This window comes from Clostridium saccharobutylicum DSM 13864, assembly GCF_000473995.1.
GTDB classification, from domain to species: Bacteria; Bacillota; Clostridia; order Clostridiales; family Clostridiaceae; genus Clostridium; species Clostridium saccharobutylicum.
In genome coordinates this window covers 4399357-4457027 of the sequence record NC_022571.1, presented here as the reverse complement: position 1 = coordinate 4457027, position 57671 = coordinate 4399357, and the positions used below count along the sequence as shown (strand labels likewise).

The following is a 57671-nucleotide window of genomic DNA, read 5'->3' as shown; positions in this document are numbered from 1 at the left end:
AGGATTTGATAAGTATCATATGCCACAAGGAGTTGATAAGGGAGAAAACTATTATTCATATGTATTTGGTGAAAGAGATGGAATTCCGAAAACTCCTGAATGGGCTGAGAAAATTACAGGCGTTGATCAAAAAACTATTTATAAGTTTGCTTGTGAATATGCTACAACTAAACCAGCAGCTATTGTGCAAGGCTATGGTCCGCAAAGAAACTCTAATGGAGAACAGACTATAAGAAGTTCTACTATGTTAGCATGTTTAACAGGTAATGTAGGTATTAAAGGGGGGAGTGCAGCTGGAGCTACTTATATAAAGCAGCATGAAGAACCAGAACTAGATGTTCTTGATAATCCATATAAAGCTAAAATTCCTACTTTCCTATGGACAGATGCTATTTTAAGAGGAACAGAAATGACTTCAAAAAATGATGGTGTTCAAGGTGTAGAGAAATTAAAAAGTAATATAAAAATGATAATAAATTTGGCAGGAAATACATTGATTAATCAACATTCAGATATTAATAGAACTATAGAAATTTTAAAGGATACATCTAAGTGTGAATTTATTGTATGTTCAGATTTATTTATGACACCAAGTGCTAAGTTTGCAGATATATTACTTCCTGGAACATCTGTATTCGAAGGCGTAAATATTACAACTCCATGGTCTCAAGGAGATTATATAATGTATAACAATCAAGCAATAGAACCGCTTTTTGATGGTAGATTTGAATATGATTGGTTAAAAGAAGTGGCAGAAAAAATAGGACTTAAAGAAAAATTTACAGAAGGACATGAAACAGTACAAGAGTGGGCAAAAGCTATTTATGAAGAAACTAGAAAGAATGAACCAGAACTGCCACAGTTTGACGAATTTACTAAAAGAGGAGTTTATAAATATAAGCCAAGAGATAGTTATATTGCGTTTAAGGAGCAAATTGAAGATTTTTATAATAATCCATTTCCAACACCATCAGGAAAGATAGAGATATTTTCTAAGAGATTATATGATTTGAATAATCCAAAAGAAATACCGGCAATACCTAAATATATAGGTGCATTTGAGGGAATAAATGATCCCAAGAGAGAAACATTTCCACTCCAGATGATAGGCTGGCATACAAAGACAAGATGCCATTCTATTCATGATAATAATGATTGGATGGAAGAAATAGAGCCACATAAAATGTGGATTAATCCAAGCGATGCAAAGGAGAGGAATATCAAAGAAGATGATTTGGTTGAGGTTTGGAATGACAGAGGAATAATTCAAATTAAAGCACATATAACAAGGCGTATTGTAAAAGGAGTAATTGCGGTAGCACAAGGTGCTTGGTATAGAGCTAATAATGAAGGCATTGATATTAGAGGAAATATTAATACTCTTACTATTTCAAAACCAACACCTCTTGCAAAAGGAAACCCGCAACATAGTAATTTAGTAGAGGTAAGGCGCATTTAAAAGAATAAGGTACGTGAAAATAAATAAAAAGTTCATTGTTTCCATGTGCCTAAAAATTAGTAGAGAAAGAAGGATAAGTTGTGCAGTTAAAATTTAATCAAGAAAATGAGTATTGTACTGGCTGCAAAGCATGTCAACAAGCATGTAAGGATGAACATTCGTTGCAAGTAGGAATTAATTTAAGACGAGTAATCAGTGAAGAGGTCATAGATCATAATCAAAATATAAAAGTAAATTATAGAAGTACTAGTTGTAATCATTGCAATAAACCGATGTGCATAGAAATATGCCCAGTTAATGCAATAATAAAAAGAGTTAAAGATGGAGTAGTTATAATAAATGAGGAAAAATGTATTGGTTGTGGTGCATGTGCAAATGCATGTCCGTATAAATCTATACAAATGCAACAACAAACTCGAAAAGCTATAAAATGTGATATGTGTATAGTATTACTTAATGAAGGTAAAAATCCAATATGCATAGATGCATGCCCATTGCATCTATTAAGCATAAAAAGTGTAGATTAATAAGGCATATGAAATTATTATTTTTTTGACTGTGTCTAAGACATAATTAAAAAATATGATCATAAGCTGAATTACCTTAGTATGGAAAGCATGTCTTTAATAATTCTTTGAACTATTGTATACTTTTAAGTGAAAATATAAAATATGTTAATTTGAATAATTTAGAAATATGCTCTAAAAGGGGAATGAAGTATGAACATATCAGAAGTGAAAGTTAAGTTGCTTGGAAGTGATATATTAAGCATTATCAATGAATTTGTTAAAATTGATGGATTGACATTAAAAAGTATAAAGATAAATAATTCATTGATTGTAGAAGGAAATTTTAAAAGTGGAATTAGTATAGATTTCCTTGTTAAGGCAGAATTAATAGATTGTATTAATAACAAAATTCATCTTAGAATATCTAAAGTTAAAATATTAAATCTTGGTATGTTAAGAATGTTTAGAAGTTTTGTATTGAAGAAATTAGCTAAAGCGATTAATGAGTATTATATTGAAAGTAATAAAGATAATGTAATTATCGATGTGAAAAAGATACTTCAAAATGTTCCTTTTGTCGATATAAATATTAATGATATGTTCATGAAGAGAGATGAATTGTGGGTAGAAGTTGGAGATGTTAATATTTCTATTGCTGGAGAACTAATAAAAACAGTTGAAACGGATACAATAGAAGAACAAGAGAAAAGTGAAAATGATATATTGAATCTCGAATCAATAGCTAAAATAGAAGATAATTATTCCAAGGGAAGAAAGATTTTAGAAGATAAATTACCTACTAACGTAAAAAAATATAAAGATTATATATTTGTATTACCAGATATAGTTTCTTTAATATATAGATTGCTTAAGGATAAGAGAGTTTCAATAAAAACTAAGTTGATAATGTCAGCATCTATAGCTTATATAACAGTACCAACAAATCTAATACCAAACAGAATACCATTTATAGGTGTTATTGATGATGTTGGAGTTATATTTTTTACATTAAATAAGATACTTAATGATGTACCAATTTCTATAATAGTTGAAAATTGGACAGGGAAAAATGATATTTTTGTAGTAATAAAAAATGGAATTGAATATTTAAGTAACTTTACTAAAGCTCAAAATGTACAAAGGCTGTATGAGGTAATAGAAGAATTATCAACGTTATAGAAAGGAAAAAACATGGCGAAAAAAGTTTATGCAATTCAATCAGGATTTGATTTTAAGAATAATAAAAAAATAGAAAATATAATAGTTAATACATGGGCAGAATGCTTATTATATGTTAAGGGAGTAAAGGGAGCTAAATATAAAAGCTTTGAAAGTATGAATGATGCCAATGCATATCTAAATGAAGGAAATAGAATGCTTAAGAAGAGTGATGAAAATTATCCAAAGGACTGTCTTCATGCTTATGTTGATGGTAGTTATAATTCTTCAGATGAAAGATATTCATATGGAGTAGTATGTGTTAAAAATAATGTGGTGGAATATATAGAAAGTAATGATGACAAGGACACTTCAGAAAAAAACATAAGACAAATAGCAGGTGAACTTAAAGGCGCTATAAGAGCAGTTGAATATGGATTAAAACATGGAGAAAAGAAAATTGTTCTGTTTCATGATTATGAAGGTATAGCACATCATGCAACTGGAGCATGGGATAGAAAAGAAACATCATCAATGAATTATTATAATAAAATGCAGCAGCTTATGAATTCAGGAATTGAAGTTGTTTTTGTTAAGGTGGATAGCCATACTGGAGATTTGTTTAATGAGCTAGTTGATGAAAAATGTAAGGAATGCTTAGGTATATCTTCTGATAAGATTGTTGAAAAGTGGTTAAGTTCTAATATTATAGAAGTTTTAGATAATGAAGTGAAAAATCAAATATTAAGCCTTGCACCCAATTCATCAAATAATATAATAATCAGTGGACAAGAAAGAATATTACCTGAGAGTGTTGAAGAAACTAAAAATGAAAATATTATATTGGAAAAAGGTAAAGGTAATGAATTAGATTTTGAAGAAATTGAAGACTTATATAAATATAATCAAAAAGAAGGAAGAAAAAGAATATCAAAATTATTGAGTAAGGAAAAAGAAAAATTTATTTTATATTTATTGGATAAAAAATAAATTATATGGGCAAATTTTACTTGGATAACTTTTTCATTAATGCATAACCTACTTATATAAAATAATTTAAGGCATATTAAAAAATGATAAGTCAAAAACTGATGAATAATTCGAAATAATATACAAAGAAATCTAATTTTAATTATAGAATATCATCAGTGAATTTTGTGGATTTAATATAATCTAATAAGTATAGTTATATTGACTCTTTATTTTGGAGATATGCTTAATTTAAGGAGGTATTAAATTATGGGAAGATTTACAAGAGGAATGGTGATGGGATTTATGGTAGGTGCAGCAGCTGAAATGATGATGATGCCTTACCAAAATAGGAAAACAAAAAAAAACATGAAAAGAGCAGGTAGAAGAATAAGAAATATAGCCGAGGCTACTATGGATGGAATGCATGATTGGAGAGATTGATATTAAGATATTTTAGAACAATCATGTGAAATTAAAAATATATATTAAAACTACTATTAAAGAGGTTGTCGCAAAAGATTTTAATCCGCTAATCCGACAGTCTCTTTTTTATTTAGAAATTATAAAGAAAATACATAAGACTTATTTAAGGTATTATAAAGAAAAATGGATAATAAAATTAAATTATATAAATTTTAGCAAAAAACTTATATTTTTATGCAGTTTTTTATAAATTTATGTTATAATTAAAAAAAATATAATCAAGTAATTAAATAATTTGTTGAATAGAGAAGGATTGAAGAAATGGAAATTCTATCATTGGGGGAAAAAATAAAAAGAAGAAGAAAACAATTAAATATGACTTTAAAAGATTTAGCTAAAGACAGAATAACTCCAGGACAAATAAGTTTGGTTGAGTCTGGGCGTTCAAATCCATCAGTTGATTTATTAGAATATCTGGCTGCAAGTTTAAATACAACTGTTGAATATTTAATGGAATCAGAAGAGAGCCAAGCTGAAAAGATTAGTATTTATTATGAACAAGTAGGAGAATCATGTATATTGCAAGGCGATTGTGAAAAAGGACAACGATATATTGATAATGCTTTGTACTATTCAGAAAAATATAATTTAGAATATAGGAAAGCAAAAATATTTTACATAACAGCTGAAGCATATATGTATAAAAGGGATTTTCCTATGGCTCAAAAGTTCTTTCTATCTTCAAATGTAATTTTTGTTAGGAACAATAATTACGAAGAAATAATAAAAACTTTCCTAAACTTAGCCAATATAGCGTTAGAGCTTAGAGCATACCATTCTTCTAGCAGCTATTTGAAACAAGCTGAAAAAGTGTATTTAGATAATGAAATCGTAGATGACTTTTTACTTGGAGAAATACATTATAATATGGCTAGAACATATTATAATGTAGAAGAATTGCAATTGGCTTTAGAATATTCATATTTGGCAAAACGGAGATTTGAACAAATATATAATGATGATGATTATGCTAAAAACTTATTTTCTTTGGCAGAAGATTTCAATAAAAAAGGTGATTTAACAAATGCTATAAAATACTCAAAGAAGACATTGGAAGTTTATAAAAAAATAAAATATAACAAGAGTATAGTTAATATAGAGCATAATTTAGGAAAGTTATTTTATGAATTAGATAATATAGATGAATCATTTAAGCATTATGAGATATCTAGAAATGTAAGTATTCAAAATCATGTTGGGCAGATAAATGATATATTAATAGATATCTGTCAAAATTATTTAAAATTAAAAAATATTGAGCAATGTGAAAAAATATTAAATGATATTGAACATAACCTTGAAGAAAATGATATTGATAGAAAAATTAAGTGTCAGCTTGTTAAATATACAATGTTTAATATTAATGATAAAAAAGATGAAGCAGAAAATGTATTAATAGATACATATATATTTGCAAAAGATAATGGGAAATTAGCTAAGGCAGGGGAATTAGCCATGAAAGTAGGTAAAAGTTTCATGGATAAAAAAGATGAAAAAGAGGCCTCATATTATTTAAATGAGGGCATAAAGTTATTTAATGAAGCAGAATCAAAACTAAAAGTAAATGGGTGATATATGTGGAAATACTATCTACTGGAGAAAAAATAAAAAGGGCTAGAATATTTAAAGGAATCACATTAAAAGAATTATGTGAAGATAAAATATCAATCGCTAAAATGAGTTGTATAGAAAATGGAAAAGCTAAAGCGGACAAGGAGTTACTTCAATATATAGCAGAAAAAATAGAAATGGATTTAGATTATTTAATTGAAGATGTTTATGAACAGATATTGAATAATTTAAAAACGATAAAAAAGAATATTTCAAGTGATGCAGATTCGGAAGATAAATTAAAAGATAATTTGGGATATGCACTTAAGTATAAGTACTATGATTTAGCATTTGAATTAATACATATATTATTTTCTTATTATGTAGAAGAAAATAAAGTGGAAAATATTCAGTTAATAGTATCACAATATTATGATTTATATCAAAGAAATAATACAGAAGAAAATACAGCTATATATTTTAAAGATATGGCCAGATATCTTTCGCAAAATGAAGAATACATTGAGGCAATATCTTATTATGGTAAGTTGCGTGAAATGCTTCTTCAACGAAAAGAAGGATTTGATAAAGGCGAATATTGTTTAATAGGTTATAATGAAGCTATTTGTTATCAGAATTTAAATAAATTTCAAGACGCATATGATATATTAACAGAAGTTATAGAATATGTAGATAATTTAAGAACAGATGAGAGCAAAGGTAAGATATATCATATTTATGCTACAGCATGTATTAAATTACAGAAAAGATGTATAGATGAGTATAAGAAAAAGGCATTTGAATATCAAAAGTATAATCCAATTTCATTAGCATTATCTAGAGGGGATTATGGAAAGTACTATTTTGAAGTGGGAGAAAAGGAAAAAGCCATAGAAGAAATAGAAAAAGGTATAGAAATATTTCCAGATGATAATAAAGAAAAGAATGTTGAATTTTTAAATGATTGTACTAAAATATTAGTTGATAATTTTCAATATGAAATTGCATATAGAATCACAGAACAAGCATTGAATATGGCAATTACAACAGATAATATAAAGCTTATTGAAAAATCTTACTATTTAAAAGGTATTATTCTTCAAAAAATGGACAAACATATAGAAGCAGAAAAGTACATGAACCTATCTTTAGATTCATTGCTTAAGTTTGGATCAAGAGAAGAAAGAAAAATTAGATACATAGATATGGCAAAGCTATATCATGAGTTAGGTGCTGTTACAGATTCACTGAAATATTTTAATTTAGCATTAACAGTAGATAAGAGGATTTAACACTACAATCTTAGTATTGAAAAATCTTAAAGGTTTATAATAACAATGAGAGTTAGATTTATATTTAATTTATACAATTACTAAAAATTAGTAAAAAAGATAGCAGCCTAAACTATATTTAGTTTAGGCTGTTATTAATATTATTACAACATATTTTAAGTTATAACTTTAAAGATTAATTCATTAGATTATTAATATTTATTTATTATCAAAAAAGATTATAATAAAAAAGATAAATTTTTTTAAAATAAACTTTGACTTTCCTTGACCTTGGTATTATTATATATTTAGAGAGAAAAATATAATAATAAAAATAACGATTAAGAAATTTAGTAGTAAGAAAAATTAATATGGTTAATTTATTCTAGAGCGATTAATTATATTAAGAATACAAGGAGGAAGAAATATGAACGTTGATAAAATGACATTAAGGGTACAACAAGCACTAAATGATGCAAATGTTACAGCTGTTAAATTTAATCATCAACAAATCGATTTAATCCATCTTTTTTCTGCTCTTGTAGAACAAGATGATGGATTAGTGCCTAATATTTTCACTAAAATGGGAATACCAATAAAGAGTTTAAAGGGTTCAGTAAATAAAATACTTGATTCAATGCCAAAAGTTTTGGGTGAAGGAGCTCAAAATGTATATATAACAAGGAGAATTGAAGAAGTTTTAATTAAAGCTGAAGAGATTTCAAAAAAATTTGAAGATTCATATATAAGTGTTGAGCATTTGATGTTGGCTATTATTGAAGTTGATAATAATGGAGAAGTCTCTAAGATATTAAAACAATACAATATTACTAAAGACGGGTTCTTAAAAGTCCTTTCTGAAGTAAGGGGAAGCCAAAAAGTTGATAGTCAAGATCCTGAGGGAACATATGATGCTCTTGCTAAATATGGTACTAATTTAGTTGATCTTGCTAAAAAGCATAAACTTGACCCTGTTATTGGCAGGGATGAGGAAATACGAAGAACAATAAGAATTCTTTCAAGAAGAACAAAAAATAATCCAGTTCTTATTGGAGAACCTGGTGTTGGTAAAACAGCTATTATTGAAGGTTTGGCAGAAAGAATTGTTAGAGGAGATGTTCCAGAAGGTTTAAAAGATAAAATCATATTTTCATTAGACATGGGATCATTAATTGCCGGTGCTAAATATAGAGGTGAATTTGAAGAAAGACTAAAAGCTGTATTAAAAGAAGTTCAAAGCAGTGAAGGAAGAATTTTATTATTCATTGATGAAATTCATACTATAGTTGGAGCAGGTAAAACTGATGGAGCTATGGATGCAGGAAACTTAATTAAACCACTTCTTGCAAGGGGCGAACTTCATTGTATAGGTGCTACAACTTTCGATGAATATAGACAATATATTGAAAAAGACAAAGCATTAGAAAGAAGGTTCCAACCAGTAATTATTGATGAACCAAGTGTTGAAGACACAATAGCAATTTTAAGAGGATTAAAGGAAAGGTTTGAAATTCATCATGGAATTAGAATTCATGATTCAGCAATAGTAGCTGCTGCAAAACTTTCTGATAGATATATTCAAGATAGATATATGCCAGATAAAGCAATTGATTTAATTGATGAAGCTGGTGCTATGATAAGAACAGAAATTGATTCTCTTCCAACCGAATTAGATGTTATAAGAAGAAATATATTTAAATTGGAAATTGAAAAAGAAGCTTTATCAAAGGAAAAAGATGAAGGATCAATAAAAAGATTGCAGGATTTAGAAAAAGAACTTGCTGAATTAAAAGAAAAAAATGATGAAATGACTGCAAAATATACTAAGGAAAAAGAACATATAACAGCTATAAAAACTTTAAAGAGCCAGTTAGATGAGGCAAGAGGAGAAATAGAATTAGCTCAAAGAAACTTTGATTACAATAAGGTAGCAGAGATTCAATATAGTAAAATTCCAGCTTTAGAGGAAGAAATTAAACAAAAGGAACTTGAAGCAAAAGAAAATTATGAGGGAGCCTTATTAAAGGAAGAGGTTACTGAAGAAGAGGTATCGCAAGTTCTTTCAAAATGGACTGGAATTCCAGTGAACAATTTACTTGAGGGAGAAAGAGAAAAACTTTTAAGATTAGAAAATGAAATGAGTAAGAGAGTAATAGGTCAAGGTGAAGCTATTGAATCTGTAACTAATGCTATTTTAAGAGCAAGAGCAGGACTTAAAGATATAAATAGACCAATAGGTTCATTTATATTCTTAGGACCTACAGGAGTTGGTAAAACAGAATTAGCTAAGACTTTAGCTAGAAATCTATTTGATTCTGAAGATAACATCATTCGTATAGATATGTCAGAATATATGGAGAAACATTCAGTATCTAGATTAGTTGGAGCACCTCCAGGATATGTAGGATATGATGAAGGTGGTCAGTTAACAGAAGCTGTTAGAAGAAATCCATATAGTGTTATTCTTTTTGATGAGATTGAAAAGGCACATGAAGATGTATTTAATATATTCCTTCAAATTTTAGATGATGGTAGATTAACTGATAATAAAGGAAAGACAGTAGATTTTAAAAACACAATTATAATAATGACTTCAAACATTGGTAGTGAATATTTATTAGAAAATAAAAATGAAGATCATGTTGAAGAAGATATAAAATCAAAAGTAATGAGTGTTTTGAAATCAAGATTTAAACCTGAGTTCTTAAATAGGGTTGATGATATAATAATGTTTAAACCATTATCAGAAGAAGGCATCAAGAAGATTATAGATATATTCTTAGGAGAAGTATCAAGAAGATTGAGTGATAAGAATATTGAAATAGAGATTACTGATAAAGCTAAAACAATAATGGCAAGAGAAGGTTATGATGTAGTTTATGGAGCAAGACCATTAAAGAGATATATTCAAAATACCTTAGAGAATAGACTTGCAAGAATGATAATAAAAGGTGAATTGAATTATGGATCAAAGGTTAGAATTGATGGTAACAATGAAGAAATATTAATAAATGCAATTTAGTAGGATAAATATTTGAAAAAGATATTTTTTTGAATGTTCCTAAAGAAGTCTGTTTAAAATAGCAGACTTCTTTAATTATTAAATAGTAAATATTTTTGAATTATTATAAAATAAAAGGAGATAGCTTCGAAGAAAGTTATCTCCCTTTTTAGGTACATCTCTAGAGAAATATTATTTTATGCCAGATTCGTATTGTTGTACCATTCGTTTAACCATTTCTCCACCAACGCTACCGCATTGTCTTGAAGAAAGATTTCCGTTATAATCAGAAAATTGAACTCCCATTTCACTTGCTACTTCGTTCTTGAATTTTGATAAACCGTTCTTTGCTTCAGGTACTAATAATTGTGAATTTGCCATAACATAATCCTCCTTTGAAATATAAATTTTTCCTTGCTAAGCATTTCTTTTTGCTTTGCAGTAATATTATATGGAAAAGAAAAATTTATAATCTATGTAATGGGAGGGATATGAGTAATAAATAATTATATTAGGCAAAAAATACAACATAATAATAAATAATTAGTATAAGTTTTCTCTAATATCTGAATAAGAAGGAATACTAAATAATCCTTGTGCAGATCTTATTCCTCTTAAGATAGCTTTTTCCATAACATTAGCTGCGAGCATTCCAACTGTTGTAACATCCGCTTTAATCTTATTTGTAGCCATGGTAAATATTGTATCACCATCAAACATTGTATGTGCTGGTCTCATAGTTCTACCATAACCGTTATGAGCCATTGAAGCTACTTTGTTAGTTTCTGCTTTTGTGAAATCTGCATTTGTTACTATAATTCCTATTGTTGTATTTCCTTTAAACGGATTTTTAGGATTTTCTAAGTTATCTAATATAATTTTTTCTGTATTAAGAAATTTATTGTTCTTACGATCATAAGCACCTGCTATTATATCAAGATTAGATGGATCAATAACGTCACCTAAACAATTAACAGCTACAATTGCACCAACTTCTAGGTCACCAACTTTAACAGCATATGTTCCAAGTCCACCTTTCATAGCATAATTAGTACCTAAGAATTTACCAACAGTTGCACCATAACCAGCACCTATGTTTCCATTGATATCATCTTTATAAACTTCTGAATTTTTACATGCTTCAATGCCCATTGATTTATCTGGTCGTATTCTAGGATCACCAAAAGCTAAATCAAATAGAACAGCTTGACATACGATAGGAACTTTAGTAACTGTTACATCGAAACCGATATTTTTGTTTTCTAAGTATTCCATAACTCCACCAGAAGCATCTAAACCAAATGCACTACCACCAGATAATACTACTGCATTAATCTTATTAACCATTTCCATTGGATTAAGTAAATCAGTTTCTCGAGTTCCAGGTGAACCACCACGTACATCTACTCCGCCAGTTGCACCTTGTTCACATATAACAACAGAACAACCAGTTCCACCATTAATATTTTGGGAATGCCCAAGTTTTATACCATCTATATCACAAAATTTGATTTCTTTCAAAAAAAACACTCCTTCTATTTTTTATAAGGCACATGAAAATAAATAATGGGTACAAGTTTTATTATGTCTATTTTTCATCATGTAAGGATGCAAATTGTCATCATAGCGTGTTTATTATGTCAATTTAGCGGTTTAGGATGATGGAAAATAATCTTACAATGAATTTATTGTTTATTTAATTGTGCCTAATATAATACGCAAATGACCAATGATAATAAACTATATTTTAAAATCATTGGTCATTTGAATAAGGCACATTCAAAAAAATAACAAGCCCATCTGCCAAGCCTATTTTTCATCATGCTACGTTAGCAGATTACTTTAATAGCCAGATATGAGACAAATCCCCTTCATTGCCTGATAAAAAATAATCATGACATTTTGGACTTGTTATTTTCTTTCATGTGCCTAATACAAATATATTAAAAGTCTAATTAAAATTTCTATTTTTTAATCTTTAATACAGTAATTATAACAGGAATTGAAATAACAGCACTTACTATTGCTTCTGGTATTCCATTAGTAGCACCAATCATGCCAATAGTAGCTCCAGCAACAGCTCTATTTATTCCAATAGCAGCAGAATATTTATCTACATAAATTAAATAAGTTAAGCCTAAAACTCCTATTGTATTTGTTAAAGTAGCACATATTGCTGCTATACCAATACTTATACTTTGCTTATGTATTTTATTTCTAAAAAAAACATAAACATAGTATGCTATAATAGCGATTAGAATTCTAGGAACTAAGGCTATTATAGGATTCCAAAAGATAAATGAAGTTGGAAGTGGTGTTGTAAAAGCTTGATACATTGAAAATAAACCAAAAACTAGTCCAACTAAAGCTCCTACAATAGGACCTTCAACAATAGCCCCTATAATAACTGGAATATGCATAATAGTAGCTTTTACAGGTGGAATAGGAATAAATCCGAGACCTGTTAAGCCTAAGAAAATTGAAATAGCAGATAACATGCCAATCATCGTGATTTGTCTAACAGATAATCTTTGCTTTGTATTAGTTCTTTCCATTAAGTACCTCCGTTCTTATTCCTTAATTATGGATATAATTCGGAAAAACCGATATATAATATATGAATTTCCGTTCAGTTTCTAAAGAAGAATACCGACAATAGTATTTTATCACTTTATCAAAAATATTCAATAAAGTTATATAAAATTCATAAATTTAAAAATATATTTGAATTTGTTATATCCTTTCAAGCGTTTTAAATAAACTAATATTAATGATAAAGGTCTTGTAAATGTTGATAGTTCATTATAAACTTTTTAAGTAAAGGATATTGTAAGTAATAATAGTATATATTTATAACATGATTGTCAGTAAGGCGTATTCAAATAAATAATGAGGTGAAGTGTAATAATGAGTACAATTGCAGGAAAAGGCTGTCCGAGAATTATACCGGATGAAGAAAAAAAGCCACTAAAAGATATTGAAAGAAGTATTGTTAAAACTTATAGAAAACACATTTGGTCAAAGTTTGTTAAAGCTGTTAAGGATTATAAGTTAATTGAAGAAGGAGACAAAATAGCAGTAGGAATATCAGGGGGTAAGGATAGTATCCTTATGGCAAAATTATTTCAAGAATTGCAAAGGCATGGTCAAGTTAAATTTGAAGTAGTATTTTTAGCAATGGATCCAGGATATCATCCAGATATCAAGAAGCTTTTACTAGAAAACTGTGAATATCTAAATATTCCAATCCATATGTATGAATCAGGAATTTTTGAAGTTGTAGATAGAATGGCTAAGGATTATCCATGTTACTTATGTGCAAGAATGAGAAGAGGTTCTCTTTATGCAAAAGCACAAGAATTTGGATGTAATAAATTAGCTATAGGGCATCACTATAATGATGTTATTGAAACTACAATGCTTAATTTACTATATTCAGGTAATTTCAAAACAATGCTGCCAAAGTTAAAGTCGAAGAACTTTGAAAATTTAGAATTAATAAGACCTATGTATTACATAGAAGAAGATTATATAAAGAGATTTATAAAAAATAGTGGAATATGGCCATTAAACTGTGCATGCATGGTTGCAGCTGAAAAAATAGGCAATAAGAGATATGAAATAAAGGATTTAATTAAGCAATTAAAAGAAAATTTTGATGGAGTAGACAAATCTATATTTAGAGCAGCAGAAAATGTTAGTATGGATGGTATTTTAGGTTGGCAAAAGGGAAAAGAAAAATATTCATTTTTAGATTCTTATGATGAAGAATAATTCGAATGAATTTAGAAGAAAAAGGTAATATTACAAAAATAATGAAAACTATTTATTAATTTGGGAATGTATGTTATATTATGTTTAGATGTAATATAATATAAGCAAAAAATAATACATAATTTGGTAAAATATTAAATGGAAAATACTTTTGAATTGTAAGATTATAATATATAGTAATAAGTATAAATATTATATCAAGTGTAGATAAAAGGAAGATTAAGAATGACAGATAATTCGATAAAAACTATGGATCCTAATATATTATTAAGTATAATAAATACTAAATTAAGGGATCAATATTCCTCATTGGATATTTTATGTGAAGAACTAATGATAACAAAAGATGAAGTTATAAAAAAACTTAATGATATTGGATATAATTATAATCAAAGCGAAAATCAATTTAAATAATCTTCAATTTTGATAAAATTTCTTAGGAGGGGTTAAATATGAAGCTAAAAAAGACAGGAAAAATAGTTACAATTTTAGTAGCAACAACTGCGTTAATAGCATCATTAGTAAAAGATAAGAAAATTAAAGAGGTTAATGAAGATAAGTAATCAAAATTAAAGTAATTTGTGAAGGATTGTAATATTATGAATAGGGCAGAATTTAAATTGAATCATGAGGAAGTAATACATTCTTCATATATTAATGGAATTACAATGATGTGGAATCCATTGGAATCACAATTAATGATAGAAGATAAAATACTCGATGTTTTAAAAGACTATGATGTGAAAAATCAAAGCGTAAATAAATTTATTAAATTTGTTCATAGTGATGATAAAAGGAATATGATGAACTTTTTTAGTATGAATTTAGAAAGTATTTATAAAAAAAAAGAAGAATTACATCAAAGATATAGGTTAAAAATTAATAAAGACTTAGTTGAGCTGATATTTATAGGAAAAGTTATTAAAAATGACTTTAAATATTATTTAATTGGAACAAATTATTTATTAAAGGATATAGATAATAATTGCAATACAATAAAATCACTTGACCATAGATTAGATTTAAATACTGACCTTGATAAAATTACAGGTTTACCTAGTTCATATTCATTTAAAAATAGCGTTTCTAAATTTTTAAAGGATGCATTTTATAAAAATATAAGAACTACGATGTTTGTAGTTGATTTAGATAATTTTAAATTTGTAAATGATTCATATAATCATGATTTTGGAGATTTACTTTTGAATGAAGTTGCTAAAAGTATAATAGCATTAGATATCAAAGATTTGATAATATCTAGGTATAGCGGAAATACATTTTTATTATTCAAACCCAATATAATTAGTATAGATGATGTAGTACAATTATCTAATAAATTAATTAAATGTTTCAATATGCCTAATATAGTAAATGGAAGGGAAATTTATTTAACTGCAAGTATTGGAGTAGCATTATCTCCAGATCATGGAATAGATTATAATACATTATTAAAAAATGCCGATGCAGCAATGTATAAAGCCAAAAAGAACGGAAAGAATGAATTTAATTTATTTGATGATAGTATTTCAGTTGAGTTTAGAAGAACATATAGTTTACAAAAGGGATTAAGAACTGCTTTAGAAAACAATGAATTTTATGTTGTTTTTCAACCTAAAGTGTCTTTAGATAATTCTCTAGTTAATGGATTTGAGGCTTTGGCAAGATGGAATAGCAAGGAATTCGGATTAGTCAGTCCAGGAGAGTTTATACCAATTGCAGAAAGCTCAAAGATGATAATTCCTATTGGGAATTTTGTATTAGAGGAAGTGTTTAAAAAGACTAAGTGTCTTTTGAATGAAGGAAATGATAATTTTAAAATTGCAGTTAATTTATCAGAGATGCAATTAAGAGAAGATATTGTATTATCTGAATTTAAAAGATTAATAAAAAAATATAATATTTCACCAAGATATATTGAAGTAGAAATAACAGAAAGTATGTTAATGAAATCTTTTGATAAAAATGTTAAAATTCTTAAAGATATTAAAGACTTAGGAATAAGCATAGCATTGGATGACTTTGGAACTGGATATTCATCTTTAAATTATTTGACTAAATTACCAATAGATGTTTTGAAAATAGACAGAAGTTTTGTAATTGATTTGGTAAGTAATCCAAAGAGTAAATGTATTGTAGAAAATATAATCAATTTATCTCATCAACTCGGAATAAAAGTAGTTGCAGAAGGTGTCGAAGATGGATTTCAAGTCGAATATTTAAAGACAATTTTATGCGATATTGTTCAAGGATATTATTTTAGTAAGCCTAGAATGTTCAATGATATAGTAAATATAGTTGGAAAAGAGATTTAAGGCACATGAAAATAAGTAACAAGTTCAATTTGCCTGAAAGAAAAATTAGAATAATAAACTTATTAATAAATAATTGACAAATAAATTTTACTAGTATAATATAATAATATAAATTAAATCCTAAGAAAAGGGATAGTAATCAGGATGCAATGTTAAAGAGAGCTGATGATGGTGAGATTTCAGCACGGTAGCTAATGATGAATGGGCCTTTGAGGAGCGAAATGAAATTTTTAAAAGAGTAGTTTAGCCGTAAGTCGCACGTTATAGCGAATAAGATATGTTAGTATCTGATAATGAGAGGCATTTTTATGCAATCTAGGTGGCAACGCGGATAATCTCCGTCCTATTAATTATAGGACGGAGTTTTTTTTATTCTCATTAATATTGAGGAGTGATGATTATGTTATGAAAGAAAGTTAGTTTAGACACGTAAAAATAAATAAGAAATAAAAATGGGGGAGTTTAATTATGAATACAAAAAGAATGGTTACAAATGCAATTTTAATATCTATAGGTGCAATCCTACATCAAATTACACCACCATTTGGGATGCAAGCTGATTTTTCCTTAGCAATGTTATTTATAATAATAATATTTAATAAAGAGTATAAAACTGCATTAATATGTGGAATTATTATAGGAGTTTTTGCTGGAATTACAAGTAAAACACCAGGTGGATTAGTACCTAATATTATAGATAAGTTTATTACTTGTAATGTTATATATTTAATATTAATACCAATAAGAAATAAAGTAAGTAGAATAAAACAAATATCATTAATATTACCGTTAGGAACTTTAATAAGTGGAATAACATTTTTAACAATATTAATGAAACTTGTAGGGTTACCAGCAGGATTATCATTTCAAGCTTTATTTATATCAGTAGTTATACCAACTATTGTGGTGAATACAATAATAGGAATTGCAATGTTTAAAATTATTGAAAAAATTACATCATCTAATGGAGTTTATGTAATAAATGAATAAATGCAATTAGAAAATATACATTGATATTTTTGAATATCAAATAAAGTAATTATATAAAAAATAGGTTATAAATATCTATGCAGATTATTTATAACCTATTTTTAATGTTATTTTATAAAACATTATTTTTTCATAAAATGAAATTCTTCCGGAGTATTTGCATCTATTGCCTTGAATTCATATCCTTTATCTTTATAATATTTGATTATAGTTGGGAGAGCTTTAACTGAATTTTTACTCATATAAGCACAATGCATTAATAAAAATATAGTATCTTTATCACTTTTTGCATTTTTTATAAATCTGCTAGGATCTGCATGGGGGTTAGCACCGTCTGTACTATCAGTATTCCAATCATAAATTTTTAAATTATTTTTATGTAGTAGGTCTACCATAGAGTGAGAAAGTTTATAGCTATTATTATTACATCCAAAAGGAAATCTTAAAATCGTTGGTTTAAAATTAACAACAGAATTAATGACTTCTTGAGTTTCAAGCATATCCTTTAAAAAATTTTCATTTGAACAATATAAATATCCTTTTCTATGGGTCATACTATGCAGTCCTATTGAATGACCTTCGCTACACATTCTCTTAACCAAATCTTCTTGTCCTTTTATTTGCTCACCAATAAGAAAAAATGTTGCAGGAACGCATTCTTTTTTTAATATATCTAAAGTATCACTAGTTACTTTTCCAGCTGGACCATCGTCGAATGTTAAGTATATTGTCTTCTTATTGTTATTATCTTGCGTATCTAGAGCTAATGCTTGAAGATTTGTTATACTAATTAGTATTAAAGTAAAGATAGTTAATTTTTTAAAAGTAGTCCATTTCATATTATCACCTTCTTAATTATTCTTTGAGTATCCCTTATACAAACATATTATTTACAACTCTAATTAAAATATTTATTTAATTAGAGTGATTTAATGGAAGTTATACATAATATACCATATTATAAAATTTTTATACTATAGTATACGTCATGTATTTAAATTACAATCACATAAAAGATTCTTAATCATAATATATGTATAGAGATAAATTAGAAAGGAAGCTTTTATGGATAATAATGAATCAATGGTTGGAAATGAGAATATAGATGAGCTTAATCTTAGGATGTCAGCTGGAGATAATAAGATAAAATATTATGAGTGTGATGAAGGTAATTGTATATTTGAAATTTTAGATGAGAAAAATACAAATAAATCTTACGATATAGAGGAGAAAGATTTAAATGAATCTTCTGAAGAAGAGGAAAAAAATATAAATAAATCTTTTAAAGAAGAAGAAAAAAATATAGTAGAAAAGAAAGAGATATGTGGACAAATTATAGTCAAATCCATATTGGACTGTACAAAACATGAATATTTGCAAGGGGTAAAAATTAATTTGTATAGGATTAATGGATTATCTCCAATACTTATTGAATCTAGAATGACAAATGAAGAAGGAACAGTAATTTTTCCAAAAGTTGAGGAAGGATGCTATAGAATAATAGAAATTGTTGATAAAAGATATTTTGAAAAGCCTAAATATATAGATTGGAATGAAGTAACTATAAGTGAGACTAATAAAAAACAAAAAATTATAATAATTAATAAAATCAAACGATTTTTAGCAAAAAATAGATGCAAATAATAGACATAAGAAAAAAGGTTATATAAGATTCAAATTTTATTGTTGTTTTAATATAACCTTTTTTTTATAAATTTAAATAAATATACAAATCAAATATTATATTTAACATTGAAAATCAATCATATTAGTAAAGAAGTAGCTTTTTTTATTAGTATTAGGTTATAATCATAATTAATAAAAAGCTTAAAGGTGGTTAATAAATGGAAGAATACATATTAAAAATAAGAAAAATTAATGATAAAGCAATATTACCTAATTATGCGCATGAAGGTGATGCAGGATTAGATTTGTATGCAGTAGAGGGATTAGTTTTAAATCCTGGGGAAAGAGGGTTAGTACATACTGGAATACAAATTGAATTACCAAGAAATACAGAAGCTCAAATAAGACCAAGAAGCGGATTAGCATTAAAGAATGGAATAACAACATTGAATTCTCCAGGAACTATTGATGAAGGTTATAGGGGGGAAATCGGAGTGATTCTAATTAACCATAGTCAAGAAGTATTTAAAGTTGATCAAGGAATGAAAATTGCTCAAATGGTTATAAAACCAGTGTTTAAAGTTAATGTAGTTGAAGAAACAGAATTATCTAATAGTGAAAGAAGCGAAAGAGGTTTTGGGTCTTCAGGGATAAGATAAATTTACAATTGCCGGTGCTGTGAAAGAATTAATGTTCACAATACCGGCAATATATAATATATAATCAAATGATTAAATTAATCAGAAAGTTCTTCCCATTTTTCGTATAGTTTTTCAATAGTTTCTTCAAGTACTTTAATTTCCTTATTTACTCTTTCGCTTTCGGTTGGATTTGAGTAAATCTCTTCTTTACAAAGTTCTTCTTGAAGTTTTTCTAGAGTTTCTTCATTTTTGCTTATTTTATCTTCTATATCTTTAATTTCCTTTTGCTTAGCTTTGATTTCTTTTTCTAAAGCTTTTTTCTTCTTTTTTTCATCATTTAGCTGAGTTTTGGTTTTTCCACTTGCTAAATTTTCATAAGATTCAAATCTTTGAGGATTCTTTTTCTTTTCAGTGTAATAATTATAATTACCAAGATATTCGTTAACTCCATTTTCCTCTAATTCTAAGATTCTATGAATTACTTTATTTAAAAAATATCTATCATGAGATATTACTATTAATGTACCATCATAGCTTAGAATAGCATCTTCAAGAGCTTCTCTAGAAGGAATATCTAAATGGTTAGTAGGTTCATCTAAAAGCAGAAGATTTGATTTAGATAACATTAGTTTTAAAAGGTTTATTCTACATCTTTCTCCACCACTTAATTTATTTATATCTTTGAATACATCATCACCTTTAAATAAAAAGGAACCAAGAACATTTCTAAGTTCAGTCGTAGTTAATTCAGGAAAATCATCCCAAACTTCATTTAGTATAGTTTTATCCATATTAAGATTAGATTGTTCTTGATCATAATAACCAACATTAACATTTGCACCTAGGACCTTAACACCACTATCAGCTTTTATTTTATCCATAATTATTTTAAATAGAGTTGTTTTTCCACGGCCGTTTTCACCAATTAGAGCTATTTTTTCTCCTCTTTTTAAATCAAAGGATAAATTAGAAAACAGTTTTTTATCACCATAACTTTTTGCTAGATTTTCTATATGAAGTACATCATATCCACTTCTGACTGATGCTTCGAATTTTATTTTAGATGCAGCTTTTTCTTCATCTGGTGCATCTATAAGTTCTAATTTATCAAGAGCTTTTTCTCTACTTTCAGCTCTTTTAATACTCTTTTCTCTGTTAAATGATCTGAATTTCTCTATTATTGCTTCTTGTCTTTTGATTTCAGATTGTTGTAAATTATAAGCTTTTAACTTTGCATCATGATCTTTCTTCATTAATTCTAAAGATTTTGTATATGGCGCATTATAACAATTTACGTGACCATTTATAACTTGAAAAGTAGCTGTTGTTACAGAATCCAAGAAGAATCTATCATGGGATATTACAATTACAGTTCCTTTATATGTTTTTAAATATTCTTCTAACCATTCAATAGCATCTAAGTCTAAATGATTAGTCGGTTCATCAAGTAGAAGTATATCTGGCTTTAAAAGTAATAACTTACAAAGAGCAACTCTAGTTTTTTGTCCACCGCTTAAAGTTGAAATTAACTTATCAAAATCAGTATCTGTAAAACCTAGCCCTTTAATTACACGGGATATTTCTCCTTTATACGTATATCCACCTCTATTTTCATAAAGATCTTGAGCTGTTCCATAATCTTTTATAATCTTTTCGTGATAATCAGCATTATTAATATCATAAGTTTCATTATTCATTTTAGTTTCTAAATCAGCAATCTTTTTTTCTAATCGTTGAAGATCTTCAAAAACTAGAAGCATTTCATCGTAAATTGTATGGCAAGAATCCAAAGATAGATGCTGAGATAGATAGCCTAAAGATTTGTTTTTATCAATAAAAACTTCACCATCATCTTGAGAAATCTCTTTTGAGAGTATTTTAAATAAAGTTGATTTTCCTTCACCATTAGAGCCAATAATACCAACTTTATCTCCTTCATTAATTGAAAATGTTATATTTTTTAAAACATCCGTTATCCCATAACTTTTGTATATATTTTTACAGCTTAAAACTATCATTTTTTATCCTCCAGTAGTTAAATGAAAAAAATTGAATAATACTACTCTTAATTTTAATTAGACTATAATATATATAGTTACAAAGTAGAGTAGTGTATGAATTTATCAAAATACATAAAATTAAATTTTCTTTAATAATTATACTATTTTATATCTGTTATATCAATTTTAGTAAAGATATAAGACAGAATTTAAGAAAAATCAAGAGTTTCATATTAATAGAAATATATTATGGATTTATTTGGATTATTGATATGTTTGATTTATAATATAAGATATGTGCACTTGGAGGAGTAAAATGACTTTGAAAAACAAAAAAATAAGTATTACTACAAAAAAGAAATTGCTTAAGGAAAAAGAGATACTTTTAGCTGGATATAATTTATTTGTTACAAGAGGAGTAGAAAAAACAGCTATAGATGATATTGTAAAATTAGCAGGTGTTGCAAAAGGCACTTTTTATTTATATTTCAAAGATAAATATGATCTCTTAGATCAATTAATTCTTCAAAAAAGTAATGAAATCATAAAAGATGGCTTAAAGAAAGCAAATAGCTTAGGAATTGACGATTTTAGAAAAAGAACATTATTTTTTTTAGACTATATAATAAGTTATTTAAAGGAGAATAAATCTTTACTTAAACTTATAAACAAGAATATTTCATGGGGATTATATAGAAAAGCTATGATGAAGCCAAAAGAATATGATGAGATAAAAAATGTTCTAGATATTTTTGTTAGAAATTTAACAAATTATGGCATTCAAAAAGATGAAGCTGAAATGACTTTGTTTATGATAATTGAATTAGTTGGAAGCGTATGCTTTACAACAATAATTTTAAAAGAACCAACGGATATTGAAAGCATAAAACCAATATTATTTAAGAAAATTTTATCTATGATAGGTGTTTAATAATATTAAAAATATCATAAATTACTTGAACATTCTACACTTATAGAATGTGAAATTTTCAAGTAGATTTTAAGGCACATGAAAGAAAAGAACAAGTACAAAATGCCAAGATTGTTTTTCATCAGGTAAGGAAGCAAATTAGTCTCATAGAGAGTCGAGCTTCCTCTGGTATGAAATAAGCTTGACAGATGGACTTGTTATTTTTTTGATTGTGCCTAAATAAATGAAATTATTTATTTAACACATTTAGATTATTAGGCATTGTATCAAAAATCTTATACTATCAATAATTTTGAACAAAATTATATAATCAACTAACTATTTTTTATTGCAATATAGTAGCGATAATTTTATTAAACGCTTAATAATTACTTTAGAAATTGGGCATGGAATGCCATATTCACATAATGTAGATAAAACACCAGGATTGTTTTGTTGGATTTCTAAATATATTTTATCTACATCAGTATTATAACAATTTCTTTCTAAGTCTGTTGTTTCATCTAAGTCAAGATCAAAATTCCTTAAAATATCAAATGGGCTAGGCATGATGCTATTGTAAGTAGTATTAGAATTTTCATTTGAATAATCGTCAAAATCATTATAACAACAACGTGCTTCAGAAGATTGTGTTTCTGGTGGAAATAAATTTGATGAGTAATCATCATAGTTGCTATTGTTTTTTAGACTTTCATCTCTAAAAAGGCTTGCATTAAATACTGGTGGAATAAAGTTAAATTCATTAGTATCATTTTTACTAATTTGAGACATGTATTTTTTGTCAGGTTTCATTTATTTACCTCCAAATAACTTAATTATAAGGCATATAAAAGAAAATAATGAGTCTATTATTCAATGTATATTTTTATTATGCAAGGAAGCATGTCTTCCTTAATGGGGATTATTATCAGAGTGACTTACTATTTTTTGAATATGCTTAAATATAAATATATGAATAAAAATCACTAATTGTTACCTTTAATAATATGAATGCATAAATATATATAGTACAGGATTTTGAAATACAATTTAAATATTTTTGTTTAAATATGAATATATTATATTCGATATTGGTAGTATAAAATTTATAAAGAAAATTATAAGTTAGTATTAATTATTTTTAGAATTCAAAATTAAAAGGAGATAGGCAAATCCTTGATTTTCACTTAAATTGCACAATAAATATCTCCAATGAATAAGATATATTGGAGGAGATGCATATGAGGATAAAAGAGAAAAAAAATATCAAAGATTTATTTATAGGATTAGATGAAAAAGTATGTGATTCAAATGGACATTGCATAGATGGAATAAATTTTGATAATGCGGCTACAACTCCACCTATTAAGTCAAGCATTGATTATATTGAAAAATTAAGCAATACTTATGCTTCGATAGGAAGAGGAACTGGTCAAAAAGCAGAAATAACAACTAATTTGTATCAAGAATCCAGAAGATTTATTAAGGATTTTTTTAATATAAAAAATAAAGATAAATATGTAGTCATTTATGTAAATAATACAACAGAAGGTATTAATAAATTAGCTAGAACCCTTAAAAAAGAAGAAAATGATATAGTAATAACTTCAAGAATGGAGCATCACTCAAATGATTTACCATGGAGAAAAAGAGGAAATGTTGATTATGTTGAAGTCGATGAACAAGGAAGGCTTAAGATTGAAGAATTGGAACAAAAACTAAAGAAGAATTACGGTAGGGTAAAGTATGTATCTCTTACTGGAGCCTCCAATGTAACAGGATATATTAATGATATTCATTCTATAGCAAAACTAGTTCATAGATATGATGCTAAATTAATTGTAGATGGTGCACAATTAGTGCCCCATAGAAAGATTAACATTTCTGGAGAAACAGAAGATGAGGATATTGATTTTTTAGTTTTTTCATCGCACAAGATATATTCGCCATTTGGTATTGGAGTAATAATTGGTTTGAAACAAGAATTTGAAAATGTAGATCCTGATTATGCAGGTGGAGGAACAGTAGATTTAGTACTTGATAATAAAGTTACTTATCTTTCTCCACCAGAAAAAGATGAAGCAGGTACTCCAAACTTTCTAGGAGTAATGGCACTAATTAATTCTCTAAGAGTTATTAACACAATTGGATATGAGTATATTGAAAAGCATGAAGATATTCTTTTAAAGCATACTTTAGATGGGTTAAGCAACATTCCAAAAGTAATAAATTATGGCGATACAGTAAATATAGATGATAGATTAGGAATAGCAACATTTAATATAGAGAATATGTATCATCATGATGTAGCAAATATTTTAGCTAAAAAAAGAGGTATTTCTGTTAGACATGGATGGTTCTGTGCACATCCTTATTGTAGAAGACTTATGCATGCAAGTGAAGCAGAAGCAAAAGAATTTTTAGAGAATCCTTCAAAGAAAATGCTTGGAATGATAAGATTAAGTTTTGCATTGTATAATACAGAGGATGAAGTAGATTTATTTTTAAATGTCGTAGAGGATATTTCTTCAGGTAAACTTAAATAAAAAAAGCTTTACAAAATTTATTAAAAATCAGTAATAAGGACACATTAAATATTATAGAATTTTTAATGGTGGTGCAAGATGCTAATTTAATCTTACACCACCATTATTTATACAGCTTCTTTCGGCAAATTATATAATAAGTTTAAATTGTTTATCTATAATTTATTGATTAAATACTTTATATTTTGGTAAGTTACCTTTAAGTGCTAGATTAGGAAGATCCTTTATTAAAGGCTTAAAGTAAGAATATGCTTCTTCAGTTACGAAGTTACCAGCTTCATTAATCCATTCACTAGGGAAATAACTTACGTGATTAGCTACCTTATCTGAATCAACTAGAGAATATGATACAGTATAAGGTTCGTTTGAATCTCTGTTAATTGCAACCATCTTACCAGTTTCACCTTCAGCAGCGTGAATTAATGCTAACTCACCAACTTTAAACGCTTCTGTTAAATCTGTGTATGAAGCACAGTGCATTGCACAGCGTTGAAGAATGCCAAGTTCTAATGATTTTACTCGTGAAGTTATTCCTGATTCTATAATTAAGTTTTTTAAGTAATTCCCAACTCCGCCTAGTTGAGCATGTCCGAACTTATCTTGAGACGAACATTGTAATTCAGAAATAAACTTACCATTTTTATCTCTTATACCTTCAGAAACTACTATGTACACTTTGTTTTGTTCTTCAAATCTTTGTTTAACATCTCTAAGAAATTGATCCTTATCAAAAGCAGATTCTGGAAGATAAATAAAATCAACTACTGATTTGTTGTCAAGTTTTGCAAGGCAGCTTGATGCAGCTAACCAGCCAGTATCTCTTCCCATGGTTTCTAGAATAAATATACCATTGTTGACATAAACAGATGCATCTAAATAGGTTTCAAGTACAGAAGTACCAATAAATTTAGCTGCACTACCAAAACCAGGAGTATGATCAGTGAACATTAAATCATTATCAATAGTTTTTGGAATACCTATGAATTTTATATCAATTTTATTAATTCTTGCATACTTTGAAAGTTTAGCGATGGTATCCATGGAATCATTACCGCCAACATAGAAAAATGATGTTATATCATATTCTTTAAGAATGTTAATTAGATTTTCATATTCTTGACTACAAGAATCTATATCACTTAATTTATATCTACAAGAACCTAGTCCTGATGACGGAGTAAATCTAAAATGATCTATTTCTTCATCTGATATTGATGAAAGATCAATTATATTTTTGTTCAATATACCCTCAATACCATTTAAACCACCATATACTTTATCAAAAGCTTTAAGTTTCTTATTCGCATTTAAAAGGCCTACAACACTAGAATTGATTACCGATGTTGGACCTCCTGATTGAGCTACTATGCAATTTGACATGAAACTTCCTCCTCGTTGTTTAAACTGAGTAGTATAAATGTGATATACTACTTAGTTATCGTAATACTCTATTTAATAATATACAATAAAAAAAATATTATTAAAAGCTTTTTTATAAATTTTTTGCATATATCTAAAATATTTTTATTATTATAGAGTATATGGATAAACAATTTAGAATTTAGATTTAGTATATAACTTATCCAAAGAAGCTATATTCTAAATCTAAATTATGCTGAATTATATATTAAGTTGATAATTTACATTGGCGAGTTGATATATTTATAATATGTGAAGGGAGAGTGAAAATCATGATTTTATATGATGTTATAATTATAGGAATAGCATTAGCTATGGATGCTTTTGGTGTATCTTTAAGTGTTGGATTGAATCCAATACTTACTAGGAGACATAAGATAAAATTTATACTATCATTTGCATTTTTTCAATTTTTATTTACATACGCAGGAGGAAGTCTAGGTTATTTATTTGATACTTATATTGTTAGCATACCTAAAATTGCAGGAGGAATAATCATGGCAATTGTAGGTAGTATTATTATAATGGATGGATTTAAGGAAAAAGATAACCAATGCCTTGTAAAAAATAGTACATGCATAATATTAGGAATATCAGTTAGTATAGATGCATTAGTAATAGGATTTACTGCATTTCACAAAATTACATTAAATTTATTACTTTGCGTTGATTCCATTTTAATTGGATTAATTACGTTATTTTTTTGTACTCTAGCATTTTTTATTTGTAAATATATTAAAAAGATAAATTTTATAACCAAATACGCAAACTTGTTTGGAGGAGCAGCATTAATTTGTTTTGGATTAAAAATGATATTTAGTTAGGGAAATTATTTATATATGATATAATATATTTAATATTTAGTTGTTAGGGGATATAAAAATGGAACCAAAAGAATTTCTAAAACAAAAAGGTATTAAAATTACTAAAGGACGAGTTGAAATATTAAATATATTAAAAAATTCACAAAATAGTTTATCTGCTGAAAAAATATATCAAATTAATAGAGATAATAATATAAATATAAATTTAAGCACTGTTTATAGAACATTAGAATTATTTGAAGAAAAGCAAATTACTGAAAAAATAACGCTTAATGATGGAGTGTTTGCATATAAACTTAGAGGAAAGACTCACAGACATTATTTAGAATGTGATATATGTCATAAGGAAGTTGAAATTCCATGTCCAATGAGTCAGATAGAAGAAATGGTTCAAAATACAACAGGATTTACATTAACTAATCATGATTTAATAATGAAAGGCATATGCAAAGATTGTAAGAAAAAGCATTAAATATATCATGTGATCAACCGAAATAAATGGTACTCTTTTGTTCCGGTTACTAGAGAAAATGACTTTGGATTTCTAACATCATAAGTTGTGCTCATTCCTGCATGTTCCTTAAACAGGTTAAGGAACATGCAAGAATGGAACAACTTATGATAAAGAAATCCTATAGTCATTTTCTCAAAGTAACACTACACAAAAGAGTACCATTTATTTCTAGTTAGGAATATATTTTAAAGTATAAGGCTAATAAGGCACAATCAAATAAATAACAAGTCCATTTAAACATGCTTCTTCTGTTTAGTGTGATAAAACCTATTAATAACATTTAACAGCTCATTTTCAAATGTCTACTACACAAAAATATTCCTGATTTCTAGTATAGATGTAAATTTAGGTTTTGTAATATATCCAAACTAGAAAGAAGCTGTATTCTTTTTCGGAGCGTTGCATGTATAATTGAGCTGTAGGTATTTCTTCAGTAGAAGTTGTTCGATTTTTGCTTGTCCTCAACTTGATTGAGGAGCATGCAGAAATTGAACAATTTCTGCTGGTAGAAATCCACATCTCAATTATTTAGCAACCGAGAAAAAGAATACAGCTTCTTTCGGTGGGTTACACTATAATCTTAAATTTTAAGTTGTTTATATAATTATGAACATTCATAATTACAGAATCTTTTAAATGATAGTGTTATAAGTAACATTATAACTGAAGTTAGTGCTATTGTTCCTCCTGGAGCACTATCAATATAGTAAGATAGCACAAGTCCAGCCATAACATCTAAAAATCCTAATATTATTGAAAATATTAGTGTTTTAGTGAACCCTTTTTTTAATTGCATTGCGGTTGCTACTGGAACTACAATTATTGATGAAACAACAAGGATTCCCATAACCCTTATTGATAGAGAAATTGTAGCACCAACAAGTAAAGTAAATATATAATTAATCAGTTTTACATTTATACCAGTAGTTTTTGCAGCATTTTCATCGAAAGTAACATAAATCAATTTATTGTAAAGAAATATAAGAGCTAGAAAACAAATTCCGCCAACTATACTCATTAAAACAATATCAGATTTTGTAACAGTTAAAATGCTACCGAATAAAAATGAATCTACTTTAGCTGAAGCTTTACCAGTACTTATTAAAATAATGGCTATACCTAAACTCAAAGTTAAAACAATTGACATTACAAGTTCAGCGTATTTTTTATAATAAGTACGCAAAAATTCTATTACAAGAGCACAAATTGTAGTGAATAAAAAAGCAGTTAAAAGTGGATTTGTACCTATAACAAGACCAATTGCAACACCTGCAAATGATGAGTGAGATAAAGTATCCCCAATCATAGAATAACGCCTAAGTACAATGAAAAGCCCAATGAACGGACAAAGAATAGAAACAATAAATCCACCTATAAATGCATTTTGCATAAAACTTAATTCAAACATATAGTATACCTTCCTAAATTTAAAGAAATTATTTTTTGATTGTGCCTTAATAAATTGCTCAAATTATATGTATATTTAAGTAATTTCAAAGCATTGTCTGTTCTTTCTCATGACTATATTATGTCGGAAAAAGAACTATCATCATCTAGATTATTTATAAAATCGGCTGTAGTATATAATTTCATAATTCCATTTTCTATTCTTAAAATATGAGTTGAATATTTTAATGCAGTTTTTGTATTATGTTCAACAGAAATTATAGTTTTGCCTAGATCTTTATTTAAAGCTTGTAGTAATGGATAAATTTCATTCTGACTTTTTTCATCTATTCCAGTTGAAGGTTCATCTAATATTATTAAATCAGGATCACCAATCAATGCTCTTCCAATAAATACTCTTTGCTGTTGGCCACCAGATAAATTTCCAATTAGATTGTTTTTAAAATGCACCATATTAACTTTTTCTAAAGAATTTTCAATATTTTTATAATTTTTAATACCAATAGCTTTGGCATGGCATGATAAAACTTCTTTAACCGTTATTGGAAATTCCGCATTGAAGTTATCTAATCTTTGCGCAACATACGAAATTTTATTAGTAGATAAATTAATTAATCCAGAATCAGGTTTTAAAAGTCCAAGAATTAATTTTATTAATGTGCTTTTGCAGCTTCCATTTTCGCCAAGTATGGATAAGTAAATTCCATTAGGAATTTCAAGATTTATATCTGTTAATAAATTTGAACCTTTTACATATGAAAATGATAAATTTTTTATTGTAATCACGAAATCACTCCTTAAGGCATATGAAAAAAAATAATAGACCAAAGATGCGACGCATATTTAGTGTCAGGCAAGAAAGTAAAATTAGCTCATAGTGGGCCTATTAGTAAATTTTACTGACGCAGTATGACGCAAAATAGGCAAGCATACTGGTCTATTATTTTTTTGATTGTGCCTGAAACATGATTCCATTATATACTTTTTTGCAAATGATTTGCAAGTATGAACTAAAGAAGATAGAAAAACAATACGAAGGATATTGGGGGGAGACATATAATACTTTATATATAAGTAAGATCGATATATAAGGCACATTCAAATAAATAACAAGTCCATTCACCAGCCTATTTTCCATCATGGTGCACGGCAAATTGGACTTGTTATTTATTTTTACGTGCCTAAACTAAGCGTATAAGTTTAATATATAAAAATGTACATAGTATCTTTAAAGTTAATATTTTATTTAATGTAGTTAAGTTAACTATCTAAAATTTCATCTAAGTACCAAGTTCTATCACTATCTCTTTTGAAGCTTGCCCTAATTGTAGTACTTTTATGAGGCGCTGATTTGCAAAGACCAAATGCTTCGATAGTTGCACTTTCTTCATCAGATGATATTAAAGACATTGTTTGAACTCTAAGGAGTTTATTTTTTGAAGAAAACCCTGTAGTTAAATTGTATTCTGCTGCAAATTGAAGATTTTTTGAGTTATTGCATATATATTTAGTTCTTGTTATAAACATTGCAGTCAAAATAATAATTATTAAACAGATTGAAGGCAATAAGTTTGGATTTTTTGATGATACTAATCTGCTTTTAGATTTTTTATTTTTTTTGTAATTAGTAGAATACTTTTTTAAATATAATAAATTGTTATTCATCATAAGTACCTCCTTAAATAGTATATTATAAGAAAATATTACCATATATTTACAGAAAGAAAAACTAAATAGTATTTATATATTATAAATATTAACAGGCATGTATTATAGGATGGTTATAAAATGCCTTTTTTGATATAATTCTATATTATACAATAATTTAGAAAATTGAGAGTATATTTGTATTAAAATTGCTCAACATAAAATGTATAAATATTACGAGTATATGAAAATAGAATCAGTATACAAAAAATAAGAATTAATAGGATGGTGCGATTATGGATTTTTCAAGTTTAGTATTAATTGAAAAAGATAAGGAAACGGGATTTATAAAAGAAGAATTAGGAAGTTTTGAAGTTAATGAAGGAGCTTTGTTTGTAAAGAAACTTTATGTGTTGGATGGAACTGTATATATGTATTTTGATACAAATAAAAATGTAGAAGAATGGGAATACTCTGCAATATATGATTTATTTAATGAAGAAGCATTTACAGAAAAAGGATACGAATTGGAAGAAGATTTAGAGGAATACAATCCTACATACATAATAAAATTTAAATATGAGGATGATCATACAGTAATGAAAGAAAAAATTAATGAATGTGTTTCGTTAATAGAAAGGGAAATTGAGGCAGTACTTGAAGCAATACAAGGAAAAGAAAATGAGTATCAAGAATAATTTTAAATTAATAATTTAGATATAAAGTGATACATATATTAGATTATTATTTTCTTTATATGTATCGCAAAAGGAAGGAGATTAATATGGGTGAATTAAAAAAGAGAGAAGAAATTGATAATAAATTTAAATGGAATGTAGATAAAGTATTTAAAAATATTGAAGAGTGGGAAAAAGATTTTCAAGTTTTAAAAAGTGAGGCTGTTACTTTAAAAGATTATTCAGGTAAATTAACTAATGGAGAAAAAATTTTAGAATATTTAAAGTTAAATGAAAAAATATCAAGAAAAGCAGAAAAACTATATATTTATGCACATTTAAAGTCTGATGAAGATACTTCAAATGCTACTTATCAAGGGTTAATGAGCAAAATTGATATATATATGGCTGAACTTGCGAGTTATACTGCTTTTTTCGTGCCAGAGATATTAAATTTGGAAGAAGAATTCATTAAGAAAGAAATAGAAAGAATAGATGAATTAAAGGAATATAAATTCTCATTTGAAGATATATTAAAAGAAAAACCTCATATATTATCAAAAGATATGGAAGAATTATTAGCAGCGGCATCAGATTGTTTAGATGCACCTTCAGCAATACACAATATATTAACTAATGCAGACATGACTTTTGGTAAGATAAATGATGAAGATGGAAATGAAATAGAACTTACAGAAGGTAATTATTCTGAGTTTATAAGAAGTAAGAATAGAGAGGTAAGAAAAGCAGCATTTGAAAAGTTGTTTGGAGAATATAGTAAGTTAAAAAATACTTTAGCAACATCATTATCTTGCTCAATTAAAAGTTTTAATTTTAGCAGCAAGGTGAGAAAATATAATAGTGCTTTAGAAGCATCACTAAAACCTAATAATATTCCTTTAGATGTTTATAAAAATGCGATAAAGGTAATGAATAATAATCTTAGTTCACTTCATAGATATGTCAGTATAAAGAAAAAATTATTAGGATTAGATGAAATTCATATGTATGATCTATATGTCCCAGTCATAGAAGTACAAAAAGAAAAAGTTGAATTTAATGATGGAGTAAAAGTAGTATTAGATGCACTAAAACCTTTAGGTGAGGAATACTTAAACATATTTGAAAGTGGTATAAATGATGGTTGGATAGATATATACGAAAATAAAGGAAAAAGAGGTGGAGCATATTCATGGGGTGGATATGACACAATGCCTTATGTGCTATTAAATTATAATAACCAACTAGAGGATGTATCTACCTTAGCCCATGAGATGGGTCACTCAATTCATTCATATTATTCAAGAAAAGAGCAGCCATATCATTATGCAGGATATACATTATTCTGTGCAGAAGTTGCATCAACAACAAATGAGTCATTGCTTATTCATTATTTAATAGATAAAGAAACTGATGAAAGAAAGAAACTTCATTTAATAAATCAAGAATTAGAGCAAATACGAACTACAGTATTTAGACAATTAATGTTTGCTGAATTTGAATTATATACTCATGAAACTTTAGAAAAAGGAATTCCACTAACAGCTGAGGATTATAATAAAGTATGGCATGATTTAAATGTTAAGTATTTTGGAGAGGAAATAATAATAGATAAAGAAATAGATGTTGAATGGTCAAGAATTCCTCATTTTTATTCTGATTTTTATGTATACCAATATGCTACAGGATATGCTGCTGCATCAGCTTTTGCAAAATCAATTTTAGAAGGAAAAGAGAATGCAGTAGAAAAATATAAAGGATTCCTAAAAGCAGGTGGTAGTGATTATCCAATAAATATTCTAAAAAATGCAGGAGTAGATATGACTACAGATGAACCTATAGAGGCTACATTAAGAAGATTTAATGAATTATTAGATATGATAGATAGATAAAAAATTATTTTACAAATAGGCAAGTATTGATGAATTATTAAGCTTTATTGATAATTATCTATAGGCCTAGATTAGTATATAGGAACATAAAAAATGACAAGTAGAATATACGATGTTTTATATTATAACAAGCCAAATGGATGTTTATATCAGAATTAGATATTAAGGGACATTCATTCGTGCAGGTTTTAAGATAGACTAGTAATCCTACTTGTTATTTTTTAGATACTATTATTATAGCGAGGAATAATATGAATACTTTTAGGAAAAAATTTTATGAAGTCTTAATAACAAGAGAAAAATTTTATATAAAGCAATATTATAGTGATTTTAGAAAAAATAATAATTTTATTGCAATTAAAGAATTAAATGATGGAATATATTGTGTTTTGATAAGTGATGAAGAAGAAAAAAATGTAGATTATAATGAAGCAATGGAATACTTAAAAACTTTAGGAAAGCCTTTTTCATTAAATATGGTTATCTTATCAAGTGGCGAAAATATTGATTCTTTAAATATGGCAAATAAAATTGTCATATTTAAAGAAAATTATAATATAATTTCATGTGATGAGTCATGTATTCCATTAAGAATATTACTAAATAATATTGATAATTTAAGTAACTCGAAAAAAGGAATATCTAAAACTAAATTTTTAGAATATAAAATACCTACATTAACAATAATATTAATAAACATAATATTATTTGCTATTACTGAAATAACAATTCAGAATATCATTAATAATTTAGGCATATCATATTCAATGAAAATACCTGATGAAATAAAAAATTCGATAACCAATACTGTTTTAATAAAGTTTGGGGCAAAATACAATAATCTTATTCAGCAAGGTGAATATTGGAGATTAATAACTTGTGCTTTTTTACATTCGGGATTTATTCATATAGCATCAAATATGTATTCTTTGTATATTATAGGACCTGAAATTGATCAAATCTATGGAAAATTCAGATATCTAATTATATATATTGTTTCGTGTGTTACATCAACAAGTTTAAGTTATATTATGAATCCTAATAGTATATCAGTTGGTGCATCAGGAGCAATATTTGGTCTTATGGGAGCACTATTAGCATTTGCTATTATAGAAAGAAAAAAATTGAATAGAAAGTATATTTCGAGTTTACTTCAAATAATAGCAATAAATTTATTTATAGGATTAAGCTTAAATAATATTGATAATTCTGCACACATAGGTGGAATTATAGGAGGCCTAGTATTAGGATATATATTTTATAAACTAATGCACAGTCAAAAAAATAATAAACAAATATGTTAGCATATTTATCCTATTATTTTGTTTCATATGTCTAAAATAAAGAAAAATTCAGCTATAGGAGGTGAATGGGTTTAAACTATAAACTAAAAATAGCTTTAAACCTAAATAAAATTATGAAAAAAAAGTTAGCATATGATGATTCGTTTACACTTGCATTTTTGATAATATTATTAATAACATTTTGTTATAATTCAATATTTCAAGGTGGAAGTAGAGTGCCTAGAATATTTTTGATATTTATAACTATTGTTGTAGCAAAACTATTTTTTAAAGTGACATTTCTAAAAAAGTCTAGATTTGTCTATATGGCAACACTGATTTTTATATTCATCTCTATGTATTTAGGAAATGTTTTGAATTTTTATACGTACATTGGAAATTATGATAAAATACTGCATTTAATATCTGGAATTATTATAGGTTTCATAGGAGTTATTATATTTGCATATTTCACCCAGGAATATTTAAAAAAAATAAATCCTATGTTTGTTGTATTTTTCTCAGTAATATTTGCAATTGCATTAGCAGGCACATGGGAAATTTGGGAGTTTACAACAGATAGGCTATTTGGATTAAATTCACAATTAAATAGTTTAATTGATACAATGACGGATATAATATGTGGAACAGTAGGAGGATTAATTTCAGCAATTCCAATATACTTATTTGCAAAAGGAAAGCACAATAAATTTTTAAGTACAATAATAAAAGAAATAATAGAGTGAATAAAGTTCAGGGAATATTGAAATAAGGCACGTGAAAATCAATAACAAGTCCAATTTGCTGTGGATTTGTTATTGATTTAAATTTGCCTAAACTAAACATAAATTCAAAAGTGTATTTCTATAGTGAAAGTTTAATGCATATTCTATTATAGAAAGTGCTTTAGACTTTTTCATTTATGAAAAATAATATTATAAATTTACGTATTGGTGGAAAACTATCTAAGTATAAAACAGGTATCTTTATAAGAAAAAACAGTATATGCTTAACTAAAGAGGCTTAAAATTAGAATGCAAAATGAAAATGATGAAAAAAACTTAAGAGATGAAATTATGAAAAAATATAATTTTATCTTAAGAAATAAGGGTTGATTTTTTATTTCCATTGAAATATTATTAAGTAGGTATAGTATGAAATAAATATATAAAATAAAAGATGAGGATTATTCTCATCTAGTTATTAGGAGTGAATGTAATGGGAAAATATATTTTTACCATAACAGCTATTTTTCAAATTTTGGTTTTTGCCTTAACATGTTATTACTTAATATTGGGCATATTCGGACTTTTTACAAAAAAAGAAAAGAAAAACTATGAACCAAAAAATAAGTTTGCATTGTTAATTGCAGCTCATAATGAAGAAGTTGTTATTGGTAGTCTTATAGAAAGTATGTTAAAACTCGATTATCCTAAACATATGTATGATATTTTCGTTATTGCAGATAATTGTACAGATAATACAGCGAAAATAGCTAAAGGCTATGGAGTAAATGTTTGTGAAAGAACTGCGAAAGACAAAAGAGGAAAAGGTTACGCATTAGAATGGATGTTTGCAAAGTTATTTAAAATGGATAAACAATATGATGCAATTGCTATATTTGATGCAGATAATCTTGTACATAGAAACTTTTTAAAAGAAATCAATTGTAAATTGCAAGATGGATACAAAGTTGTACAAGGCTATATAGATAGTAAAAATCCAACAGATTCATGGATAGCAGCAGCTTATTCAATCGCATTTTGGACTCAAAACAGAATGTTCCAATTAGCTAGAGCAAATGTTGGATTCTCTAATCAAATTGGTGGAACTGGATTTGCTATTGAAACTGCTACCCTAAAGGAATTAGGATGGGGAGCAACTTGTTTAACAGAAGATTTAGAATTTACTTGTAAACTTGTATTAAATGGAGAAAAAGTAGGCTGGGCTCATGAAGCTATCATCTATGATGAAAAACCATTAAAACTTGGTCAGTCATGGACTCAAAGAAAAAGATGGATGCAAGGATTTACTGATGTTGCATCAAGATATTTCTTTAAATTATTAAAAAAATCAATAGTAGAAAGAAAGTTTTATATTTTTGATTGTGCATTATACGTATTACAACCATTTGTAACATTATTATTAGGTATATCAGGTGTATTAACAATAATGCAAGCAAATTCTGCTCATGGATTAAATATATTCATAATAAATTATTTATTTAATGATGTAGGATTCAAAATACTTGCAGTAATTCAATTTTTAATAACACCATTAATTTTGGCAATTGATAAGAAAGTTACAAAATCATTTTTAGGTATGTTAGTTTTATATTCAAGTAATGTTTTTGTAGTACCTTATTTAGCATTAAATGTACACAATTGGGTTATTGTTTGGGGAATAAGTTTAGGTTATAATTTGATATTCTTAGTACTTACAGGAGTGTTATTAGGAAAAGATAGTTTAATATTATTCTTTAGATTTTTATTATATTCATTGTATACATTAACTTGGATTCCAATTACAATTCAAGGTATATTAAATAAAAATAATAAAGAATGGAATCATACTAAACATGTTAGAAAAATAGAAATATGTGATGTATAAACCAATTTTAAATTAAAATGTTAGAGTTTTAAATTTATTTATTTTAATAAATTATAAATATGGAGTGTTTATTACAATTGATCAATTGCAATAATACACTCCATATTATTTTGACATTAAACATTAAAGGAAGTATATTTTTATAGAATAGAAGAATTATAAGGATAGATATAATAATTAAAAATAAACTTTTATATTTAATTACATTAGTGTACAATTTAAAAAGTATATTGGAGAATGTATTAATCAGCTTATGAAGAGATATATAATTAAAATTAATTACGAAAAAAAGAACTGGTGTTCAAAAATGGAGGAGTTTTATGGAATTAAAAAATACTAATACTTATGATGTAACGGATTTGAGATCCCTTGAAAAATTAGAGCCTGTAAGAGTAAGACCAGGAATGTATATAGGATCTACAGGCAGCAAAGGCTTACATCATTGTATATGGGAAATAATTGATAACTCCATAGATGAAATATCTAACGGGTTTGGAAATAAAGTTATAGTAACATTGAATGAAGATAAAAGTGTAACAATACAAGATAATGGAAGAGGAATTCCAACTGGTATTCATCCTGTAAAGAAGATATCAGGAGTTGAAATGGTTTATACGGAATTACATACAGGTGGTAAATTTGATAATAAAAATTATAAGACATCAGGTGGTTTGCATGGTGTTGGTGCTGCTGTTGTAAATGCTTTATCAAAGTGGGTTGAAGTTGAAGTTTATCAAAATGGTAATATATATAGACAAAGATTTGAATATGCATATGATAAAGAATTAAAAAGAGATATGCCTGGTACAGCAGTTACATCATTAGAGATAATAGGTAAAACAAATAAGACAGGTACAAAAGTCACTTTTAAACCAGATAGTGAAATATTTTCTACAACTGATTTTAAGTTTGATATAATAGATGGAAGGTTACAAGAATTAGCATTCCAAAATAAAGGAATAACATTAGAATTAATTGACACAAGAAAAGGACAAGAAATAACTAAACAATATTATTCAGAAAATGGTCTTTTAGACTTTATAAATTATTTGAATGAAAGCAAAACAGTTATACATGAAACACCTATAATTTTTGATGGTGAAAGGACTGTTGGAAATCTTCAAATGTATGGAGAAATCTGTATGCAATTTACAGATTCAACCACTGAATACATTGCAAGTTATGTAAATAACATACCAACTACAGAAGCTGGTACTCATGAAACTGGGTTTAAAACAGGGATGACAAGGGCATTTAAAGAATGGTCTAAAAAGCTTGGATTGGTTAAAGAAAAAGATAAAGAATTTGAAGGTGATGATCTAAGAGAAGGTATGACGGCTATTGTTCGAATTAAGATCACAAATCCTGTTTTTGAAGGTCAAACTAAAACTAAACTTGGAAATCCAGAAGCATATACTATGATGAATGATTTGGTTTATACTAAATTTTCAGAATGGATTGAAGATAATAAAACTTTGGCAACTACAATAATAAACAATGCATTAGAAGCCGCTAAGAGAAGAGATAAAATAAAAAAGATAAATGATGCTGAAAAGAAAAAGGTTGGTAAAGGAACTGCACCGCTTGCTGGAAAGGTAGCAGTTTGCACTTTAAAAGACAAATCAGTAAATGAATTTATAGTAGTGGAAGGAGATTCTGCTGGAGGTTCAGCTAAACAAGCTAGAGATAGAAGATTTCAGACTATAATGCCTTCAAAGGGTAAAATAATGAATACAGAAAAGCAAAAGCTTGAAAATGTATTAGCTTCAGAAGAGTTAAAAATATTTAATACCGCTGTTGGAACTGGAACTTTGGATAATTACAAAGAAGAAGAATTAAAATATGACAAAATAATAATAATGAGCGATGCTGATGTAGATGGATATCACATTAGAACTTTATGGATGACATATATTTATAGATATATGAGACCATTAATTGCAAATGGTCATCTTTATTTAGCGCAACCGCCTTTATATAAGGTTTATAAGGAAACTAAAGGTAAGAGCGTAGTAAAATATGCATATAGTGATGAAGATTTAGATAAAGCTAAAAAACAAGTTGGTAAAGGGGCATTAATTCAAAGATACAAAGGACTTGGAGAAATGAACCCAGATCAATTATGGGAAACTACACTAAATCCAGAAAGCAGAACACTTCTTAGAGTTACTATAGAAGATGCGGCTAAAGCTGAAAAGATGGTTTCATTACTTATGGGAGATGTAGTAGAACCAAGAAAGAACTATATGTATAAATATGGAGAATTTTAATTAAGGATGAAAAATTAAGAATTAAGGGTACTATGCATCTAATAAATTTAAATTTTGTAGAGTAAAATATACTTAAATCATTTAGAATTACTTGCTAATCATTCATCAATTTTGATTTACAAAATTCTTGATTTATGAAATAAGGCACATGAAAGAAAATAACAAGTCTAGAATGTCATGATTATTTTTTTGAATGTGCCTAAAAAAGGAGAAGATTATGGCAAAAAAAAATGATAATATTATACCTAAGGATAATAATATAATTGGCATTCCTTTAGAAGAAGCAATGCCAGAAAATTATTTACCATATGCTATTGAGGTTGCAAAGGAAAGAGCACTTCCTGATGTTAGAGATGGATTGAAACCTGTACATAGAAGAATTTTATATGGAGCATATATGCTTAAGGCATTTCCAGATAGACCATACTATAAATCTGCCAGAATAGTTGGAGATATTTTAGGTAAATATCACCCTCATGGAGATTCATCAGTATATGAATCTATGGTAATTTTAGCTCAAGAATTTTCAACTAGAGCACCACTTATAGAAGGACATGGTAACTGGGGATCAATCGATGGTGATAGTGCTGCTGCAATGAGATATACAGAAGCCAGACTTGCGCCTATTGCAATGGAAATGCTAAGAGATATTGAAAAAGACACTGTCAATATGATTCCTAACTATTCTGATAGTGAGATGGAGCCTAGAGTTCTACCAAGCAGATATCCAAATCTTTTAGTAAATGGTACTTTTGGAATAGCTGTTGGGCTTGCAACTAATATACCACCACATAATTTAAATGAAGTAACTGATGGTGTGTTGGCTTATATAGACAACAACCAAATAACAACTTCAGAACTTATGAGTCATATAAAAGGACCGGATTTACCTACAGGTGGTATTCTTATTGGACAAAACTCTTTGTTGTCAGCTTATGAAACAGGAGAAGGAAAAGTTGCATGCAGAGCTAAAACTTCTATAGAAAAGTTGGAAAATGGAAGGTTTGGTATAGTAATATCCGAATTCCCTTATAGAAGAAATAAATCAAAAATTCTTCAAACCATATCTGAAATGACAGGAGATAAAAAGCATTCAAAAGCTTTAGAATCAATAACAGACATTAGAGATGAATCTGACAGAAACGGAATAAGAGCTGTTATAGAATTTAAAAAAGCAGCTGATGAAGATACTGTAGAAAAAGTTTTAAAATACTTGTTCAAGAAAACTGATTTACAATGCAATATAAGCTTTAATATGGTAGCGCTTGCAAATGGCAAGCCAGAGACTATGAGTTTAAAAGCTATTATAAAATATTATGTTGAGCATCAAAAAGAAGTAGTAACTAGAAGAACAAGAAGAGAGTTAGATGTAGCCCAAAAGAGATATCATATTGTTGAAGGGTTCATTAAGGCTATAAATGTATTGGATGAAGTTATAGCAACGATTAGAAGTTCAAAATCGAAAAAGGATGCTTCAGATAATTTAATTAGCAAATTTGGATTCACTGAACCTCAAGCTCAAGCTATTCTAGAATTAATGTTATATAGATTAACAGGCCTTGAAATTAAAGTTTTTGAAAAAGAATATGCAGAGCTAGCTAAATTGATTAAAAAGTTAGAAAAGATATTAGCACATGAAAATGAACTTTTAAAAGTAATTAAAGATGAATTAAAAGAAATTGCAAAAAAATATGGTAATGAAAGAAGAACTGCAATAATTGCGGATGATACGAAGAGCAAAATTGATGTTGAAGAATTAATTGTAGTTGAAGAAATTATTGTTACAATATCTAAAGAAGGATTTATTAAGAGATTGCCTCTTAAAAATTATAATAGATCAAATTCAAATACGGATGATATTGAATATAGAGAAGGTGATTCATTACAATATATAATCAAATCTAATACTAAAGATAATTTGTTAATATTCACTGATAAGGGATTTATGTATCAAACTAAAGGCATAAATATTCCAGAATTAAAATGGAAAGAAAAAGGTGAAAGATTAGATGAGATTATTAAGACACTAGATCTTGAGAAAGAAAGAGTTATTGGAGTTATATCAATAGATAATTTAAATCCAAGTAAGGTCTTTAGATTTATAACTAAAAGTGGAGGAATAAAGAAAAGCTCGTTAGATAAATTCCAAACTTCATATACTAAGCTTCAGGCTTTAAAACTGAGAGATGGAGATGAGCTTATTGATATATCAATTAAGGATATTGAAGATGAAGAAGGATTTTTAAGGGTTAAAAGTAAATTAGGATTAGAGTTTACTCTTGAAGTACCTAAACTTGAAAATGCAACTAGAAATATATTGCCAGTTCAATTGTTTAATCTTTCTCCCAATGATGAAGTTATTGAAGTTCAGGATACAAATGAGCTTGAATATTTTGAACTGACAATTGGGATTACTGATAAATGTAAGTTAAAAGCTTATGAAAGATTTAAAGAAGATCCTTTAAAAGTAAGAACAGATTCGTTAAAAGAATTATTGTTATTTAGTAATAAAGGAAATGTATATAAAGTTCCAGTATTTTTAATGAAGAACATTATAGCAGGGGAAATACCATTAGAATTCTTTTTGGGAAAATTAGAAAAGAATGAAAAAATAATAAGTTTATTTTCAACAAATTCTTATGAAGAAGAATTAGGGATATATGTTTTCACTAAAAAAGGAATGGTTAAGAAAACTTTATTAAAAGACTTTGAGGGAGATTGTTTTAGACAAGGATTTTATAAGTTTAAATTTGAAGACGATGAAATTGTTTCAGTTGATATAAATAGATTAAAGTTAGGATATTTAGTTATGATAACTAAAAAGGGAATGGGGATAAGATTCCCAGTTGAAAATGTTAATGCTATGGGAAAAATGGCTTCAGGAGTTACAGGAATAAGCCTTAGAGATGAAGATGAAGTTATCTTTGGAAAATATAATAGTAATTATATTAGTGGAGAAGACAATCACATAAGTTTATCATCACAAAAAGTAGAAGTGATTTTGACATCTACAGAAAAAGAAAAATGTTTAGTTAAAATCAATGATATAAAATTGCAAAATAGAGCAGGTAGAGGTACTAATGTAATGATGCTTGTACTCGATGATGAAATTAAAGATGTGACTTTAAATTAAATTTTGTTATATAAAAAATAATAAATTATTTTTGTTTGAGTTATATTAAAGTAAACAGAAAGCTCGGTAGTACTTCTATATTGGTTAAGTTTACTCTAATGTATTATAAATTATACTAATAACATTTTATATAGTATTTATTTCTTTTATGTTTTTAGTTATAAAAATATAAACAGTAAAAAATATGGAAGATATTAAATAAATGAGTTATAATAAAACTATAAATATAATTATAAGATCGTAGAATGAGGATGTTCTAAAAGTACAATTTTAGAATATCCTCATTGTTTAAATTAAGGAGGATTTGTTATGAAGAAGGTATGTGTGTTATTAGCAGAAGGATTTGAGGAAGTTGAAGCTCTAACTATATCAGATATAATAAGAAGGGCTGATGTTACTTGTGATTTAGTCTCAATTGGTGGAAAGACAGTTAAATCGAGCCATGGAGTTGTAGTTGAAGCTGATAAGATTTTTGATGAGGATATGAAATATGACTTGGTTGCACTTCCAGGGGGAATGCCAGGAGCAACAAATTTAAGAGATGATGACAGAGTAATAAGATTTCTGAAGAAACAAAATAAAGAGGGAAAATTAATAGGAGCAATATGTGCAGCACCGATAGTACTTGGAAGAGCAGGACTTACTGAAGGTAGAAATATAACTTCTTATCCAGGATATGAAGATGAATTACCTAATTGTGAATATTTAGAAGAAGCTGTAGTTGTTGATGGTAATATAATAACTAGTAGAGGACCAGCAACAGCAATGGCATTTTCTTATAAGTTATTAGAAAAATTAGGATATGTTCATGAAGTAGAAGGAATTGCATCTGGAATGCTATATAATATGTATATGCGTTAATGCACGATTGAATTATAGAATATACATGTTGTAAGTTAAAATGATTTTTAGAGTTAAAATAATTCACCTCCGAAATTTAATATTTCGGAGGTGTTATTATGGTGTGCTGCGAGAGGAGAAAAGATGGCAGAAAGATGGTTTATTAAGAATAAAAAAGCAGACTACAAATATATGGCTGCTAAATATGGTATTACCGAACTTATGAGCAAGTTAATTGTAAATAGAGATATTGTTGATGATGAAATGATAAAAAGTTACATAAATCCATCAATTGATAAACTTCGTAATCCAAGAGAAATGAAGGATATAGAAAAAGCAGTAGAGATACTAAGAAATAAAATAGACTCAAATAAAAAGATTAGAATCGTTGGCGATTATGACGTGGATGGAGTTATGAGTGTTTATATTTTATATACAGCATTAAAAAGATGCAACGCAAATGTAGATTATGAAATACCAGATAGAATTAAAGATGGGTACGGAATAAATAAAAATATAATAACCGAAGCAAAAAAAGACGGAGTAGATACTATATTGACTTGTGATAATGGTATATCAGCTATAGAACCTATAAAATATGCTAAGGAATTAGGCATGACTGTAATAGTTACAGATCATCATGATATACCATTTATTGAGAAAAATGAAAATAGGATATTTATAAAATCTGAGGCAGATGCAATAATAAATCCAAAGCAAAATGAATGTAAGTATAAATTCAAGCAATTGTGCGGAGCGGGAGTAGCGTTTAAGCTTGTAGAAGTACTTTACGATGAGCTTAGCATAGATAAAAAAGAATGTTATGATCTTATAGAATTTCTAGCAATTGCAACTGTATGTGATGTCGTAGATTTAATAGATGAAAACAGAATTTTTGTTAAAAAAGGATTAGAAAAAATAAATAATACTACTAATTTAGGTTTACAAGAATTGATAATAGAGTGTGAGATGCAAGAAAAAAAGTTATCAGTTTATCATTTGGGGTTTATAATAGGACCGTGTATAAATGCATCAGGAAGGCTTGATAGTGCAAAAAAAGGATTGAAATTATTATTAGCAAATGAAGAGTCAGAAGCAACTGCATTGGCAAAAGAATTAGTTAAGCTTAATGAGGAAAGAAAAGATATGACAATGAAGGGCGTTGAAGATGCAGTAGAAATTGTTGAGAGTAATGGAATGATAAATGATAAGGTGTTTGTTATTTATATTCCTCATATCCATGAAAGTTTAGCTGGAATAATAGCAGGAAGAATAAGAGAAAAGTATAATGTACCTACTTTAATATTAACTAAATCTGAAAATGGTGCAAAAGGTTCTGGAAGGTCAATAGAAGAATGCAATATGTTTGAAGAACTTGTGAAATGCAAAGATTTATTGGATAACTTTGGGGGGCATCCAATGGCAGCAGGATTTTCACTTCAAGAAAAGAATATAGATGAGTTTAGAAGAAGATTAAATGAAAATACAATTTTAAAAGATGATGATTTATTAAGAAAAGTTACTATAGATTCTGTACTTCCACTAGATTCGATAGACTATGAATTGATAGAAGATTTAGAAAGGTTAGAGCCTTTTGGAAAAGCAAATTCTAAACCTTTATTTGGGGAAAAAAATATTAATGTAGTTAAAGCTTCTATACTAGGTAAAAATAGAAATGTATTGAAACTTAAATTAAAAACTACTTATGGTAAGATTATAGATGCTATTTATTTTAGTGATATTGAAGAATTTGAAGAAATAATTACTGAAAAATATGGAAGAGAAGAATTGCAAAAACTTTATGATGGAGTATATAATGACGTTAAATTAGATATAGTATTTTATCCGAGTATAAATGAATATAATGGTAATATTAGTATTCAGATTGTAATTCAGAATTATAGATAATAATTAATGATGAATGATTGATGGAATATTGATAAATTTATATCAATGTCTAAAATATAAAAAAGCTTGATTTTTTAAATTTAGCAATATTAATACTTATGATAGTATTAAATAGTGAAAGATTGATAATAAATGATTAAGGAATTTTATACTTGATTAGCAGAATTTTCGTTATGAGATTCAACTTCAATCATTAATTATTCATTATTCATCACTAGTTAAAAGTGGTGCAACCACTTTTGTTCTTCTTTAGGAAATTATAATTCAGTCAAATCTGCGGATAACTTTTAGAAGTAGAACAAACTCACAGTCTGCGAAGCAGATTATTTTATTAGCGATTATTTGTTATTTTTAAGTGGAGAAAGGATGATAAAGTTTGTATAAATATAAAATAATAATGACTGGTGGAGGTACAGCAGGTCATGTAACACCTAATCTAGCATTAATACCTAAGCTTAAAGAATGTGGATTTGAAATAAAGTATATAGGTAGTAATGAGGGGATTGAAAAAGAAATAATAACTCAAAATAGAATTCCTTTTTATGGAATATCATCAGGAAAATTAAGAAGATACTTTGATGTGAAAAATTTCACAGATCCATTTAAAGTTATGAAAGGAATTATTCAAGCTACAAGAATAATATCAAAGGAAAAGCCAGATGTTATTTTTTCAAAGGGTGGATTTGTAGCAGTACCTGTTGTTATTGCAGCGTCTATTAAGAAAATACCAGTAGTAGCTCATGAATCAGACATGACTCCAGGGCTTGCAAATAAATTATCAGCTCCATTTTGTAATAAGCTATGTGTGACTTTTAGAGAAAGTTTAAATTATATAAAAGGTGATAAAGGAGTGCTTACAGGAAGTCCGATAAGGAGAGAAATCCTTACTGGAGATAAAGAGTTAGGAAAGAAAATATGTGGTTTTAAGGATAATAAGGAAATACTATTTATTATGGGAGGAAGTTTAGGCTCTCAGTTAATAAATGGAGAAATAAGAAAGAATTTAGAAAAACTTTTGAAAGAGTTTAATGTAATTCATATTTGTGGAAAAGGAAATTTAGATAAAAATATTATGAATAGACAAGGATATAAGCAATTTGAATATGTAAGTGAAGATTTGCGTCATCTCATGAAAGCAGCTGATTACATTGTTTCAAGGGCTGGAGCAAATTCGATTTTTGAATTTTTAGCTTTAAAAAAACCTACTTTATTGATACCACTTTCTAAAAAAGCAAGTAGAGGAGATCAAATTTTAAATGCTAAGTCTTTTCAAAAGGAAGGTTATTCATTGATGATGGAAGAAGAAAGTCTAAAAGATAATGCATTATATGAAAAAATTTTAGAATTAAAGGAAAGAAAATCCGAATTAATAAAAAATATGGAAAGTAGTAAATCGCAAAATGGAGTGGACTCTATAGTAGGAATACTGATGGATAGCATAAAAAAATAGTATATATAAATTACAAAATTATTTTTTTAATAAACCAAAAAATACAATCAAATCTTGCAAAAAAAATTATGTGAGATATAATAAAGGAGTAAGTTCATTTTAGATGATAGAGAAAGTTAATTATTTAACAAGAAGATGAGGTGCTGTTTAATGAAGAAAGTTTCAATCATTTATTGGAGTTGTGGGGGTAACATAGAATTTCTTGCAAACATAATGGCAGATGGTGCTAGAGAACAAGGTGCAGAAGTTAATGTTAAGCATGTTGCTGATGCAACTATAAATGATGTTCTAGATGCAGATGCTGTTGCTTTTGGAAGCCCAGCAGTTGATTCTACTAAAATAGAACAAGAGGAAATGAAACCATTTCTAGAACAATTAAAAAACTTATCTGATAAAAACAAAAATAAAGATTGCATTTTATTTGCAACCTATGGGTGGATTGAAAATACTTTTATGGAAATATGGAAGAATGAAATGACCTCTTATGGGTTTAATGTAATTGGAGATTTGGCAGTTAAAGAGTCACCAACTAAAAATCAAGTGGAATTTGTTAAAGAATTAGGTAAGCAGCTAGCTAAATAGAATATATGTACAAGTATGATATAGATTTAAGTACATATATGACTTAAATAAAATTAACTTGCTAAAAAATATGTTATTAGGTGGTCTTTAAAGACTTACTTATATAAAAAAATTTAAACTATTTAAAATTTAGGTTTTATTAATAGAAAGAGGGGTCAACGCGATGAGAAAAATGAAAACTATGGATGGTAATACTGCAGCAGCTCATATATCTTATGCATTTACTGAAGTTACTGCAATATATCCAATCACACCATCATCACCAATGGCAGAACATGTAGATGAATGGGTAGCACAAGGAAGAAAGAACATATTTGGACAACCTGTAAGAGTTATGGAAATGCAATCAGAAGCTGGAGCAGCTGGAGCAGTTCATGGTTCTTTGCAATCTGGAGCATTAACAACTACTTATACTGCTTCACAAGGTTTATTATTAATGATACCAAACATGTATAAGATTGCTGGTGAAATGTTACCAGGAGTTTTCCATGTATCAGCTAGAGCATTAGCTACATCTTCATTAAACATATTTGGAGATCACCAAGATGTTATGGCAGCAAGACAAACTGGTTTTGCAATGCTTGCAGAAGGATCAGTTCAAGAAGTTATGGATTTAGCAGCAGTAGCTCATTTAACTGCTATTAAGACTAGAATACCATTCTGTAATTTCTTTGATGGTTTCAGAACTTCTCATGAAATTCAAAAAATCGAAGTTTTAGAATATGATGAATTAGCTAAGTTACTTGATTGGGATGCAGTTAAATCATTTAGAGAAAGAGCATTAAACCCAAATCATCCTGTAACTAGAGGAACAGCTCAAAATGCAGATATCTATTTCCAAGAAAGAGAATCTGTTAATAAATTCTACGATGAATTACCAGAAACAGTTGAAAGCTATATGGCTGAAATCACTAAATTAACTGGTAGAGAATATCACTGTTTCGATTACTATGGTGCACCAGATGCAGATAGAGTAATCGTAGCTATGGGTTCTGCTACAGATGTATGTGAAGAAACTATAGATTACTTAAATGCAAACGGACAAAAAGTCGGTGTTGTTAAAGTAAGATTATTCAGACCATTCTCAAACGAAAAATTATTAGCAGCTATTCCAAAGACAGCTAAGAAAATTGCTGTTTTAGATAGAACTAAAGAACCAGGATCTGCTGGAGAACCATTATACCTAGATGTAAGAAATGCATTCTATGGACAAGCAAATGCACCATTAGTTATTGGTGGAAGATTTGGTTTAGGTTCAAAAGATCCAAATCCAGGACATATTGCTGCAGTTTATGCAAACTTAGCACAAGATGCTCCTAAGAATGGATTCACAATCGGAATCGTTGATGACGTTACAAACACTTCATTAGAAGTTACTGAAGATATAGATGCTACTCCAGAAGGAACTACAGCTTGTAAGTTCTGGGGATTAGGATCAGATGGTACTGTTGGAGCAAACAAGAGTGCAATCAAAATCATTGGAGACCATACAGACATGTATGCTCAAGGATACTTCTTCTATGATTCTAAGAAATCAGGCGGAATTACAGTATCTCACTTAAGATTTGGTAAGAAAGAAATTAAGTCACCATACTTAATAAACAAAGCAGATTTCGTTTCTTGTTCTAACCAATCTTACATCCACAAATACAACGTACTTGATGGATTAAAACCAAATTGTACTTTCTTATTAAATACTATCTGGACTCCAGAAGATTTAGAAGAAAAATTACCAGCTGACTATAAGAGATTTATAGCTAACAACAACATTAAGTTCTATACTTTAAATGCTGTAGCTATTGCTCAAGAAATTGGTCTTGGTGGAAGAATCAACATGATAATGCAATCAGCTTTCTTCAAGTTAGCTAACATTATTCCAGTTGAAGATGCTATTAAGTATCTAAAAGCTGCTGTTGTATCTTCTTATGGTAAGAAGGGTGAAAAAGTTGTCAACATGAACAATGCAGCTATAGATAAGGGCGTTGAATCAATTGTTGAAATTAAGATCCCAGAATCTTGGAAGACAGCTGTAGATGCAGAAGTAGCTGATACTAAGAAGAAGTCAGACTTCGTTAAGAATATAGTTATTCCAATGAACAGACAAGAAGGAGATGCACTTCCAGTTTCAACATTCGTAGGAATGGAAGATGGTACATTTGAAGCAGGTACTGCAGCATTCGAAAAGAGAGGAATCGCAGTAAATGTTCCTGAATGGGATTCAGAAAAATGTATTCAATGTAACCAATGTTCATTAGTATGTCCACATGCTTCTATAAGACCAATCTTATTAAATGAAGCTGAAAAGAATGCAGCTCCAGCTGACGCTAAGGTAGTTGCAGCTAAAGCATTAAAAACTGAAGAACCATTATTCTATGCAATGGGAGTAGCACCACTTGATTGTTCAGGTTGTGGAAACTGTGCTCAAATTTGTCCAGCACCAGGAAAAGCATTAGTTATGAAACCACAAGAATCTCAACATGATCAAATTGCAGTTTGGGATTACTTAATAGATGAAGTAACTACTAAGAAGAACCCAATGAATAAAAACACAGTTAAGGGTAGCCAATTTGAACAACCATTACTTGAGTTCTCAGGAGCTTGTGCAGGTTGTGGAGAAACTCCATACGCTAAGGTTATAACTCAATTATTTGGAGATAGAATGATGATTGCTAACGCAACAGGATGTTCATCAATCTGGGGTGGATCTGCACCTTCAACTCCATACACAACTAATAAGAACGGACATGGTCCAGCTTGGGCTAATTCATTATTCGAAGATAATGCTGAATATGGATTAGGTATGTTCTTAGGAGTTAAAGCTATAAGACAAAGAATTGCAGAAAGAGCTGAAGCTGCTATAGCTGCAAATGATCCAGCAAAGGCTGAATTACAAGATTGGGTAGACAATGTTAATGAAGGCGCTGGAACTAGAGAAAGAGCTGAAAAATTAGTTGCTGCTCTAGAAAAATCTAACACTGAAGCTGCTAAAGAAATCTTAGCAGAAAAAGATTACTTCGTTAAGAGATCTCAATGGATCTTCGGAGGAGACGGATGGGCTTACGATATCGGATACGGTGGAGTTGACCATGTATTAGCTTCAGGAGAAGATGTAAACATCTTTGTATTTGATACAGAAGTTTACTCAAACACAGGTGGTCAATCATCTAAATCTACTCCAACTGCTGCAATAGCTAAATTTGCTGCAAGTGGTAAGAAGACTAAGAAGAAAGACCTTGGAATGATGGCTATGACTTATGGTTATGTATATGTAGCTCAAATTAACATGGGAGCTGATAAGAACCAAGTTCTTAAAGCAATTGCAGAAGCAGAAGCATACAAAGGACCATCATTAATAATTGGTTATGCACCATGTATAAACCACGGATTAAGAATTGGTATGGGTAACAGCCAAGAAGAAGCTAAGAGAGCTACTGCATGTGGTTACTGGCAAATGTACAGATTCAACCCAGAATTAAAAGAAGCTGGAAAGAATCCATTTGTTTTAGATTCTAAGGAACCAACAGCAGACTTCAAGGAATTCTTAATGGGAGAAGTTAGATACTCTTCACTTGCTAAGGCATTCCCAGAACAAGCAGAAGCTTTATTTGAAAAGACTCATAAAGATGCTATGGACAGATTAGAAGGATACAAGAAATTAGCTAATCAACAATAGTATTAAATAATAGATGCCTTTATGGCAAAAAGAGCAATCAGAAATGATTGCTCTTTTCTATTCTTTACAAAATTATAATGCAGTCAAATCAGTAGATAACTTTTAGAAATAGACGAAACTCACAGTCTGCGAAGTGGATTTTTTAAATTTATAGGGAAATGTAAAAAATAATTTTAAAACCAAGTGACATCAGCAAGTTAAGCAGTATAGAATGGGGAAATGCGTTGCCAATAAATGTGTGTAGCACAGCTGCTTTTATTGTAGAAAAATATTTTTAATTTTGGGGTTTTAATTTTATGCATTTAAGGGTAAAATTAATTAAGGCACATTCAAAAAATAACAAGTCTATTTGCCAGCCTATTTTTCATCATGCTATGTCGGTAAATTGACCCAATAGACTGGCTATGATGGCAATTTGTCTCCTTGCCTGATGAAAAAATATCAATGACAAATGAGGCTGGTTATTTATTTTCGTGTGCCCGAGGAACCAAAAGGAGGTTTGAATATGGAAAAAGATTTAGAAAAAAGTGGTTGTGGATGTGGAGAAGGAAACTCTTGCGGATGTGGTGGAGATCACAAAGAAGATCATGAATGTGGATGCGGACATGATCATGGACATGATCATGATCACGAATGTGGTTGTGGATGCGGAGATGATGAAAGCTTCGTTATCGATTTAGAAGATGAAAATGGAAACGTAGTTACTTGTCCAATAATTGATGAATTTAAATATGAAAATAATGATTATTACTTAGCTCAAAATCCAGAAGAAGATTCAGTTTATCTTTTCAGACTTGATGGAGATGAACTTGTAGTTCCTGATGAAGAAGAATTTGATAAAGTATCAAATTACTATCAAAATGAATTAGTAGGCGAAGAATAATAAGAAATACTAGGTCTTAGCAATTTGCTGAGGCCTTTTATAATATTTACAAGCTAATACAATAATGATATATTTTAATTATATATAAATAGGCAAATGAAAGAAAATAACAAGTGTAAAATGCCTTGATTATTTTTTGAATGTGCCTAATACAATAAAAATAGAAAATTGGAGGGAATAAGCAATGCAATTATCTAAAAAAGCGGAGAATATTAATCCATCAATAACATTAGCAATTACAGCTAAGGCAAATGAGTTAAAGAGTCAAGGGGTTGACATAGTAAGTTTTGGCGCTGGGGAGCCAGATTTTAATACTCCTGAAAACATAATTCAAGCAGCAATAAAAGCAATGCATGATGGAAAAACTAAATATACTCCAGCAGGGGGATTACTAGAATTAAAGCAAACTATATGTACTAAATTTAAAAAGGATAATGATTTAGACTATAAACCAAGTCAAATAACAATATCTACAGGTGCTAAACAATGTTTAGCTAATACTTTTATGGCTATCTTAAATCCGGGAGATGAAGTACTAGTTTCAGTACCTTATTGGGTTAGTTATCCAGAGTTAATCAAATTAGCTGATGGAGTACCAGTCTTTGTAGAAACATCAAGAGAAAATAACTATAAGTATACAATAGCAGATTTGGAGAAGTCTGTTACAAATAAAACTAAAGCCATATTAATTAACAGTCCTAACAATCCAACAGGAACTATTTATCATGAAGAAGAATTAAAACAAATTGCAGATTTTGCAAAACAACATAATTTATTAATAGTATCTGATGAAATTTATGAAAAATTAATATATGATGGGGAAAAACATATTAGTATAGCATCTTTAAATCAAGATGCATATGAGAGAACAATAGTTATTAACGGTGTATCAAAAACATATGCCATGACTGGATGGAGATTGGGATATGTGGCTGCAAGTGAAAAAATAACTAAGCTTATGACTAGTATTCAAAGTCATATGACATCAAATGTAAACACTATAACACAATATGCTACTATAGAAGCGTTAAATGGGCCAGTAGAAGATTTACAAAATATGATTAATGAATTTGAAAACAGAAGAAACTTCATGGTAGAAGAATTGGGTAAATTAAATGAGGTTTCAATAATAAAACCAAATGGTGCATTTTATATGATGGTTAACATATCTGCTTATTTAAATATCGAATTTAACGGACAGAAAATTAATAATTCAGTAGATTTTGCAAAAGTTTTACTAGAAGAAGAAAAAGTTGCAGTAATACCTGGTGCTGGATTTGGTTCAGATGATTATATAAGATTATCTTATGCAACGTCTATGGATATAATAAAAAAAGGAATAGATAGAATAAGTTTATTCTTAAGTAAAATAAAATAATTTAAATTTCTGATTATAGATAAACAACTTGTGACTTAGAAATATGTGGTTACTAGTCGAAAGAAGTGGGACTATTTTACTCGGTTGCTAGATAATTTGGCTGTGGATTTCTAACAGCAGAAGTTGCCCCCATTCCAGCATGCTCTCAAGGCAAGCGCTTACTGAGAAAGTTCGAAGAACGAAATGTAAAATTTCGATTCTCACTTTTGTCACAAGCAAGAATGGAACAACTTCTACTTAAGAAATACAGACAGCTAAATTATCAACGCAACACTACGTAAAATAGTCCCCTTTCTTTATGGCATGAATATATTTTGAAGTTTAAATCTAGTTCGTAGTTTGTTTATCCATAGGCGTAAGGTTAACCCATTATAATACAGTCAACTGATAAAAATTAATACATTTCAATTATAAATGACTTTGTATTTTTTAATATTTAACATATATCATAGAAGTTATTGAATTAACCTTACGCATATGGATTGTTTTGTAGTATGTCGTAAATGTGACTAACTGAAATTTCATAATTGATAAGTCATTGTAAATTTATATTCGTATAGATTATGTATAGCTATAAAATTTTAAATATAAGAAAAAATATTTAATTACAAGGGCAAATTCTTTTATCATTAAAAGGTAAAAATTAATAGCTCTTATTATTTTGGGTCAATAAAAAATAAAATAATAGCTTATACTATAGATATAAAAATTTTTGGAGGTATTATTACATAAAAGAATGACCTCTATTTCTATTTTTGATATATATTCAAAATAGAGGCGTGATTTATAAAATGGATATCTATAGAAAAATAAAAATAAAAAGGATGGTATTCTGCTTTGAAGAAATTAGCAATATTTGATATAGATTATACTATTACTAAAAAAGAAACATTAATGGAATTGTTTAAATACATGATAAAAAATGATAGAAAAAACATACGTTTTTTACCAAGAGCTATATATTGTGGTATTATGTATGGATTGAAGATATATGATGAAAGGAAAGTTAAAGAAACGTTTTTGAAATTTATAGATAAAATTCATGAAAAAGATTTGGCTGATCTTGTAAGAAAGTTCTATGATGAAAAATTGCAAACAATATTATATGAAGATGCACTGAAAATGATGAAAAAATTAAAAAGCGAAGGGTATGATATATATTTGATTTCTGCTTCACCAGAGTTTTATATAAATGAATTTTATGCTATAAAAGAAGTGGATAAAATAATAGGTACTAGGTTTGACTTTACTGATGGAGTTTTCACAAGAAAAATGCAAGGTGAGAACTGTAAAGGAGAAGAAAAAGTAAGGAGATTAAAAGAATTTCTTAAGAGTGAAAACATAGAAGTGGATTTTAAAGAATCATATATGTTTTCAGATTCATTATCAGATAAACCATTATTAGATTTAGTTGGAAAACCATATTTGATAAATTATAAAAAAAATCATAATATAGAAATATTAAATTGGAAATAAATATTTAGGCATATAAAAAATAATAGATCAAGGATGAAGAATATATTATGCTTATAGTTTATCTATTAGCTTAATATGGTGCAAAATAGATTAATGTCACTTGTCTATTATTTTTTTGATAGTAATTTAGAAAAGGTGTGAATATTGAATGGAAGATAAAATAATTTATGAAGTTTTAAGAGTCATTGATGGTAAACCCATTTTTTTAGAAAATCATTTAGAGAGGATGAAAAACTCGTTTAAACTAATTAATAAAGAATTTACATTAAAGTATGATGAAATAAGTGCGAAAATAAATAGGTTAATACAATCAGAAAATAAAACAGAAGGAAATATAAAACTAACTTATGGAATAAATGAAAAAGTATTAAGGGTATTTTTTATACAACATTCGTATCCATCAGAAGATCTTTATGAGCATGGAGTTGAAACCATACTATACTTTGGGGAGAGAGAAAATCCTAATGCAAAGATAGTTAATGATAATTTCAGGGAAAAGGTTAGCAAGGAAATAACAGCTAGTAATGCATTTGAAGCTATATTAGTTGATAGAAATGGATATATAACAGAAGGAAGCAAATCTAATATATTCATGGTTAAAGATGGAGAATTGTTAACATCACCAACAAAGGCGGTCTTACCAGGTGTTACAAGAGGTGAAATTATAAAGATTGCAGAGAAACTTGGGATTAGAGTGAAAGAAGTTGAATATAGATATGATGAAATAAATAAGCTTGATGGAATGTTTATTTCAGGCACATCACCAAAGGTATTACCAATAAATAAGGTTGATAATGTAGAATTAAATCAAAAGAATGATATTATAATAAATTTTATGAAGGAATATGATAATGAGATTAAAAAATACATAAAATGTCATTGATTAAAAAGAAGTGTATATATTTATTGTCAAATTATAAATATTAATAAAATAATGAATATAAAATTCAGTTATGCTGTGGTATACTTAAAATAGAACATATTTTATGGGGGATAGTGTTATGGCATTAATATTTTCTTCAGCATCATTGGATCAATGTCTTCAAAAAGCATCAAATCAACTATCTATTTCTAAGGAATCTATAAAATATATAATAAAAAAAGAAGAGAAGAGATTTTTTAAAAGAAAAATAGAAATAGAAGTATTACTTGATGAGACAGAGAATGATATAAATATAGATAAAAATGAAATTATCGAATTAAGTAAACAAGGAACAGATGAAGAAGCGTTCGGTGCTAGAGTAGAAGATGGGAAAATAATAATAAAGGATTTTGAAAAAAGCAATGACATAATTACAATAAAGTCATGTGAAGGAGTAGATTTGTTTATTAACGACCAAAAATGTGGTAATATTACTCCGGTAACAGTTAATGATAAAATAGAGTATAAATTTGAAGAAGTAGATGCAATTAGAAATGCGAATATATATATTACTAAAGATAATATGGAAGCATATATAACTATAAAATCTATTCCAAAATATGAATATCGATTAATTGATCAAGGATATTGCAAGAATTTAACTCTTATAAAAGAAGTGACTAACGAAATTCATGTACCTCAATATAGCGTAAGTGAATTAAAAGAAATATTAAGCGCTAAGGGAATTAAATATGGAATTATAGAGGAAGAATTAAGGAAAGTATGCAATGAAAATGAGGTTAATAATGTTTTAGTAGCAAAGGGCTTACCTGTGCAAAATGATATATCTGAAGAGATAAGAGTACTTTTTAAAGAATCAGATGAATTAGTGAAATATAATGATCTAGAGGAAAAAATAGACTATAGAAACAGATATTTAATAGCACATGCAAAAGCAGGAGATATTATAGGTGAAAAAATTCCAGGTAAAATAGGTAAAGATGGAACAGATATATTTGGAAGTCCTATTAAAAAAGAATTGGCTAGTAAATTAACATTTAAAATTGGTTCAGGATGCAAACTTGAAGATGATAAAATAATTGCTACTATAGAAGGAAAGCCATGCTTTAGAGCTGGTATTTTTAGCGTAAATAAGCTATATAAAGTAGATGATGTTAATTTACAAACAGGAAATATAAATTTTGTGGGAAATATAGAAGTTGGCGGAAATGTATGTGAGAGCATGGAAGTTATATCAGGTAATGAAGTTTTTGTGGTGAAAAATGTAGATACGGCTAAAATTAAAGCAGCAGGCCAGATAGTGATTGGTGGAAATGTAATTAAGTCAACTATTATTACTGGATGCGAAAATATAGAAAGAAAAAAATATTTAGATAATTTATTAAAGTATAAAAAAAATATAATTGATCTGATTTTTTTCGGAAAACAGATAAAAGCATCTAATTTATTAGATAAAAAATCTGATGGAGAAATTATTAAAATTTTAATAGAAAATAAATTTAAAGCTTTATCAAAATTATCTAAGGAAATTTTTAATTATAATTTATCTGAAGGATTTCATGAATTTGATATGACAGCATTTATAATAAATAAATTAATTGGAATGGGACCGTTAAAAATAAAGGGATTTGTAGAATTAGAAGATTTTGAGGAAACTTTAGAACATGAGATTGAAACAATGGAACTTTTAGAAGTAATACCAGCAGATATTTATGTTCA

45 protein-coding genes and 1 other annotated feature (2 of these 46 only partly in view) are annotated in these 57671 nt (G+C 27.9%); of the genes, 35 read left to right on the top strand and 10 right to left on the bottom strand.

Going from position 1 to position 57671, the window contains the following annotated elements:
• The 8 genes from CLSA_RS19375 to clpB form a co-directional block, all read left to right on the top strand.
• On the top strand, positions 1-1459 hold the 3' portion of the coding sequence (locus tag CLSA_RS19375) for a DMSO/selenate family reductase complex A subunit (RefSeq protein WP_077393855.1). The gene continues 1526 nt to the left of window position 1, outside the view; the window shows 1459 of its 2985 coding nt (coding positions 1527-2985); its start codon lies beyond the left edge, outside the window; it ends in the stop codon at positions 1457-1459.
• Positions 1460-1539: 80 nt separating this feature from the next.
• Positions 1540-1986, top strand: a complete 447-nt coding sequence (locus tag CLSA_RS19370; protein WP_022749498.1) for a 4Fe-4S dicluster domain-containing protein — start codon at positions 1540-1542, stop codon at positions 1984-1986.
• 192 nt (positions 1987-2178) lie between these two features.
• Positions 2179-3147, top strand: coding sequence for a YkvA family protein (locus CLSA_RS19365; RefSeq protein ID WP_022749494.1), 969 nt, complete (start codon positions 2179-2181; stop codon positions 3145-3147).
• Between the two features lie 12 nt (positions 3148-3159).
• Positions 3160-4116 (top strand): ribonuclease H family protein, encoded by a 957-nt coding sequence (locus CLSA_RS19360; protein WP_022749489.1) that lies wholly within the window; start codon positions 3160-3162, stop codon positions 4114-4116.
• A 249-nt stretch (positions 4117-4365) separates the two neighbouring features.
• Positions 4366-4539 carry a hypothetical protein gene (locus CLSA_RS22990; protein ID WP_022749486.1) on the top strand — a complete coding sequence of 58 codons (174 nt, stop codon included), beginning with the start codon at positions 4366-4368 and terminating at the stop codon, positions 4537-4539.
• Positions 4540-4842: 303 nt separating this feature from the next.
• A complete protein-coding gene (locus CLSA_RS19355) occupies positions 4843-6153 on the top strand; it encodes a helix-turn-helix transcriptional regulator (RefSeq protein WP_022749485.1) in 1311 nt (436 codons plus the stop codon).
• A 5-nt stretch (positions 6154-6158) separates the two neighbouring features.
• Positions 6159-7424: a helix-turn-helix domain-containing protein gene (locus CLSA_RS19350; RefSeq protein ID WP_022749481.1), complete on the top strand. Its 1266-nt coding sequence runs from the start codon at positions 6159-6161 to the stop codon at positions 7422-7424.
• Positions 7425-7830: 406 nt separating this feature from the next.
• Complete coding sequence (clpB, locus tag CLSA_RS19345; protein ID WP_022749477.1) at positions 7831-10425, top strand: ATP-dependent chaperone ClpB; 2595 nt, start codon at positions 7831-7833, stop codon at positions 10423-10425.
• Between the two features lie 171 nt (positions 10426-10596).
• Here the strand turns inward: clpB and CLSA_RS19340 are convergent, their stop codons facing one another.
• The 3 genes from CLSA_RS19340 to CLSA_RS19330 all read right to left on the bottom strand — a co-directional run bounded on the left by CLSA_RS19340 (position 10597) and on the right by CLSA_RS19330 (position 12959).
• A complete protein-coding gene (locus CLSA_RS19340; protein WP_022749473.1) occupies positions 10597-10785 on the bottom strand; it encodes an alpha/beta-type small acid-soluble spore protein in 189 nt (62 codons plus the stop codon).
• Between the two features lie 162 nt (positions 10786-10947).
• A complete protein-coding gene (locus CLSA_RS19335; RefSeq protein ID WP_022749468.1) occupies positions 10948-11925 on the bottom strand; it encodes a P1 family peptidase in 978 nt (325 codons plus the stop codon).
• Positions 11926-12368: 443 nt separating this feature from the next.
• A complete protein-coding gene (locus CLSA_RS19330; protein WP_022749464.1) occupies positions 12369-12959 on the bottom strand; it encodes an ECF transporter S component in 591 nt (196 codons plus the stop codon).
• 352 nt (positions 12960-13311) lie between these two features.
• Between CLSA_RS19330 and CLSA_RS19325 the strand changes: the two genes are divergently transcribed.
• The 4 genes from CLSA_RS19325 to CLSA_RS19310 all read left to right on the top strand — a co-directional run bounded on the left by CLSA_RS19325 (position 13312) and on the right by CLSA_RS19310 (position 17480).
• Positions 13312-14178 (top strand): tRNA 2-thiocytidine biosynthesis TtcA family protein, encoded by an 867-nt coding sequence (locus tag CLSA_RS19325; RefSeq protein WP_022749460.1) that lies wholly within the window; start codon positions 13312-13314, stop codon positions 14176-14178.
• 225 nt (positions 14179-14403) lie between these two features.
• Positions 14404-14592 carry a DUF4250 domain-containing protein gene (locus CLSA_RS19320; protein ID WP_022749457.1) on the top strand — a complete coding sequence of 63 codons (189 nt, stop codon included), beginning with the start codon at positions 14404-14406 and terminating at the stop codon, positions 14590-14592.
• Positions 14593-14777: 185 nt separating this feature from the next.
• Positions 14778-16490: a putative bifunctional diguanylate cyclase/phosphodiesterase gene (locus CLSA_RS19315; RefSeq protein ID WP_022749453.1), complete on the top strand. Its 1713-nt coding sequence runs from the start codon at positions 14778-14780 to the stop codon at positions 16488-16490.
• Positions 16491-16603: 113 nt separating this feature from the next.
• Positions 16604-16839 (top strand) — a binding site (T-box leader).
• Between the two features lie 119 nt (positions 16840-16958).
• Positions 16959-17480, top strand: coding sequence for a tryptophan transporter (locus CLSA_RS19310; protein ID WP_022749449.1), 522 nt, complete (start codon positions 16959-16961; stop codon positions 17478-17480).
• A gap of 122 nt (positions 17481-17602) precedes the next feature.
• Here the strand turns inward: CLSA_RS19310 and CLSA_RS19305 are convergent, their stop codons facing one another.
• Positions 17603-18319 (bottom strand): polysaccharide deacetylase family protein, encoded by a 717-nt coding sequence (locus CLSA_RS19305; RefSeq protein ID WP_022749445.1) that lies wholly within the window; start codon positions 18317-18319, stop codon positions 17603-17605.
• 226 nt (positions 18320-18545) lie between these two features.
• On the opposite strand from CLSA_RS19305, the gene CLSA_RS23660 reads away from it, so the two are divergent.
• Together CLSA_RS23660 and dut are read left to right on the top strand one after the other, a co-directional pair.
• Positions 18546-19124 carry a SpaA isopeptide-forming pilin-related protein gene (locus CLSA_RS23660; RefSeq protein ID WP_022749441.1) on the top strand — a complete coding sequence of 193 codons (579 nt, stop codon included), beginning with the start codon at positions 18546-18548 and terminating at the stop codon, positions 19122-19124.
• A gap of 200 nt (positions 19125-19324) precedes the next feature.
• A complete protein-coding gene (gene dut / locus CLSA_RS19295) occupies positions 19325-19765 on the top strand; it encodes a dUTP diphosphatase (protein ID WP_022749437.1) in 441 nt (146 codons plus the stop codon).
• 77 nt (positions 19766-19842) lie between these two features.
• Here the strand turns inward: dut and CLSA_RS19290 are convergent, their stop codons facing one another.
• Entirely contained in the window at positions 19843-21765 is a 1923-nt protein-coding gene (locus tag CLSA_RS19290; protein WP_022749436.1) for an ABC-F family ATP-binding cassette domain-containing protein, read from the bottom strand.
• A gap of 298 nt (positions 21766-22063) precedes the next feature.
• On the opposite strand from CLSA_RS19290, the gene CLSA_RS19285 reads away from it, so the two are divergent.
• A complete protein-coding gene (locus CLSA_RS19285) occupies positions 22064-22678 on the top strand; it encodes a TetR/AcrR family transcriptional regulator (protein ID WP_022749432.1) in 615 nt (204 codons plus the stop codon).
• Positions 22679-22996: 318 nt separating this feature from the next.
• Here CLSA_RS19285 and CLSA_RS19280 read toward each other — a convergent pair whose 3' ends face one another.
• Positions 22997-23470, bottom strand: a complete 474-nt coding sequence (locus CLSA_RS19280) for a hypothetical protein (protein ID WP_022749428.1) — start codon at positions 23468-23470, stop codon at positions 22997-22999.
• Positions 23471-23898: 428 nt separating this feature from the next.
• Between CLSA_RS19280 and CLSA_RS19275 the strand changes: the two genes are divergently transcribed.
• Entirely contained in the window at positions 23899-25203 is a 1305-nt protein-coding gene (locus tag CLSA_RS19275) for an aminotransferase class V-fold PLP-dependent enzyme (protein WP_022749425.1), read from the top strand.
• Positions 25204-25365: 162 nt separating this feature from the next.
• Here CLSA_RS19275 and CLSA_RS19270 read toward each other — a convergent pair whose 3' ends face one another.
• The gene (locus CLSA_RS19270) at positions 25366-26583 is read right to left on the bottom strand and encodes a 6-phosphofructokinase (protein ID WP_022749421.1); all 1218 of its coding nucleotides are present in this window, start codon (positions 26581-26583) and stop codon (positions 25366-25368) included.
• A gap of 311 nt (positions 26584-26894) precedes the next feature.
• Between CLSA_RS19270 and CLSA_RS19265 the strand changes: the two genes are divergently transcribed.
• A complete protein-coding gene (locus CLSA_RS19265; protein WP_022749417.1) occupies positions 26895-27446 on the top strand; it encodes a manganese efflux pump MntP in 552 nt (183 codons plus the stop codon).
• 58 nt (positions 27447-27504) lie between these two features.
• Positions 27505-27918, top strand: coding sequence for a Fur family transcriptional regulator (locus CLSA_RS19260; RefSeq protein WP_022749413.1), 414 nt, complete (start codon positions 27505-27507; stop codon positions 27916-27918).
• 646 nt (positions 27919-28564) lie between these two features.
• On the opposite strand, the gene CLSA_RS19255 is transcribed toward CLSA_RS19260, so the two are convergent.
• The 3 genes from CLSA_RS19255 to CLSA_RS19245 all read right to left on the bottom strand — a co-directional run bounded on the left by CLSA_RS19255 (position 28565) and on the right by CLSA_RS19245 (position 31035).
• Entirely contained in the window at positions 28565-29368 is an 804-nt protein-coding gene (locus tag CLSA_RS19255; protein WP_022749409.1) for a metal ABC transporter permease, read from the bottom strand.
• A gap of 113 nt (positions 29369-29481) precedes the next feature.
• Positions 29482-30153 carry a metal ABC transporter ATP-binding protein gene (locus CLSA_RS19250; RefSeq protein WP_022749406.1) on the bottom strand — a complete coding sequence of 224 codons (672 nt, stop codon included), beginning with the start codon at positions 30151-30153 and terminating at the stop codon, positions 29482-29484.
• Positions 30154-30627: 474 nt separating this feature from the next.
• Positions 30628-31035, bottom strand: coding sequence for a hypothetical protein (locus CLSA_RS19245; protein ID WP_022749402.1), 408 nt, complete (start codon positions 31033-31035; stop codon positions 30628-30630).
• 275 nt (positions 31036-31310) lie between these two features.
• Between CLSA_RS19245 and CLSA_RS19240 the strand changes: the two genes are divergently transcribed.
• From CLSA_RS19240 to CLSA_RS19160, 17 genes are all read left to right on the top strand, one after another.
• Entirely contained in the window at positions 31311-31712 is a 402-nt protein-coding gene (locus CLSA_RS19240) for a DUF6762 family protein (protein WP_022749398.1), read from the top strand.
• Positions 31713-31798: 86 nt separating this feature from the next.
• Positions 31799-33583: an oligoendopeptidase F gene (gene pepF, locus CLSA_RS19235; protein ID WP_022749395.1), complete on the top strand. Its 1785-nt coding sequence runs from the start codon at positions 31799-31801 to the stop codon at positions 33581-33583.
• Between the two features lie 251 nt (positions 33584-33834).
• Positions 33835-34887 carry a rhomboid family intramembrane serine protease gene (locus CLSA_RS19230; protein ID WP_022749391.1) on the top strand — a complete coding sequence of 351 codons (1053 nt, stop codon included), beginning with the start codon at positions 33835-33837 and terminating at the stop codon, positions 34885-34887.
• 113 nt (positions 34888-35000) lie between these two features.
• On the top strand, positions 35001-35612 hold the full coding sequence (locus CLSA_RS19225) for a DUF2238 domain-containing protein (protein WP_041716828.1): 612 nt from the start codon (positions 35001-35003) through the stop codon (positions 35610-35612).
• A 472-nt stretch (positions 35613-36084) separates the two neighbouring features.
• On the top strand, positions 36085-37476 hold the full coding sequence (locus CLSA_RS19220) for a glycosyltransferase family 2 protein (protein ID WP_022749385.1): 1392 nt from the start codon (positions 36085-36087) through the stop codon (positions 37474-37476).
• Positions 37477-37796: 320 nt separating this feature from the next.
• The gene (locus tag CLSA_RS19215) at positions 37797-39746 is read left to right on the top strand and encodes a DNA gyrase/topoisomerase IV subunit B (RefSeq protein WP_022749382.1); all 1950 of its coding nucleotides are present in this window, start codon (positions 37797-37799) and stop codon (positions 39744-39746) included.
• A 217-nt stretch (positions 39747-39963) separates the two neighbouring features.
• Positions 39964-42879 carry a DNA topoisomerase IV subunit A gene (locus CLSA_RS19210; protein ID WP_022749377.1) on the top strand — a complete coding sequence of 972 codons (2916 nt, stop codon included), beginning with the start codon at positions 39964-39966 and terminating at the stop codon, positions 42877-42879.
• A 309-nt stretch (positions 42880-43188) separates the two neighbouring features.
• The gene (locus CLSA_RS19205) at positions 43189-43740 is read left to right on the top strand and encodes a DJ-1 family glyoxalase III (RefSeq protein WP_022749373.1); all 552 of its coding nucleotides are present in this window, start codon (positions 43189-43191) and stop codon (positions 43738-43740) included.
• Between the two features lie 123 nt (positions 43741-43863).
• Positions 43864-45627: a single-stranded-DNA-specific exonuclease RecJ gene (recJ, locus tag CLSA_RS19200; protein ID WP_022749369.1), complete on the top strand. Its 1764-nt coding sequence runs from the start codon at positions 43864-43866 to the stop codon at positions 45625-45627.
• Positions 45628-46003: 376 nt separating this feature from the next.
• Entirely contained in the window at positions 46004-47077 is a 1074-nt protein-coding gene (locus tag CLSA_RS19195) for an undecaprenyldiphospho-muramoylpentapeptide beta-N-acetylglucosaminyltransferase (RefSeq protein ID WP_022749365.1), read from the top strand.
• Between the two features lie 150 nt (positions 47078-47227).
• The gene (locus tag CLSA_RS19190) at positions 47228-47659 is read left to right on the top strand and encodes a flavodoxin domain-containing protein (RefSeq protein ID WP_022749361.1); all 432 of its coding nucleotides are present in this window, start codon (positions 47228-47230) and stop codon (positions 47657-47659) included.
• Positions 47660-47822: 163 nt separating this feature from the next.
• Positions 47823-51332: a pyruvate:ferredoxin (flavodoxin) oxidoreductase gene (gene nifJ / locus CLSA_RS19185; RefSeq protein WP_022749357.1), complete on the top strand. Its 3510-nt coding sequence runs from the start codon at positions 47823-47825 to the stop codon at positions 51330-51332.
• Positions 51333-51837: 505 nt separating this feature from the next.
• Complete coding sequence (locus CLSA_RS19180) at positions 51838-52215, top strand: DUF1292 domain-containing protein (RefSeq protein ID WP_022749353.1); 378 nt, start codon at positions 51838-51840, stop codon at positions 52213-52215.
• A gap of 184 nt (positions 52216-52399) precedes the next feature.
• Entirely contained in the window at positions 52400-53593 is a 1194-nt protein-coding gene (locus CLSA_RS19175; RefSeq protein ID WP_022749349.1) for a pyridoxal phosphate-dependent aminotransferase, read from the top strand.
• Positions 53594-54430: 837 nt separating this feature from the next.
• A complete protein-coding gene (locus CLSA_RS19170; protein WP_022749345.1) occupies positions 54431-55069 on the top strand; it encodes an HAD-IB family hydrolase in 639 nt (212 codons plus the stop codon).
• A 148-nt stretch (positions 55070-55217) separates the two neighbouring features.
• Positions 55218-55952 (top strand): aminotransferase class IV, encoded by a 735-nt coding sequence (locus CLSA_RS19165; protein ID WP_022749342.1) that lies wholly within the window; start codon positions 55218-55220, stop codon positions 55950-55952.
• Positions 55953-56070: 118 nt separating this feature from the next.
• On the top strand, positions 56071-57671 hold the 5' portion of the coding sequence (locus tag CLSA_RS19160) for a DUF342 domain-containing protein (RefSeq protein ID WP_022749340.1). The gene runs 358 nt beyond the window's last position; the window shows 1601 of its 1959 coding nt (coding positions 1-1601); the start codon lies at positions 56071-56073; the stop codon falls past the right edge of the window.

Excerpts from the sequence above, each read along its gene's own strand:
- CLSA_RS19365 (WP_022749494.1), top strand. The coding sequence starts at position 2,179 with ATGAACATATCAGAAGTGAAAGTTAAGTTGCTTGGAAGTGATATATTA.
- CLSA_RS19360 (WP_022749489.1), top strand. The coding sequence starts at position 3,160 with ATGGCGAAAAAAGTTTATGCAATTCAATCAGGATTTGATTTTAAGAAT.
- CLSA_RS22990 (WP_022749486.1), top strand. The coding sequence starts at position 4,366 with ATGGGAAGATTTACAAGAGGAATGGTGATGGGATTTATGGTAGGTGCA.
- CLSA_RS19355 (WP_022749485.1), top strand. The coding sequence starts at position 4,843 with ATGGAAATTCTATCATTGGGGGAAAAAATAAAAAGAAGAAGAAAACAA.
- clpB (WP_022749477.1), top strand. The coding sequence starts at position 7,831 with ATGAACGTTGATAAAATGACATTAAGGGTACAACAAGCACTAAATGAT.
- CLSA_RS19340 (WP_022749473.1), bottom strand. The coding sequence starts at position 10,785 with ATGGCAAATTCACAATTATTAGTACCTGAAGCAAAGAACGGTTTATCA.
- CLSA_RS19330 (WP_022749464.1), bottom strand. The coding sequence starts at position 12,959 with ATGGAAAGAACTAATACAAAGCAAAGATTATCTGTTAGACAAATCACG.
- CLSA_RS19325 (WP_022749460.1), top strand. The coding sequence starts at position 13,312 with ATGAGTACAATTGCAGGAAAAGGCTGTCCGAGAATTATACCGGATGAA.
- CLSA_RS19320 (WP_022749457.1), top strand. The coding sequence starts at position 14,404 with ATGACAGATAATTCGATAAAAACTATGGATCCTAATATATTATTAAGT.
- CLSA_RS19315 (WP_022749453.1), top strand. The coding sequence starts at position 14,778 with ATGAATAGGGCAGAATTTAAATTGAATCATGAGGAAGTAATACATTCT.
- CLSA_RS19310 (WP_022749449.1), top strand. The coding sequence starts at position 16,959 with ATGAATACAAAAAGAATGGTTACAAATGCAATTTTAATATCTATAGGT.
- CLSA_RS19305 (WP_022749445.1), bottom strand. The coding sequence starts at position 18,319 with ATGAAATGGACTACTTTTAAAAAATTAACTATCTTTACTTTAATACTA.
- CLSA_RS23660 (WP_022749441.1), top strand. The coding sequence starts at position 18,546 with ATGGATAATAATGAATCAATGGTTGGAAATGAGAATATAGATGAGCTT.
- dut (WP_022749437.1), top strand. The coding sequence starts at position 19,325 with ATGGAAGAATACATATTAAAAATAAGAAAAATTAATGATAAAGCAATA.
- CLSA_RS19290 (WP_022749436.1), bottom strand. The coding sequence starts at position 21,765 with ATGATAGTTTTAAGCTGTAAAAATATATACAAAAGTTATGGGATAACG.
- CLSA_RS19285 (WP_022749432.1), top strand. The coding sequence starts at position 22,064 with ATGACTTTGAAAAACAAAAAAATAAGTATTACTACAAAAAAGAAATTG.
- CLSA_RS19280 (WP_022749428.1), bottom strand. The coding sequence starts at position 23,470 with ATGAAACCTGACAAAAAATACATGTCTCAAATTAGTAAAAATGATACT.
- CLSA_RS19275 (WP_022749425.1), top strand. The coding sequence starts at position 23,899 with ATGAGGATAAAAGAGAAAAAAAATATCAAAGATTTATTTATAGGATTA.
- CLSA_RS19270 (WP_022749421.1), bottom strand. The coding sequence starts at position 26,583 with ATGTCAAATTGCATAGTAGCTCAATCAGGAGGTCCAACATCGGTAATC.
- CLSA_RS19265 (WP_022749417.1), top strand. The coding sequence starts at position 26,895 with ATGATTTTATATGATGTTATAATTATAGGAATAGCATTAGCTATGGAT.
- CLSA_RS19260 (WP_022749413.1), top strand. The coding sequence starts at position 27,505 with ATGGAACCAAAAGAATTTCTAAAACAAAAAGGTATTAAAATTACTAAA.
- CLSA_RS19255 (WP_022749409.1), bottom strand. The coding sequence starts at position 29,368 with ATGTTTGAATTAAGTTTTATGCAAAATGCATTTATAGGTGGATTTATT.
- CLSA_RS19245 (WP_022749402.1), bottom strand. The coding sequence starts at position 31,035 with ATGATGAATAACAATTTATTATATTTAAAAAAGTATTCTACTAATTAC.
- CLSA_RS19240 (WP_022749398.1), top strand. The coding sequence starts at position 31,311 with ATGGATTTTTCAAGTTTAGTATTAATTGAAAAAGATAAGGAAACGGGA.
- pepF (WP_022749395.1), top strand. The coding sequence starts at position 31,799 with ATGGGTGAATTAAAAAAGAGAGAAGAAATTGATAATAAATTTAAATGG.
- CLSA_RS19230 (WP_022749391.1), top strand. The coding sequence starts at position 33,835 with ATGAATACTTTTAGGAAAAAATTTTATGAAGTCTTAATAACAAGAGAA.
- CLSA_RS19225 (WP_041716828.1), top strand. The coding sequence starts at position 35,001 with ATGAAAAAAAAGTTAGCATATGATGATTCGTTTACACTTGCATTTTTG.
- CLSA_RS19220 (WP_022749385.1), top strand. The coding sequence starts at position 36,085 with ATGGGAAAATATATTTTTACCATAACAGCTATTTTTCAAATTTTGGTT.
- CLSA_RS19215 (WP_022749382.1), top strand. The coding sequence starts at position 37,797 with ATGGAATTAAAAAATACTAATACTTATGATGTAACGGATTTGAGATCC.
- CLSA_RS19210 (WP_022749377.1), top strand. The coding sequence starts at position 39,964 with ATGGCAAAAAAAAATGATAATATTATACCTAAGGATAATAATATAATT.
- CLSA_RS19205 (WP_022749373.1), top strand. The coding sequence starts at position 43,189 with ATGAAGAAGGTATGTGTGTTATTAGCAGAAGGATTTGAGGAAGTTGAA.
- recJ (WP_022749369.1), top strand. The coding sequence starts at position 43,864 with ATGGCAGAAAGATGGTTTATTAAGAATAAAAAAGCAGACTACAAATAT.
- CLSA_RS19190 (WP_022749361.1), top strand. The coding sequence starts at position 47,228 with ATGAAGAAAGTTTCAATCATTTATTGGAGTTGTGGGGGTAACATAGAA.
- nifJ (WP_022749357.1), top strand. The coding sequence starts at position 47,823 with ATGAGAAAAATGAAAACTATGGATGGTAATACTGCAGCAGCTCATATA.
- CLSA_RS19180 (WP_022749353.1), top strand. The coding sequence starts at position 51,838 with ATGGAAAAAGATTTAGAAAAAAGTGGTTGTGGATGTGGAGAAGGAAAC.
- CLSA_RS19175 (WP_022749349.1), top strand. The coding sequence starts at position 52,400 with ATGCAATTATCTAAAAAAGCGGAGAATATTAATCCATCAATAACATTA.
- CLSA_RS19165 (WP_022749342.1), top strand. The coding sequence starts at position 55,218 with ATGGAAGATAAAATAATTTATGAAGTTTTAAGAGTCATTGATGGTAAA.